This is a genomic window from Streptomyces sp. NPDC005374 (genome assembly GCF_042872225.1).
GTDB lineage: Bacteria > Actinomycetota > Actinomycetes > Streptomycetales > Streptomycetaceae > Streptomyces.
Map to the genome: position 1 here is coordinate 1 of NZ_JBIAKA010000021.1, position 57009 is coordinate 57009.

Annotated in this window: 47 protein-coding genes and 1 pseudogene (1 of these 48 only partly in view); 33 read left to right on the forward strand and 15 right to left on the reverse strand. The window is 72.2% G+C overall.

From position 1 onward, the window contains the following. The coding region (locus ACFYRX_RS39090; protein ID WP_389110862.1) for an AMP-binding protein at positions 1-1338 on the reverse strand (1338 nt) is incomplete at its 3' end. Positions 1339-1378: 40 nt separating this feature from the next. After that, positions 1379-2356, reverse strand: a complete 978-nt coding sequence (locus ACFYRX_RS39095; RefSeq protein WP_389110865.1) for a nitroreductase/quinone reductase family protein — start codon at positions 2354-2356, stop codon at positions 1379-1381. Positions 2357-2721: 365 nt separating this feature from the next. On the opposite strand from ACFYRX_RS39095, the gene ACFYRX_RS39100 reads away from it, so the two are divergent. From ACFYRX_RS39100 to ACFYRX_RS39145, 10 genes and pseudogenes are all read left to right on the forward strand, one after another. Further along, positions 2722-4407 carry an FAD-binding oxidoreductase gene (locus ACFYRX_RS39100; RefSeq protein ID WP_389110867.1) on the forward strand — a complete coding sequence of 562 codons (1686 nt, stop codon included), beginning with the start codon at positions 2722-2724 and terminating at the stop codon, positions 4405-4407. 46 nt (positions 4408-4453) lie between these two features. Continuing rightward, positions 4454-5404 carry an aldo/keto reductase gene (locus ACFYRX_RS39105; RefSeq protein ID WP_389110870.1) on the forward strand — a complete coding sequence of 317 codons (951 nt, stop codon included), beginning with the start codon at positions 4454-4456 and terminating at the stop codon, positions 5402-5404. 649 nt (positions 5405-6053) lie between these two features. Next, positions 6054-7265 carry a sedoheptulose 7-phosphate cyclase gene (locus tag ACFYRX_RS39110; protein ID WP_389110873.1) on the forward strand — a complete coding sequence of 404 codons (1212 nt, stop codon included), beginning with the start codon at positions 6054-6056 and terminating at the stop codon, positions 7263-7265. After that, on the forward strand, positions 7262-9460 hold the full coding sequence (locus ACFYRX_RS39115) for an ROK family protein (protein ID WP_389110874.1): 2199 nt from the start codon (positions 7262-7264) through the stop codon (positions 9458-9460). Before ACFYRX_RS39110 ends, ACFYRX_RS39115 begins: the two co-directional genes overlap by 4 nt. Then, positions 9457-10320 (forward strand): sugar phosphate isomerase/epimerase family protein, encoded by an 864-nt coding sequence (locus ACFYRX_RS39120; RefSeq protein WP_389110877.1) that lies wholly within the window; start codon positions 9457-9459, stop codon positions 10318-10320. Before ACFYRX_RS39115 ends, ACFYRX_RS39120 begins: the two co-directional genes overlap by 4 nt. Continuing rightward, entirely contained in the window at positions 10308-10976 is a 669-nt protein-coding gene (locus ACFYRX_RS39125) for an HAD-IA family hydrolase (RefSeq protein ID WP_389110879.1), read from the forward strand. The genes ACFYRX_RS39120 and ACFYRX_RS39125 overlap by 13 nt, the downstream gene beginning before the upstream one ends. A 49-nt stretch (positions 10977-11025) precedes the next feature. Further along, positions 11026-12114, forward strand: a pseudogene (locus tag ACFYRX_RS39130) (serine hydrolase domain-containing protein); the annotation flags it as partial. Continuing rightward, positions 12099-13301 carry a pyruvate dehydrogenase (acetyl-transferring) E1 component subunit alpha gene (pdhA, locus tag ACFYRX_RS39135; protein WP_389110882.1) on the forward strand — a complete coding sequence of 401 codons (1203 nt, stop codon included), beginning with the start codon at positions 12099-12101 and terminating at the stop codon, positions 13299-13301. The pseudogene ACFYRX_RS39130 and the gene pdhA, both read left to right, overlap by 16 nt. Positions 13302-13304: 3 nt before the next feature. Continuing rightward, complete coding sequence (locus tag ACFYRX_RS39140) at positions 13305-14288, forward strand: alpha-ketoacid dehydrogenase subunit beta (RefSeq protein WP_389110885.1); 984 nt, start codon at positions 13305-13307, stop codon at positions 14286-14288. 13 nt (positions 14289-14301) lie between these two features. Then, positions 14302-15570 (forward strand): dihydrolipoamide acetyltransferase family protein, encoded by a 1269-nt coding sequence (locus ACFYRX_RS39145; RefSeq protein ID WP_389110888.1) that lies wholly within the window; start codon positions 14302-14304, stop codon positions 15568-15570. 98 nt (positions 15571-15668) lie between these two features. Here ACFYRX_RS39145 and ACFYRX_RS39150 read toward each other — a convergent pair whose 3' ends face one another. Continuing rightward, positions 15669-16244: a TetR family transcriptional regulator gene (locus tag ACFYRX_RS39150; RefSeq protein ID WP_389110891.1), complete on the reverse strand. Its 576-nt coding sequence runs from the start codon at positions 16242-16244 to the stop codon at positions 15669-15671. A gap of 165 nt (positions 16245-16409) precedes the next feature. Here ACFYRX_RS39150 and ACFYRX_RS39155 point away from each other — a divergent pair, with 165 nt between their 5' ends. Continuing rightward, complete coding sequence (locus tag ACFYRX_RS39155) at positions 16410-17651, forward strand: IS701 family transposase (RefSeq protein ID WP_389110894.1); 1242 nt, start codon at positions 16410-16412, stop codon at positions 17649-17651. Between the two features lie 21 nt (positions 17652-17672). Here ACFYRX_RS39155 and ACFYRX_RS39160 read toward each other — a convergent pair whose 3' ends face one another. Next, positions 17673-18152, reverse strand: a complete 480-nt coding sequence (locus ACFYRX_RS39160; RefSeq protein WP_389110896.1) for a DUF1203 domain-containing protein — start codon at positions 18150-18152, stop codon at positions 17673-17675. A 164-nt stretch (positions 18153-18316) separates the two neighbouring features. Between ACFYRX_RS39160 and pepN the strand changes: the two genes are divergently transcribed. Then, complete coding sequence (pepN, locus tag ACFYRX_RS39165) at positions 18317-20902, forward strand: aminopeptidase N (protein WP_389110899.1); 2586 nt, start codon at positions 18317-18319, stop codon at positions 20900-20902. Between the two features lie 488 nt (positions 20903-21390). Here the strand turns inward: pepN and ACFYRX_RS39170 are convergent, their stop codons facing one another. The 3 genes from ACFYRX_RS39170 to ACFYRX_RS39180 form a co-directional block, all read right to left on the reverse strand. Further along, a complete protein-coding gene (locus ACFYRX_RS39170) occupies positions 21391-22149 on the reverse strand; it encodes an SDR family NAD(P)-dependent oxidoreductase (RefSeq protein ID WP_389110902.1) in 759 nt (252 codons plus the stop codon). A 99-nt stretch (positions 22150-22248) separates the two neighbouring features. Then, positions 22249-23610: a sigma-70 family RNA polymerase sigma factor gene (locus tag ACFYRX_RS39175; RefSeq protein WP_389110904.1), complete on the reverse strand. Its 1362-nt coding sequence runs from the start codon at positions 23608-23610 to the stop codon at positions 22249-22251. A gap of 107 nt (positions 23611-23717) precedes the next feature. After that, entirely contained in the window at positions 23718-24653 is a 936-nt protein-coding gene (locus tag ACFYRX_RS39180; protein WP_389110907.1) for an EamA family transporter, read from the reverse strand. 134 nt (positions 24654-24787) lie between these two features. Here ACFYRX_RS39180 and ACFYRX_RS39185 point away from each other — a divergent pair, with 134 nt between their 5' ends. Then, on the forward strand, positions 24788-25297 hold the full coding sequence (locus tag ACFYRX_RS39185; protein WP_389110910.1) for a MarR family winged helix-turn-helix transcriptional regulator: 510 nt from the start codon (positions 24788-24790) through the stop codon (positions 25295-25297). On the opposite strand, the gene ACFYRX_RS39190 is transcribed toward ACFYRX_RS39185, so the two are convergent. Beyond that, a complete protein-coding gene (locus tag ACFYRX_RS39190) occupies positions 25294-26742 on the reverse strand; it encodes an FAD-dependent monooxygenase (protein ID WP_389110912.1) in 1449 nt (482 codons plus the stop codon). The genes ACFYRX_RS39185 and ACFYRX_RS39190 overlap by 4 nt on opposite strands. Positions 26743-26869: 127 nt before the next feature. Between ACFYRX_RS39190 and ACFYRX_RS39195 the strand changes: the two genes are divergently transcribed. Then, complete coding sequence (locus ACFYRX_RS39195) at positions 26870-27523, forward strand: TetR family transcriptional regulator (RefSeq protein ID WP_389110915.1); 654 nt, start codon at positions 26870-26872, stop codon at positions 27521-27523. Positions 27524-27647: 124 nt separating this feature from the next. Here ACFYRX_RS39195 and ACFYRX_RS39200 read toward each other — a convergent pair whose 3' ends face one another. The 3 genes from ACFYRX_RS39200 to ACFYRX_RS39210 all read right to left on the reverse strand — a co-directional run bounded on the left by ACFYRX_RS39200 (position 27648) and on the right by ACFYRX_RS39210 (position 30341). Further along, positions 27648-27923, reverse strand: a complete 276-nt coding sequence (locus ACFYRX_RS39200) for a hypothetical protein (protein ID WP_389110917.1) — start codon at positions 27921-27923, stop codon at positions 27648-27650. 150 nt (positions 27924-28073) lie between these two features. After that, positions 28074-30128, reverse strand: coding sequence for a 4-alpha-glucanotransferase (gene malQ, locus ACFYRX_RS39205; protein WP_389110919.1), 2055 nt, complete (start codon positions 30126-30128; stop codon positions 28074-28076). Beyond that, on the reverse strand, positions 30129-30341 hold the full coding sequence (locus ACFYRX_RS39210) for a hypothetical protein (protein ID WP_079141323.1): 213 nt from the start codon (positions 30339-30341) through the stop codon (positions 30129-30131). Positions 30342-30550: 209 nt separating this feature from the next. Between ACFYRX_RS39210 and ACFYRX_RS39215 the strand changes: the two genes are divergently transcribed. The 3 genes from ACFYRX_RS39215 to ACFYRX_RS39225 are packed head-to-tail and all read left to right on the forward strand — an operon-like array spanning position 30551 to position 33158. Continuing rightward, a complete protein-coding gene (locus ACFYRX_RS39215) occupies positions 30551-31084 on the forward strand; it encodes a PadR family transcriptional regulator (RefSeq protein WP_389110922.1) in 534 nt (177 codons plus the stop codon). Further along, positions 31081-31779, forward strand: coding sequence for an ABC transporter ATP-binding protein (locus ACFYRX_RS39220; RefSeq protein WP_389110925.1), 699 nt, complete (start codon positions 31081-31083; stop codon positions 31777-31779). The genes ACFYRX_RS39215 and ACFYRX_RS39220 overlap by 4 nt, the downstream gene beginning before the upstream one ends. 38 nt (positions 31780-31817) lie before the next feature. After that, positions 31818-33158, forward strand: coding sequence for an FtsX-like permease family protein (locus tag ACFYRX_RS39225; RefSeq protein WP_389111328.1), 1341 nt, complete (start codon positions 31818-31820; stop codon positions 33156-33158). 96 nt (positions 33159-33254) lie between these two features. Here ACFYRX_RS39225 and ACFYRX_RS39230 read toward each other — a convergent pair whose 3' ends face one another. Continuing rightward, on the reverse strand, positions 33255-33791 hold the full coding sequence (locus ACFYRX_RS39230; RefSeq protein ID WP_389110926.1) for an HNH endonuclease: 537 nt from the start codon (positions 33789-33791) through the stop codon (positions 33255-33257). Positions 33792-34072: 281 nt separating this feature from the next. Between ACFYRX_RS39230 and ACFYRX_RS39235 the strand changes: the two genes are divergently transcribed. From ACFYRX_RS39235 to ACFYRX_RS39270, 8 genes are all read left to right on the forward strand, one after another. After that, positions 34073-35170 carry a mechanosensitive ion channel family protein gene (locus tag ACFYRX_RS39235; protein WP_389110929.1) on the forward strand — a complete coding sequence of 366 codons (1098 nt, stop codon included), beginning with the start codon at positions 34073-34075 and terminating at the stop codon, positions 35168-35170. A gap of 149 nt (positions 35171-35319) precedes the next feature. Continuing rightward, positions 35320-36153 carry a hypothetical protein gene (locus ACFYRX_RS39240; protein ID WP_389110932.1) on the forward strand — a complete coding sequence of 278 codons (834 nt, stop codon included), beginning with the start codon at positions 35320-35322 and terminating at the stop codon, positions 36151-36153. A gap of 196 nt (positions 36154-36349) precedes the next feature. Continuing rightward, positions 36350-37543 (forward strand): ROK family protein, encoded by a 1194-nt coding sequence (locus tag ACFYRX_RS39245; RefSeq protein ID WP_389110934.1) that lies wholly within the window; start codon positions 36350-36352, stop codon positions 37541-37543. A 49-nt stretch (positions 37544-37592) separates the two neighbouring features. Continuing rightward, positions 37593-38936: an ABC transporter substrate-binding protein gene (locus ACFYRX_RS39250; protein WP_389110937.1), complete on the forward strand. Its 1344-nt coding sequence runs from the start codon at positions 37593-37595 to the stop codon at positions 38934-38936. Positions 38937-38938: 2 nt separating this feature from the next. Continuing rightward, complete coding sequence (locus tag ACFYRX_RS39255; protein WP_389110940.1) at positions 38939-39880, forward strand: carbohydrate ABC transporter permease; 942 nt, start codon at positions 38939-38941, stop codon at positions 39878-39880. A gap of 2 nt (positions 39881-39882) precedes the next feature. Beyond that, on the forward strand, positions 39883-40776 hold the full coding sequence (locus tag ACFYRX_RS39260) for a carbohydrate ABC transporter permease (protein WP_389110942.1): 894 nt from the start codon (positions 39883-39885) through the stop codon (positions 40774-40776). A gap of 7 nt (positions 40777-40783) precedes the next feature. Beyond that, positions 40784-42049, forward strand: coding sequence for a 6-phospho-beta-glucosidase (locus tag ACFYRX_RS39265; RefSeq protein ID WP_389110944.1), 1266 nt, complete (start codon positions 40784-40786; stop codon positions 42047-42049). Further along, complete coding sequence (locus tag ACFYRX_RS39270) at positions 42040-43011, forward strand: N-acetylglucosamine kinase (RefSeq protein ID WP_389110947.1); 972 nt, start codon at positions 42040-42042, stop codon at positions 43009-43011. The genes ACFYRX_RS39265 and ACFYRX_RS39270 overlap by 10 nt, the downstream gene beginning before the upstream one ends. On the opposite strand, the gene ACFYRX_RS39275 is transcribed toward ACFYRX_RS39270, so the two are convergent. Further along, on the reverse strand, positions 42999-43568 hold the full coding sequence (locus tag ACFYRX_RS39275) for an AAA family ATPase (protein ID WP_389111331.1): 570 nt from the start codon (positions 43566-43568) through the stop codon (positions 42999-43001). The two genes, ACFYRX_RS39270 and ACFYRX_RS39275, sit on opposite strands and share 13 nt — an antisense overlap. Positions 43569-43838: 270 nt before the next feature. On the opposite strand from ACFYRX_RS39275, the gene ACFYRX_RS39280 reads away from it, so the two are divergent. The 7 genes from ACFYRX_RS39280 (at position 43839) to ACFYRX_RS39310 (ending at position 55047) form a co-directional block, all read left to right on the forward strand. Further along, positions 43839-45254, forward strand: a complete 1416-nt coding sequence (locus tag ACFYRX_RS39280; protein WP_389110950.1) for a hypothetical protein — start codon at positions 43839-43841, stop codon at positions 45252-45254. Between the two features lie 14 nt (positions 45255-45268). Then, on the forward strand, positions 45269-46333 hold the full coding sequence (locus tag ACFYRX_RS39285; RefSeq protein ID WP_389110952.1) for a glutamate ABC transporter substrate-binding protein: 1065 nt from the start codon (positions 45269-45271) through the stop codon (positions 46331-46333). 55 nt (positions 46334-46388) lie between these two features. Continuing rightward, complete coding sequence (locus ACFYRX_RS39290) at positions 46389-47720, forward strand: hypothetical protein (protein ID WP_389110955.1); 1332 nt, start codon at positions 46389-46391, stop codon at positions 47718-47720. Between the two features lie 25 nt (positions 47721-47745). Beyond that, entirely contained in the window at positions 47746-50259 is a 2514-nt protein-coding gene (locus ACFYRX_RS39295; RefSeq protein WP_389110958.1) for a tetratricopeptide repeat protein, read from the forward strand. A gap of 3 nt (positions 50260-50262) precedes the next feature. Beyond that, entirely contained in the window at positions 50263-51585 is a 1323-nt protein-coding gene (locus ACFYRX_RS39300) for a PP2C family serine/threonine-protein phosphatase (protein ID WP_389110960.1), read from the forward strand. Positions 51586-51684: 99 nt separating this feature from the next. After that, entirely contained in the window at positions 51685-53031 is a 1347-nt protein-coding gene (locus ACFYRX_RS39305; protein WP_389110962.1) for a VWA domain-containing protein, read from the forward strand. Between the two features lie 60 nt (positions 53032-53091). Further along, entirely contained in the window at positions 53092-55047 is a 1956-nt protein-coding gene (locus ACFYRX_RS39310; RefSeq protein ID WP_389110964.1) for an FHA domain-containing protein, read from the forward strand. 15 nt (positions 55048-55062) lie between these two features. On the opposite strand, the gene ACFYRX_RS39315 is transcribed toward ACFYRX_RS39310, so the two are convergent. Continuing rightward, positions 55063-56073, reverse strand: a complete 1011-nt coding sequence (locus ACFYRX_RS39315; RefSeq protein WP_389110967.1) for a methyltransferase domain-containing protein — start codon at positions 56071-56073, stop codon at positions 55063-55065. 67 nt (positions 56074-56140) lie between these two features. Here ACFYRX_RS39315 and ACFYRX_RS39320 point away from each other — a divergent pair, with 67 nt between their 5' ends. Further along, a complete protein-coding gene (locus ACFYRX_RS39320; protein WP_389110970.1) occupies positions 56141-56554 on the forward strand; it encodes a globin in 414 nt (137 codons plus the stop codon). Positions 56555-56719: 165 nt separating this feature from the next. On the opposite strand, the gene ACFYRX_RS39325 is transcribed toward ACFYRX_RS39320, so the two are convergent. Then, positions 56720-57009, reverse strand: the final stretch of a protein-coding gene (locus tag ACFYRX_RS39325; protein WP_389110973.1) for a hypothetical protein. The gene runs 379 nt beyond the window's last position; 290 of the gene's 669 nt are visible here — the last part of the coding sequence; its start codon lies beyond the right edge, outside the window; the stop codon is at positions 56720-56722.

Here is a 57009-nt window from a genome sequence, read left to right on the forward strand (position 1 = left end):
GACGTCGTCGGCCCGGCCGACATAGGTGATGTATCCGTCCGCGTCCCGCGAACCGATGTCGCCGGTGCGGTAGTAGCCGCCGGCCATCGCCTCCGCCGTACGGTCCGGGTCCCCGTGGTAGCCGTTCATGAGGCCGACGGGGCGGCTCGAGAGGTCAAGGGCGATCTCGCCCTCCTCCGCACCCGGCGCGCCTGTCACCGGGTCGAGGAGCTCCACCCGGTAGCCGGGGCTGGGCCGTCCCATGGAACCGGTCTTCAGCGGCTGGCCGGGGCTGTTGGAGACCTGTACCGCCGTCTCCGTCTGCCCGAAGCCGTCCCGGACGGTGACGCCCCAGGCCCCCCGGACCTGCTCGATGACCTCGGGGTTCAAGGGCTCCCCCGCCGCCACCGCCTCGCGCGGCGGCGTGCGCAGCTGCGTGAGGTCGGCCTGGATCAGCATGCGCCACACCGTCGGCGGCGCGCAGAAGGTCGTCACGCCCGCGCGGTCCATCTCCGCCATCAGGCGGGCCGCGTCGAAGCGTGTGTAGTTGTGGATGAAGACGGTGGCCTCCGCGTTCCAGGGTGCGAAGAGGTTCGACCACGCGTGCTTGGCCCACCCGGGCGAGGAGATGTTCAGATGCACGTCACCGGGCTCGAGACCGATCCAGTACATCGTCGCCAGGTGACCGATCGGATACGACACATGGCTGTGTTCCACCAGCTTCGGCAGGTCGGTCGTCCCGGAGGTGAAGTAGAGCAGCAGGGCCGTGTCCGCCGGGGTGGGCCCGTCGGGGACGAAGTCGGCGGCCGCCGTGCGGAGTTCGTCGTACGGCAGCCAGCCCGCCGCCGGCTCACCACCGACCGCGATCCGGGTGTAGCCGCCGGGCACATCGTCGAATTTCGCGGTGTCCGAGGCCCGTACGACCACGTGGCTCACCCGGCCCCGGCCGACCCGGTCGGCGAGGTCCGCGGGGCCGAGCAGCGGGGTGGCCGGGACGAGTACCGCGCGCAGCTTCATCACGGCCAGCGCGGTCTCCCAGAGCTCCGCCTGGTTGCCGAGCATCACCAGGACACGGTCACCGGCCCTGACCCCGGCCGACCGCAGTCCGACGGCGACCCGGTTCGAGCGCTCGGACAGCTCGGCGAAGGACAGCCGACTCTCGCCGCCGTCCTCCTCGACGATGTGCAGGGCGGTACGGTCGTTGCCCTCGGCGATGACGTCGAACCAGTCCAGCGCCCAGTTGAAGTGCTGGGGCCGAGGCCAGTCGAAACCCTCGCACGCCCCCGCGTAGTCCTCGCGACGGGCCAGCAGGAAGTCCCGGGCGGCCCGGAACTCCTTGGTGGCTACGGTTTCCGGCACAGTGTCTCCTCTTTCCTCCGGCTCTCCTGCGACAGCCGTCTCAGCCGACCGGGACCAGCTCGACGACCGGGATGTCACGGCCCGTACGGCCCCGGAACTGCGCGAAGTTCGGATCCTGGGCGGTCTGCAGCCGCCACAGCTCCTCGTGCTCGGCCGCGGGCACCGGCTCGGGCCGGACGAGGAAGCGACGCCCGCCGGGCAGCTCGACCGTGCCGGTGCCCGCGGCGACCAGGTTGCGATACCAGGCGGGGTGACTGTCGGCCCCGCCGTTGGCGGCGAAGACGATGTGCCGGCCGCCGTGCTCCAGATGCACCAGCGGGGTGGTGCGGAGCACACCGCTGCGCCGGCCCTTGGTGCTGAGCAGCAGCAGCAGCGGCACCTCGCCGAAGTCGGCCACCCGACCGCCGTTCGCCCGGAATTCCTTGATGACGTTCCGGTTGAACGGATTGCTGTTGACGGACTCGTCCACGCTTTCGGGCCGGTAGGCGTCCCAGTTCTCCTCGGGGAGATAGAGCCGGGTACTGGTCGTCTCCTCGAACGGCATTCCTTCGGGCATGTTGATGAGTTCCATGTGCAGACCCCAGGGCGTGACGAAGTAGACCCAGCGGTCGCCCGCGATGGGGCCGTCGGTGATCGTCTCCGGCTCGCCGAGAACGGTGACCCCGGGGACTTCCCGCAGATACGCGACGGCCTTGTCGACGTCGTCGACGTACAGGGCGAAGTGGTGGCCGCCCAGGTCGCTGTTGCGGGGCTGCCGGCGGTCCTGGTCGGGCGCGGTGTACTCGAACAGCTCCAGGTTGGTCACCGGTCCCAGGCGCAGCATCGCGATCTGCGCCGAGGCGTTCGGGTGGACGCCGAGCTTGCGGGTCATCCAGTCGCCCTCGGTGTCCTCCACCGGGCCCAGCCGGTAGGCGAGTTCGGCGCCGATGACGTCGACGAAGAAGCTCACGGCCTGGTCCAGGTCGGGCACGGTGTAGGCGATGTGGTGGACGGCCCGGGCTCCGGGAAGTGTGCTCAAGATGGGCTCCGTTCGGGCTCGGTCCGCCCCGGGGCGGACGCGTGTGTGCCGGGCTCTCGTGCCCGGGCTCGCCGGTAGCCTGCGCGTCGCGGCGAGCCCGGACAAGGGCGAGTTGCAGAAGTCGGCGGACATGCCGAAGTAGCCACGGCGGGTTGGCGTTCCGGGCGCAGGTGATGTTGGGATGGAGACCGTAGAAGCGCCGTCGGCCGCACATTCCGCCGGGCGCACCGAATATCTCTCGCACGTTTTCCGTGCATTCCTTGCGTACGCGTTCCACATTCTCCGAGTCCTCTGAGTTCTGCGTTTTCTCCGGGTTCTCCGAGTCTCTGAACAGCGTTGAACGATTGCGAAAACGGGGGTCAATGATGGGTGATTTGAAGAGACGGCGGTTCGTGGGGCTCGGCTCCGGGATCGCGTTCACGGCCGCGGCCGGCGGGGGCCTCGCGACGGCGCCTCACGCCCGCGCCGCCGGCGGTACGGCCACCACGGCCGCGACGGCCGTCACGGCGAAGAAGGCCGCCTCGGCCGTCGCGGTGACACCCTCCGACAGCCGGTACCCGGACCTGATATCCGGCAACAACCAGCGGTGGACGTCGAGTCCGGACAAGGTCGTGCTGCCCCGGACGACCGCCGAGGTGGTCACCGCGGTGCAGGAGGCGGTCACCGGGGGCAAGCGGCTGTCCGTCTGCGGCGGCGGCCACTGCTTCGAGGACTTCGTCTTCAACGCGGACGTCAAGGTCAACATCAACATGGGCCTGATGAACGCGGTCTCGTTCGACACCTCGCTGAACGCCTTCAAGGTCGGCGCCGGGGCCACCCTCCTCGACGTCTACGAGGCGCTGTGCGAGGGCTGGGGTGTGACGATCCCGGCCGGCATCTGCCACAGCGTGGGCGTCGGCGGCCATGTCACCGGCGGCGGCTACGGCAACCTGTCCCGGCAGTACGGGCTGACCGTCGACCATCTGCACGCGGTCGAGGTCGTCGTCGTGGACGCCTCCGGCACGGCACGCAGCGTGGTGGCCGCCCGTGACTCCGCCGACTCGGCGCTGCGCGACCTGTTCTGGGCGCACACCGGGGGCGGTGGCGGCAGCTTCGGTGTGGTGACCGCGTTCTGGTTCCGCACTCCGGGTACGACCGGCGCGGCCGAAGCCCTGCTGCCGAAGGCGCCCTCCAAGATCTTCCTGACGCTGGCGGGCTGGCCCTGGGAGAAGGTCACCCAGGACGGTTTCAGCCGCCTGGTCGCGTACTGGGGCACCTGGTTCGAGGAGCACAACACCCCTGGTACGACGGCCGGTTCGCTGTACTCCTGGCTGATGCTCAACCACCGCGACAGCGGCTCGATGGGCGCGGTGGTCCAGCTCGACGCCTCGCTGCCGGACGCGACGAGCGTGCTGTCGGACTTCCTGGCCGGGATGGACGCGGCCCTCGGCCTGAGCTCCGCGACCGTCCGGCACGACGGCGTCCTGGACTCGCAGTACACCAGCACCCGCCTGATGCCGTGGCTGCGCGGCACCAAGTACATCGGCGCGATCTCGCCGACCCAGCTGGACCCCACCACCCGGGGCTGCCACAAGTCGGCGCATCTGCGGCGGCGCACCCCGCAGGCGCAGATCGACGCCATGTACACCCACCTGACCAGCACGGACAAGCCGAGCACCATGACCGGCATCGTGCTGTCCGCGTCGGGCGGCAGGATCGCGAGCGTGTCGTCGACGGCCACGGCGGTCGCCCAGCGCGACGCGATCATGAAGGTGAACTTCGAGAGCCGCTGGTACGACAAGGCCGACGACGCGTTGAACGTCGGCTGGATCCGCGAGGCGTTCGGCGCCGTGTACGGCGACACGGGCGGGGTGCCCGTCCCGAACGACGTGACCGACGGCTGCTACATCAACTACCCCGACGGCGACCTGTCCGACCCGGCGTTCAACCGCTCTTCGGTGGCCTGGCACGACCTGTACTGGAAGCAGAACTACGCACGCCTCCAGCAGGTCAAGCGCGCCTGGGACCCCGGTGACGTGTTCCACCACCGCCAGTCGATCCGCCTCCCCTGACTTCCCTCCCCCTCCCCAACCCCCCTCTACAACACTGGAGTTGAAGATGCGTACCACCACCCTCGGCAAGAACGGTCCCGTCGTGGGCCGCGTGGGCCTGGGCACCATGGGCATGTCCTTCGGTTACGACCCGCACGGCTGGGACGACGACGCATCGGTCAAGGTGATCAACCGCGCCCTCGACCTCGGCGTCAACCTGATCGACACAGCGGACGTGTACGGCCCGTTCACCAACGAGGAGCTGGTCGGCCGCGCACTCAAGGGGCGCCGGGACGAGGCCGTGCTCTCCACCAAGGGGGGTCTGGTCGTCGACGAGAACGGCCTGGGCCTCAACGGGCGTCCCGAGCACCTGTCGGCCGCCGTGGACGCGAGCCTGCAGCGGCTCGGCGTCGACCACATCGACCTGTACTTCCTGCACCGCGTGGACCCGACGGTCCCGCTGGAGGAGAGCTGGGGCGCCCTGGCCGAGCAGGTCGCGGCCGGCAAGGTGCGCGCACTGGGCCTGTCCGCGGTGACGCTGGAGCAGGTCAAGGCGGCGCAGGCCGTGCACGAGGTGGCGGCCGTGGAGTCCGAGGCCTCCCTGTTCACCCGGGACGCCTTCGCGGACGTGCTGCCGTACACCGTCGAGCAGGGCATCGCCTTCCTGCCGTTCTCGCCGCTCGGCCGCGGTCTGCTCACCGGTGCCTTCACCAAGCCGGCCGACCTTCCCGAGGACGACTGGCGCAGCACCCAGCCGCGGTTCACCGGGGAGGCGTTCACGCACAACAAGGCGATCGTCGACGCGGTCGCGGCCGTGGCCGGCCGCCACGGCGCGACCACGGCCCAGGTCGCCCTGGCCTGGCTGCTGGCCAAGGGCGAGTACGTGGTTCCGATCCCCGGCACCAAGACCGAGCGCTACCTGGAGCAGAACGCCGGCGGCGCGGACGTCGCGCTCACCGCGCAGGACATCGCCGAACTGGATGCCCTGCCCGAGCCGCTGGGCGCCCCGGAGGCCTGATCCGCGCCGGCACCGACTTCGGCGGGCGACCCCCGCCGGACCACCCTGTCGACGCCGGGCCGGGCGATCCCCGGCCCGGCGTCGCGGGGGCGACCCACCGGGCGCACGACCGGCCCGGTAACGGACGCCGCAGCGGGGAGCGGGGCCATGTCCGCCACACCCGGCCGGACCCGCACTCGGACACGGGGCACAACCCGCCACGCCGGCACGCCCCCCGCGCACGCCCACCATCCCCACGACGGGCCCGACGACCGGCGGCCGCACCCGCGGCCACAACTCACCGCAGAGACGCGGCCGACCCCGACCCGGTCCGCCCACCAGGGCAAGTCCGGTACCACGACGGGGCCCGCACCACAGCGATTCCGGCACCACAGTAGATCCCGCACCCCTGCGAGTCCCGCGGCCGCATCCGCGGCCACAACTCACCGCAGACACGCGGCCGACCCCCGACCCGGTCCGCCCGCCAGGGCAAGTCCGCTTCACGGCGGGTCCCGCACCGCAGCGAACCCCGCCGGACAGCAAGCCCCACCCCACCCCCACAGCGGCCCCCGCTCCGACCCCACCCGGTCCCCGCCCGGCCCCGCGTCCGCCCATCCGGCTCCGGCGCCCCCCTCCCGATGCCCAAGCCCGCAGAGGAAGAGAACCGCACATGACCGAGATCACGACGAACCGGCCGGCGCGGCTGACGTCCGGCTTCGACATACCCCGGCCCCCGGGCCTGACCTGGTACGTCCAGGCCCAGCAGCCCGTGGGCTACGAGATTTCCCTCACCCGGGGACTGCTCAACCCCGTCAACCCGGCGCTCGCCAAGGCCGTCGGCGCCGACAACCGCGGCGGTGTCCGTGCCCTCGTCGTCGTCGACAAGGTGGTCGACGACCTGTACGGCACCGCCCTGCGGGGTTACTTCACCGCCTGGCAGGCCGACGCGACCTGGCTCGTCATGCCCGGCGACGAGGAGACCAAGGCCCTGGAGCAGGTGGTCGAGGTCACCCGGGCCATGACCGAGATGGGCATCCTGCGCCGTACCGAGCGCGTGGTCGTGGTCGGCGGCGGTGTCCTGATGGACGTCGTCGGCATGGCGGCCAGCCTCTACCGGCGCGGCGCACCCTACGTACGGGTACCCACCACCCTCGTCGGCCAGGTGGACGCGGGCGTCGGTGTGAAGACCGGCGTCAACCACGGCACCCACAAGAACCGCCTGGGCACCTACTTCGCGCCCGAAGTCACCCTGATCGACCCGGAGTTCCTGCGCACGGTGCCGCACCGGCACATCGCCAACGGTCTCGCCGAGATCATCAAGATGGCGCTCATCAAGGACGCGGATCTCTTCCACCTCCTGGAGGAGACGGTCGCGCAGATCTCCAGCGACACCCTCGCGGACTGCGGTGCGGACATGCGCGAGGTCGTCTCGCGGGCCATCGCCGGCATGCTCGACGAGCTGGAGCCCAACCTGTGGGAGAGCGTGCTGGAGCGCTCGGTCGACTACGGGCACACCTTCAGCCCGTCCCTGGAGCTGCGGGCCGACCCGCCGTTGCTGCACGGCGAGGCCGTCGCCGTCGACATGGCGGTGTGCGTGGCCCTCGCGACGGGCCGCCAGTTTCTGTCCCCGGCCGAGGCGGACCGGGCGCTCGCCCTGATCGCCGCCGCCGGACTCCCGCTCACCCACCCCGTGTTCACCGCCGAGCTGCTCCAGGTCGGCCTGGCCGACGCGGTCAAGCACCGCGACGGCCTGCAGCGCCTCCCCCTCACCGACGGCATCGGCTCCTGCGTCTTCGTCAACGACGTGACGCCGGCCGAACTCGCCCGCGCGCTGGAGTTCGTGCACGCCTACGCGGACCGGACGGACGGGTCGGCCCCGTGAGCGCCCGGGGTCCGATCACCGTCCTCGACGTGGGCGGGACCCGTGTGCGCCACGCCCGGTGGTCGCCCGAGGAGGGTCTCGGCGAGGTGACCGACATGCCCTCCCCCAGCCGGCTGCGCCACCCCGAGGCACCGTTGGAGGAGCTGCGCGGCCGGCTGCTCGCCGCGATCTGCGACGCCGTCCCGGCCGGCCCCGCCCCCGCGGTGGCCGCGATCTCCTTCGGTGCCGCACTCGACCAGCGCACCGGCACGGTCTACGGCTCGGGACCGCTGTTCGGCGACGATACGACGCCGCTGGACCTGCCGGCGGCGCTCGGTGCCCTGCGCCCGGACGTCGAGTGGCACGTCCTGAACGATGTGACGGCGGCGCTGCTCCACTACGCCTCGGGCCCCCGTCACCACGAGCACCGCAAGGTCCTGCTGCTGACGGTGAGTTCGGGTATCGCCTGCCGCACGATGGACCTGCGTACCGGAACCATCGCCACCGACCCCTGCGGTCTGCAGGGCGAGGTCGGCCATCTGCCGGCGCACACGGAACTCGCCGGTCACGAAGTCGAACTGACCTGTGACTGCGGTGGTCCGGGGCATGTGGCGGCCTACGCCTCGGGCCCCGGCCTGCGCCGCATGGCGGACGTCCTGCGGGAGAGCGCCCCGGACCGCTGGCGGGCCTCGCCCCTGGGCCGGGCCATGACCGACGGCACCTCCTTCGAGGAGGCCCTCGGCACGGCCCTCGACCGGTCCGACCCGCTGGCCGCCGAGCTCCTGGACGCCGCGACGGCCCCGGTGGCCGACGTCCTGCGCACGGCCCTGTCACTGGACCCGGAACTCGACGACCTGGCCGTCACGGGCGGTGTGGCGACGGGCCTGGGCCACCACTACAAGGCGTCCCTGGAACGCCACTTCGCACGGGAGGGCCTGTATCTGACCTCGGACCTGACCCCGGGCTGGCCGGCGAACCGCATCACCGTCTGCGCACCGGGTGAGGCCAACGGCCTGATCGGCGCCGGAATCGGGGCACTGCGGCGCCCCGCCGGGAACACCGCGCCCGACACCACGCGGCCCCGGCGACCGGTCGCGCGCCACTACGCGGTCCTCCGCGACGACGCCGGCCTGCACCTCACCCCGCGGCCCACCCCCGCCCCGGCCCCCGGCGAACTGGTCGTCGCCCCGCTGGTGGCCGGAGTCTGCGGCACCGACCTCCAGATGCTCCGGGGCATACGCGACGACGGCGCCGCGGTCATCGGCCACGAAGGCGTGGCCAGGATCGTGGCCGTGGGCGAGGACGTCCAGGACCCCGCTCTGCGCCCCGGCGTGCCCGTGGTCATCAACCCCACCCACCCCGACGACGACTCCTTCCTCCTCGGCCACAACGTCGACGGCCTCCTCCAGGAACGCGTCCTCGTCCCGGCCACCGCCGTCCGCGCCGGACTCGTACTGCCGCTCCCCGAGGTCCCGCCGGGGGTGCTCGGCGCGCTCGTCGAGCCGCTCGCGGTGGCCCGGTACGCGGCCCTCGCCGTGACCGAGCACCGCCCCCGCACCCTCCTGGTGTTCGGCGACGGCACGGTCGGCCATCTGGCCGTCCGCACGGCCAGGCGCTGGTACGGCCCCGACGTGCGCACCGTGCACGTCCACCACACCCCCGCCGGCCTGGTCTGGAGCAACCGTGCCCCGCACTCGGCGGACGTACGGCTGCTGTCCGGGGATCTGTCGGCCGAGCAGCTGGCACGCGCCCTCGGCGACGGCCCCCTCGCGGTGCTGATCGCCACCCCGGCCCCGGCCACCCTGCCCTGTCTGGAGCTCGCGCTGGAGGCGGCGGCCGGTACGGACACCGTCGTGGACCTGGTCGGCGGGCTCCCGCGGCCCGCGGCCAGCCTCCAGGTGCCCGGCGTCGACCTGGCCGAGGTGCGGGCCGCGAACCGGGCGGGCCGCCCGCAGCCGCCGTATGTCGCCCGGTTCGGTACGGCGAGCGGGCACAAGGTGCGGATCCTGGGGCACCGGGGCGTGGCCGGCGAGCATCTGCGGTACGCGGCGGCCGAGCTGTGCCGGGCGCCCGAGCGGTACCGGGACCTGGTGACGCATGTCGTCGACCTGCCCGGCGCGGTGCCGGTGCTGGCCCGGCTCGCCGCCACGACGGACCGGATCGTCTCCGGGCGACGGCTCGTCAAGCTGGCCGTACGGATGGGCGAGCCGTCGTGAGTGCCGTACCCGAGTCCCCGCGGATCGCCCTGGCCGACTGGCGGTTGCCCGTGCGCGGCGAGGCGGCCGTCGACCTGGCCTTCCGGCACCGGGTACCGGGGCTCCAGTTCGACCTCGGCGGGCCCGGGCGCGGCCCCTGGCTGGACGGGCCGGGGCAGCTGACGCGGCTGGCCCGCACCGCCCGCTGCGCCGGGGTGGCTCCGCTCGGGCTCGCCGCCAATGTGCTCAACGACATCGGGCTGACCGCCGCCGAGGGCACCCTCGACGCCGGCCGGGTCCGTGCCGTGCTGGACCGACTGCTCGACGCGGCAGGGGAGTTGGGCGCGCCACTGGTGTTCGTGCCCAGTTTCCGGCGCAGCGCGATCGACGACGACCGCGCACTGCTGCGCACCGCGGAGGTGCTGCACGCCGCCGCCCGGCGGGCACAGGCCTGTGGCCTGCTGCTGGCCAGCGAGAACACCCTCGCGCCCGGGGCGGCGCTGCGGCTCGCGGAGCAGGTCGCGTCGCCCGCCTTCCGGCTGCTCCTCGACACCTACAACCCCCGTGCCGCGGGCCTGGATCCGCGGGCGCTGGTGGCCGCGGCCGGCGCGCTGCTGGCCGACCAGGTGCATGTGAAGGACGGCCCGGACGGCGATGGCGGCACCCCGCTGCTCGGCGACGGCGACGGCGACATCGTCGACACCCTCGACGCGCTGGCCGAACACGCCGTGCCCGTACGGGCTCTGGTGCTGGAGAACGATCACCGCGGCGGCGACCCGGACCGGCTCGCCGCCGACCTGGAACGGCTGCGGGCGCTGACGGAGCGCGCGCACGGCCGTCGGACCGACTACGCAGGAACGGCAGGGACATGGCCATCGTAGTGACCGCACAGGCGCTGCTGTTCGACATGGACGGCACGCTCATCGACTCCACCGCGGCGGTGGAGCGGACCTGGCGGAGGTTCGCCGACCGCCACGGTCTCGACCCGGCCGTGATCCTGGCCGGCGCGCACGGGCAGCGCACCGCCGAGACGGTCGCCGAGCACGCCCCGCCGGGCACCGACGTGGCGGCGGAGACGGCCTGGCTGGTGGCGCAGGACATCGCCGACACCCGGGGCACGGTCGCCCTGCCGGGGGCGGCCGGACTGCTGGCCGAACTGCCCCCGAACCGCTGGGCGTTGGTCACCTCGGCGGGCCGGGAGCTGGCCCGGCGGCGGATGGCCGCGGCCGGGCTGCCGCTGCCGGAGGTGCTGGTCGGCGCCGACGACGTGGCCCGCGGCAAGCCCGACCCGGAGGGCTATCTGCTGGCCGCGGCCCGGCTCGGCGTGGACCCGAGGGCCGCGATCGTCTTCGAGGACGCGGAGCTGGGCCTGCTCGCGGGGCGCGCCGCCGGTGGTTACACCGTGGTCGTCGGCCCGCACGGGGGCGCCGCCGCGCAGGGCCGGCCGCGTATCACGGACTACGTCGGAGCGGTGTGCGGGGAGGTCGAGGAGGAGCTGCGGCTGACCCTTCCGGTGCCCGCGGCCGTCCCGGCCTGAGCTGAAGCAGCTGAAGCAACCGAAGTCATCTGTCGATCGGAGATCTCCCATGTCCGCACCTGTATCCGCATCCGCACCCGTCATCTCCGGCCATGTGGCCCCGGGGTTCGAATCCGTCCGTGAGGAGTTCGTCCGCAACTTCGCGGAGCGCGACGAACAGGGCGCCGCCCTCGCCGTCACGCTCGACGGCGAACGCGTCGTCGATCTGTGGGGCGGCCCCGCCGATCCCACCACGGGGCGGGCCTGGGACGGCGACACGGTCCAGCTCGTGTTCTCCGGCAGCAAGGGCATCCTGGCGACCGCCCTGCTGGTGCTCGTCGACCGGGGTGTGGTGGAACTGGACAAGCCGGTCGCCCACTACTGGCCGGAGTTCGCGGCCAAGGGCAAGGCCGGCATCACCGTGCGCGAGGTGGTGACCTTCACCGCGCGGATGCCCGCCGTGGCCGCCCCGCTCTCCCAGGACGACCTGAGCGACCCGGAGGCCATGGCGAAGCTGCTGGCCGACCAGGAGCCGGAGGCCGATCCGCGGGCCGAGGGGATTCTGTACGGGCCGTGGGCGACCGGGTGGATCGTCGCCGAGGTGATCCGGCGGGCCGACGGGAGGCGCCTGGACCTGTTCTTCGCCGAGGAGGTGGCCGGGCCGCTCGGTGTCGACGTCTCCTTCGGCATCACACCCGAGCAGGAGGCCCGGGTGGCCCGCACCGAGTACGGCACGGGCTTCCGTGACCAGTTCACCGGTTACTTCACCAGCGAGGACCCGCTGACCCGGCGGATCTGGCAGAACCCGGTCCCCTTCCCCGAGGACGAGGACATCTGGAACCGTCCCGCCCGCCGCTTCGCCCTGGTCCCGGCCGCCAACGCCTACGGCTCGGCCCGCGGCTTCGCCGCGCTGTACGGCGCCCTCGCCCAGGACGCGGCCCGTCCCGCCGACGAGCCGCCCCTGCTGCTGTCGCGCCGGCTGCTCGACGAGGCCCGCGCCCCCTATGTCAGCAAGGTCGACCAGCTGATCGACGTACCGATGGTGTACGGGGGCGGCGGCTACCGGCTGCGCACCAACCCGCGCCCGACCGTGGACGGCGACTCCTTCGGCCACGACGGCGCCGGCGGCTCCGCCAACCAGGCGTGGCCGCGCGCGGCGGCCGGGGTGTCGTATGTGATGAACCGGCTCATCGCGCTCGGCCCCGACGACAAGCGGGCCTCCTCGCTGGTCAAGGCCGTGGCGGCGGCGATGGACGGGCTCGGCATCGGCGGTGGGCGATGAGCGGCGACGGCATCCGGCTGCTCGGTCCGGACGGTGAGCGGGTGCCGCATCCGGAGTACGCCATTGATGCGGATGCCGGTCAACTCCGGTCCCTGTACCGGGACATGGCGCTCGCCCGCCGCTTCGACGCGGAGGGGGTCACGCTGCAGCGGCAGGGCGAACTCGGGCTGTGGCCCTCGCTGCTCGGGCAGGAGGCGGCCCAGGTCGGGTCGGTGCGGGCGCTGGCCGAGGGCGACCGGGCGTTCCCGAGCTACCGGGAACACGCCGTCGCGCTGGGGCTCGGAGTGGATCCGCTGGCGCTGCTGCGGCTGTTCCGGGGCGTGGACAACGGCGCCTGGGATCCGGACGCGCACGACTTCCACCTCTACACCCTCGTCATCGGCTCGCAGACCCTGCACGCCACCGGCTACGCGTGGGGCATGGCGAGGGACGGCTCCGAGAACGCGGTCGTCGCCTACTTCGGGGACGGGGCCGCCAGTCAGGGCGATGTCGCCGAGGCGTTCAACTTCGCCGCCGTGTACGACGCGCCGGTGGTGTTCTTCTGCCAGAACAACCAGTGGGCCATCTCCGAGCCCAACGCACGGCAGACCCGGGTACCGCTGTACCAGCGCGCCCAGGGCTTCGGCTTCCCCGGCGTGCGGGTGGACGGCAACGACGTACTGGCCGTGCTCGCCGTGACCCGGGCCGCGCTGGAGCATGTGCGCGCGGGCCGGGGGCCGTATCTGATCGAGGCGTTCACCTACCGTATGGGCGCCCACACCACCTCCGACGACCCGACCCGCTACCGGGACGCGGCCGAGGTGGAGAGCTGGCGGGCCAAGGACCCGCTGCTGCGCCTGGAACGCCTGCTGCGCCGCGAAGGTGCCGCCGACGACGCGTTCTTCGCCGAGGTCTCGGCCGAGGGGGAGGCGCTGGCCGCCCGGGTCCGGGAGGGCGTACGGACCATGCCCTCGCCCGCGCCCGGCGCGCTCTTCGACCATGTCTACGCCGGGGCGCATCCGGGTGTGGACCGGGAACGTGCCGAGTTCGCCGCCTATCAGGCGTCCTTCGCCGAGGAGGGCTGAGCCATGACAGCGACCCTTATGACGCTGGTGACCGCCCTCAACACCGCGCTGCGCGATGTGCTGGCCCAGGACCCCAAGACCCTCGTCATGGGCGAGGACGTGGGCCGGCTCGGCGGGGTCTTCCGGGTGACGGACGGCTTGCAGAAGGACTTCGGCGAGAGCCGCGTCGTCGACACCCCGCTCGCCGAGTCGGGCATCGTCGGCACCGCGATCGGCCTCGCGCTGCGCGGCTACCGTCCGGTGGTGGAGATCCAGTTCGACGGCTTCGTGTTCCCGGGCTACGACCAGATCGTCACCCAGCTCGCGAAGATGCACGCCCGCTCGCTGGGCAAGGTGAGGCTCCCGGTCGTCATCCGCATCCCGTACGGCGGCGGCATCGGCGCGGTCGAACATCACTCGGAGTCCCCGGAGGCGCTGTTCGCGCATGTGGCGGGGTTGCGGGTGATGTCACCGGCGACGCCCCGCGACGCCTACTGGATGCTGCGGGAGGCCGTCGCCTGCGACGACCCGGTGATCTTCTTCGAGCCGAAACGGCGCTACTACGAGAAGGGCGAGGTCGACACCACCACCCCTGTCGCCCCCGCCCACCGGGCGCAGGTGGTCCGCTCCGGCACCGACCTGACCCTGGCCGCCTACGGGCCGATGGTGCGCACCTGCCTGGACGCGGCAGCCGTGGCCGCCGAGGAGGAGGGCCGGCAGCTGGAGGTCGTCGACCTGCGGTCGATCTCGCCGCTCGACTTCGACACCCTCCAGGACTCGGTGCGGCGCACCGGGCGGCTGGTGGTCGCGCACGAGGCCCCGGTGTTCTTCGGCGCGGGTGCGGAGATCGCCGCGCACGTCACCGAGCACTGCTTCTACCACCTCCAGGCGCCGGTCCTCCGGGTCGGCGGCTACCACACCCCGTATCCGCCGTCCCGGCTGGAGGAGGAGTACCTCCCCGGGATCGACCGTGTGCTCGACGCCGTCGACCGCGTGCTCGCGTACTGAAGAGAGGCAGACGATGACGGACAACGCCCTGCGGGAGTTCCGGATGCCCGATGTGGGCGAGGGTCTCCAGGACGCCGAGATCATCCGCTGGCTGGTCGCGCCCGGCGACAGTGTCACGGACGGGCAGGTGGTGTGCGAGGTCGAGACCGCCAAGGCCGCGGTCGAACTGCCCATCCCCTACGACGGGGTGGTCCACGCGCTGTGCTTCCCCGAGGGCGCCACGGTGGACGTGGGCGCGCCCATCATCACGGTGACGGCGGCGGCCGTCACCGTCCCCGAGCCGGAGGCCCGCACCCCGGTCCTGGTCGGCTACGGCGCCGCTCCCGCGTCCGCCGTCCGTCGCCACCGGCGCCGTGACGGGAGCGGCCCGGCGGCGCCCGTGGCGGCCGCCCTTCCGCTCGCGAAGCCCCCGGTGCGCAAGCTCGCCAAGGAACTGGGCGTCGACCTGGCCGCGGTCGTGCCCACCGGGCCGCGCGGGGACGTGACGCGGGCGGATGTGCGTTCGGTGGCGGAGGCCGACCGGCCCACCACGCCGACGCCCCCCGCCGAGACCGCCCCCGCCGCCCCCGCCGCCCCTGCCGCCCAGGAGACCCGCGTCCCCGTCACCGGCGTACGGCGGGCCACCGCGCGGGCCATGGTGGCCAGCGCCTTCACCGCGCCGCATGTCACCGAGTTCGTGACGGTCGACGTCACCCGGACCATGAAGCTGGTCCGGCGGCTCAAGCGGCACCCGGACATGGCGGGGCTGCGGGTCGGCCCGCTGCTGCTGGCGGCCAGGGCGTTCCTGGTCGCCGTACGGCGCAACCCGGAGGTCAACGCGTCCTGGGACGAGGAGCGCCAGGAGATCGTGCTCAAGCACCGGATCAACCTGGGCGTCGCGGCCGCCACCCCGCGCGGTCTGCTGGTCCCCACGGTCGCCGACGCCGACCGCCGGACCCTGCCCGAACTCGCGGTCGCGCTGGAGGAGTTGACGACCACGGCGCGCGAGGGCCGGACCCCGCCCGCGGCGCTGCGCGGCGGCACGGTGACCCTCACCAACATCGGCGTGTTCGGCATCGACACGGGCACCCCGATCCTCAACCCCGGGGAGTCGGCGATCCTCGCCCTCGGCGCCATCGGCGAACGCCCCTGGGTGCACCGCGGCAAGGTGGTCCCGCGCCAGGTCACCACTCTGGCCCTGTCCTTCGACCACCGGCTCGTCGACGGCGAGCTCGGCTCCCGGGTCCTCGCGGACACCGCGGCCCTGCTGAACGACCCCGGGCTGCTGCTCACCCGTGCCTGACGGGCCGCCGAACCATCCACCGGAGACCGGAAGCCGTAAGGGACACGGAGAAGGGGCTCCCGGGACATACCGATCCCGGGAGCCCCTTCTCCGTGTCCTCATCGCGGCGGCGGGTCCGCGCCGACCCCGTGCAGCACCAGTTCCCACACCTGGTCGACGTGGTGGCCGGCGCCCGCCCGGGGTTCCACCCGGCTGCCCTCGACCAGCCAGGTCAGCAGCAGCGCGGCGGTGTCCGGCGGCACGCCGGGCCGCAGATCGCCGGAGGCGGCCGCGCGCTCCAGCAGGAGCCGCACGCCGTCGGCCCACCCCGGGACCGGCCGCGCGCCCTGTCCCCCGGGCAGGCCGTCCCGCTCCAGCCGAGCCGCGGCGCGGGTGGCCACGTCGTGCTCCAGCAGCCGTACCACGGCGACGGTCAGGCCCGCCAGGGCCTCCAGCGGGGTCCCGGAGGCGCTGACCGCGCCGTGCACCACGGGGGCGACGGCGTCCCGGCCGGCCGCCCGTACCGCTTCGGCGAGTTCGCGTTTGGTGGCGAAATGGAAGGTCAACGCCCCCATGGAGGTGTCTGCCCGCTTGCTGATCCGGGAGAGCGAGGCGCCCTCGTATCCCCGGGTGTCGAACTCCACCGCCGCTGCGTGAATCAGGGCGTCGTGCGTTCGTGCGGCTCTCTCCTGCATCGATCGGCTCTCTCTCCTCCTCAGGTCATGCTCTGACGTTGCCCCTGGTGAGGGGGGTACGGAGCCATGGACTCGCCAAAGTAGTGCAGACTTGGCCCGAAACAAAGCAAACGTTCTTTATGCTTTTGATGTTCGAGTGGATCGCACCGCGCCGAGGGGGATGGAGTGTCAGCGATTCGAGAGGTACCGGACGTACGAGATGCGCGAGACATACGGGAGGCACGGCAGGCACAGGATCTCCGGAACAGGCGGGGCGGACGTCCCGCCGGGTTCGCCGAGTTCACCGGACGGCTGTTCGAGCATCTGCCCCGCGCGGACCAGCAGCGCTGGGGACAGGTCTATCTGCACGGCCTGCTCGCCACCCCGGGCAAGAAGTCCGTACGGCGGATGGCCGAGACAGTGACGTCCTCGCTCACCGCGTCCCAGTCGCTCCAGCAGTTCGTGAACGCGAGCCCCTGGGAGTGGGAGGCCACCCGGCGCGAGCTGATGGGCTGGACCGGCGAGCGGCTGGACACCCGCGCCTGGACCCTCGCGCCCGCGGTGCTGCCCAAGCGCGGCGCCCACTCGGCGGGGGTGCACCGCCGGTTCGTCCGGGAGCAGGGCCGGACCGTCAACTGCCAGCTGGGCCTTGCCCTCTTCCTGGCCGGCGACCAGGGGCAGGTGCCGGTCGACTGGCGGCTGCATCTGCCGGAGCGCTGGACGGCCGACGAGGAGATGCGACGCCGGGCGCGCATTCCGGCTCAGGCCTCCTCGCAGGCCCTGTGGGCACAGGCCCTGGACCTCGTCGAGAGTCTGGCCGCACAGCCCGGCGTGGTGCGGGCACCGGTCGTCGCCGATCTGACCACCGTGGCCGATGTACGCCCGCTGGTCGAGCGGCTGCACGGGCGGGGCCACGCCTTCGTGCTCGCGGTGAGCGGCCAGCTGCCGCTCACCCCGGAGCCGGTCGCGGACCGTGCCCTGCGGGAGCCCGCGCCCCCGGTCTCCGCCCGCCAGCTGCTGCTCCAGGGCGGCACCCGGCACCCGGACGCGGCGGTGACGACGGGATCCGACGGCCGTCTGCGCCGGATCCAGGTCATCTCCAGCCCGACGGAGATAGCGGGGCTGCGCCCCGGCGGCGGCCGGCTCTCCTCGGCCGGCCGGGTCTTCGCCGAGTGGAACGCCGGCCCACAGCGCCTGGGCCGCGTATGGCTGACCAACCTGCCCGGGCGCCGGATGGCCGAGCTGCTCGCGCTGGCCGAGCTGCACACCGGCACCCTGGCGACGGTCGCCTCCCTGGGCGAGCACTACGGCCTGCTCGACTTCGAGGGCCGCTCGTACCCGGGCTGGCACCGGCACACGACCTTGGTGTCGGCGGCCCACGCCTACCAGCTGCTGGCCCGGCCGACCGCGCACCGAGAGGCCGCCTGACGGGAGAGGGACCGCGGGGTGTCAACCCCGGGGCCTGCGCACCTCGTAGAGGAAACAGCCGTACTCGACGGCCCGGACGTGGACCAGTGCCACGGACGGGTCGTCGAACGCGTTCCGGAAGGCGTCGTCGTCGAGGACGGCCACCAGCTCACCACCCAGGATGTGGCCGTCGGCGGAGTACCGGCGGACCGTGCGGTGGTCGTTGTCGAAGGGGTGTCCGCCCCCGGTGGCCGGCCCCGCGCACTCCTCGGCGTGGACGAAGACGGGGCCCTGTTCGTCGTACGCCCCCGGGTTCGCGCCGGTCTCGGCCGCCCAGCGGCGCAGGGGGGCGTACGACACGAGCGCGATCCGCTCCCCCGGCTCGCTCCGGCGCAGACAGCACCGCAGCGGCGCCCCGCCCTCGTCGTCGGTGAACGGGGCCGGGGGCTGGCCGGCGTCGTCGGCGGTGCGCAGTTCCTTCAGGGCCAGGGGCCCGACGGGGCGTGCGGTGTAGGTCGTCATGGGACCAGGCTGGCGCGGCCGAGCGCGGATGACCGGCGGAAATCGGACGTGACGTTCCCGATAACGCTCCCAGGAATCCGCAGGGTATTCCCTCGAACCGTCGGAGACAGTTCGTGGAAGGATGACCGAACCGCCGAACCTACCCATAACGAGGAGATGACCGCGTGCCTGGCACAAACCTGACTCGCGAAGAGGCACAGCAGCGGGCTGCTCTGCTCAGCGTCGAGTCCTACGAGATCGATCTCGACCTCTCCGGCGCGCAGGAGGGCGGTACCTACCGGTCCGTGACCACGGTGCGTTTCGACGTCACGGAGAACGGAGCCGAGTCCTTCATCGACCTGGTGGCCCCCACGGTCCACGAGGTGACGCTGAACGGGGACGCCCTCGACCCGGCGGAGGTCTTCGCGGACTCCCGTATCGCCCTGCCGGGCCTGCTGGAGGGCCGCAACATCCTGCGGGTCGTCGCCGACGCCGCGTACACCAACACCGGTGAGGGCCTGCACCGCTTCGTCGACCCGGTCGACCAGCAGGCCTACCTGTACACCCAGTTCGAGGTGCCGGACGCCCGCCGCGTCTTCGCCTCGTTCGAGCAGCCCGACCTGAAGGCCACCTTCCAGTTCACCGTGAAGGCGCCGACCGGCTGGACCGTCATCTCCAACTCCCCGACGCCGGAGCCCAAGGACGACGTCTGGACCTTCGAGCCGACCCCGCGGATCTCTTCGTACATCACGGCCCTGATCGTCGGCCCGTACCACTCCGTGCACAGCGTGTACGAGAAGGACGGCCAGTCCGTCCCGCTCGGCATCTACTGCCGTCCCTCGCTCGCCGAACACCTCGACTCGGACGCCATCTTCGAGGTCACCCGGCAGGGCTTCGCGTGGTTCCAGGAGAAGTTCGACTACGCGTACCCGTTCAAGAAGTACGACCAGCTGTTCGTCCCGGAGTTCAACGCGGGCGCGATGGAGAACGCCGGCGCGGTGACCATCCGCGACCAGTACGTCTTCCGGTCCAAGGTGACCGACGCCGCGTACGAGACGCGCGCCGAGACCATCCTGCACGAGCTGGCCCACATGTGGTTCGGCGACCTCGTGACCATGGAGTGGTGGAACGACCTGTGGCTGAACGAGTCGTTCGCCACCTACACCTCCATCGCCTGCCAGGCGTACGCCCCGGACAGCCGGTGGCCGCACTCCTGGACCACCTTCGCCAACTCCATGAAGACATGGGCGTACCGCCAGGACCAACTGCCGTCCACGCACCCGATCATGGCCGAGATCGGCGACCTGGACGACGTGCTCGTCAACTTCGACGGCATCACGTACGCCAAGGGCGCCAGCGTGCTGAAGCAGCTCGTCGCCTACGTCGGCATGGACGAGTTCTTCGGCGGTGTGCAGGCGTACTTCAAGCGCCACGCGTTCGGCAACACCCGCCTGTCCGACCTGCTGGGCGCGCTGGAGGAGACCTCCGGACGCGACCTGGGCAACTGGTCGCAGAAGTGGCTGCAGACGGCCGGCATCAACATCCTGCGCCCGGAGATCGAGACGGACGCGAACGGTGTCATCACCGCCTTCGCCATCCGCCAGGAGGCCCCGGCGCTCCCGGCGGGCGCGAAGGGTGAACCGACCCTTCGCCCCCACCGCATCGCGGTCGGCCTGTACGAACTGGACAGTTCAGAAGGCGCCAGCGGCAAGCTGGTCCGTGACGAGCGGATCGAGCTGGACGTCGACGGCGAGCTGACGGCCGTACCGCAGCTGGTCGGCAAGCGCCGTCCCGCGGTGGTGCTGCTGAACGACGACGACCTGTCGTACGCCAAGGTCCGCCTCGACGAGCAGTCGCTGGCCTTCGTGACCGAGCACCTCGGCGACTTCGAGTCGTCGCTGCCGCGCGCGCTGTGCTGGGCGTCGGCGTGGGACATGACGAGGGACGCCGAACTGGCCACCCGCGACTACCTGTCCCTCGTCCTGTCCGGTATCGGCAAGGAGTCCGACATCGGTGTCGTGCAGTCGCTGCAGCGGCAGGTGAAGCTGGCGATCGAGCTGTACGCCGCCCCCACCGCCCGCGAGGCCCTGCTGACCCGCTGGACCGACGCCACGCTGGCCCACCTGCGGTCCTCGGCGGCCGGCAGCGACCAGCAGCTGGCGTGGGCGCGCGCGTTCGCGGCGACGGCCCGTACGCCGGAGCAGCTGGACCTCCTGGAGGGGCTGCTCGACGGGTCCCAGGTCATCGAGGGCCTGGCCGTCGACACGGAGCTGCGCTGGGCGTTCGTGCAGCGACTGGCCGCCGTGGGCCGCTTCGACGAGTCGGAGATCGCCGCCGAGTACGAGCGGGACCGGACGGCGGCCGGTGAGCGTCACGCGGCGACCGCCCGTGCGTCCCGGCCGACGGAGGAGGCGAAGGCGGAGGCCTGGGCGCAGGTCGTCGAGTCCGACAAGCTGCCCAACGCCGTCCAGGAGGCCGTCATCGGCGGTTTCGTCCAGACCGACCAGCGGGAGCTGCTCGCGCCGTACACGGCACGGTACTTCGAGGTGGTCAAGGGCATCTGGGAGTCCCGCTCGCACGAGATCGCCCAGCAGATCGCGGTCGGTCTCTATCCGACGGTCCAGGTGTCCCAGGAGACCCTGGACGCGACGGACGCCTGGCTGACGGCCGCCGAGCCCAACGCGGCCCTGCGCCGCCTCGTCTCCGAGTCCCGCGCGGGCGTGGAGCGGGCGCTGAAGGCGCAGGCGGCGGACGCGGAGGCCGGGCAGTAGTCGGTCGGTGACCGGGCAGCGGGAGTAGCGGCGGTGAGTGCGGTGGTCTGGTGGCTCAGCCACTGGGCCACCGGGCCGCCGAGCCGCCGGGCCGCCGGGCCACTGGCTGAGCCACCAGGCGGCTGAGTGGTCAGGTGGCTGAGAGGTCTGCTGGCCGGGTGGCTGAGCCAGTCAGCCACTCATCCCCTTCACCTGCTCCCCCACTCACCCCACCCGCCGCTCCACTCACGTACGGGCCAGGGCTCGGGCCGCGAAGTCCCCCTGGAACCGGAACCGGAACCGGATCCCGAACCGGCCCGGTTGCTCCGCCGCCCAGCGGCACCTCGCCCAGGCGGGAGCCTCGATCAGGGTGGTCGGCGTGCGTGCCGACGCGGGTGGAGCCAGGTGCTCTCGGCAACGTACCCGCTGGAGTCGCGTTCGCCCGCGCGGCGGCCTGCGCGCCCTGTGGCCGCGCATGTGGTGGCGGGGCCACAGGACCGGGCGCGGCCTCAGCGGACGACCATCCCGCCCGTCGCGTTGACGAAGGTGCCGGTGATGCCGCCCGCGTGGTCGGAGGCGAGGAACACGGCGGTGGCGGCGACCTCCGCGAGAGTGGGGTTGCGCCGGGTCATGCGCATCCCGGCGAGGTTGGCGACGATGCCCTGGACGGCGGCCTCGTCGATGGCCGGGTTGACCGCGGCGAGCTTCTCGACGGTGAACGTCTCGGGCACGCCGGCCGCCCAGATCCCCACCGCCCGCACCCCCCGCGGCCCCAGTTCGATCGCCAGGTTGCGCACGAGCGTGTCGAGCGCCCCGTCCGCCGATCCGGTGCCGCCCATCATCGGACTGCCGTGCGCGGAACCGCTGTTGAGGGTGATGATCACACCCGAACCGCGTGCGGCCATACGGCGTCCTGCCGCGCGGGCGGTGAGGAAGTTGGCGCGGGTGCCGGTGACGACGGGCCGCATGAAGTCCTCGACGGACATGTCGGTCAGCGGCATGCCCTGCACGTCACCGCGCGTGACCAGGTTGACGGAGATGTCGATGTCCCCGACCGCGTCGGCGTGCGCTTCCACGGCCGCCTCGTCGAGGGCGTCCACGACGGCGACCTCGGCGTCCTTGAGGTCGGCGGCCACCGCCTCCAGGGTCTGCCGGGTCCGGCCGACGAGGTGCACCCGCGCCCCCTGCTCGGCGAAGGCCCGGGCGACGGCCCCGCCGATGGACCCGCCGGCGCCGTACACGATCGCGGTCTTGTCGGTGAGCAGCATGGTGAACTCCTTGGAAGTGGTTCGCGGATGACATCCATGCAGACGCACGACGCCCCGGATGCTCATCGGTCCCGCCCGGTCCCGGCCCCGGTCCCGGCGTCACAGGCGCAGCGGCAGCCCGAACGCGGGGAAGAGATGCGGCTCGAAGGAGGTGATCTCCACGATCCGCTCACCCTCGCCGTCGCCGCTGCGGCCGCCGTGGCCTTCACGGTCGTCGAAGCGGAGGACGTCCAGGACCTGGGCGCGGTAGATGCCGGTCCCGGGCCGACGGACGTAGTTCGCCGCCGCCAGCTGCCCGTTGGCGCGGGTGGGCAGGCTGCGCCAGTGGCCGAGGAACATCGGGGAGTTGGGATCGAGGCTGACCCGCACGAAGTCGATGATCGCGTCCCGGCCGACGAACCAGAACGGGTTCGGCGGCATGGTGAGCGTGACGTCCTCGGTGAGCAGCGCGGCCATCGCGTCGAAGTCGAGGCGCCCGACGGCGGCCATGTACCGGTCGAGCACGGCTCGTTGGCCGTCGGTGGGCACGGTGGTACGCCAGTCGGCGCGCTGTCTGGGCAGGTGCTCGCGCAGAGTGGGCCGGGCCCGTTGCAGCGCGCTGTTGACCGAGGCCACGCTGGTGTCCAGCGCCTCGGCGGTCTCGGCGGCGGTCAGTCCGAGCGCGTCCCGCAGCACCAGCGCGGCCCGCTGGCGGGGCGGCAGATGCTGGATCGCGGCGAGCAGGACCAGTTCCAGGGTCTCGCGGGACACGGCGGCGGACTCCGGCGACTCGTCGTCGACGGGCATCCGGTCGTCGGGCATCTCGTCGTCGGGATAGGGCTGCAACCAGGTGATACGGGCGGGCGGTTCCCCGTCGCCGTGGTTCATCCCCGGTACCGGCTCGTAGCGTTGCGGGCGGCGCGCGGTCCGCCGCAGAAGGTCCAGGCAGGCGTTGGTGGCGATCCGGTACAGCCAGGTCCGCGCGCTCGCCCGCCCCTGGAACCCGTCCCGCGCCCGCCAGGCCCGCAGGAACGTCTCCTGCACCAGGTCCTCGGCCTCGTCGTAGGACCCGGTCATGCGGTAGCAGTGAACGTGGATCTCACGGCGGTACCGCTCGGTGAGGGCGCCGAAGTCGGTTTCGGTGAGTTGCGTAACGGGGGTGGGAGTTACGGAATCCGTCGAGGGCCGGGTGTCCAGGGCCGTGTCCCTTGCCGTACGGGCCACGCGCCTCAACCGCGCGACGGCGACGGAGAGTTGGCTGACGTGCGCGTACAGGGCCTGAGGCGGCTGCGGGACCAGCCGACCGGCCTGCCGACCGATGTCGTCGATCAACTCCTGCACGCCGAAACCCTCGGCCCCGCCGTGCCGTTCCCGGTAGGCCTTCTGCCGGCAGGCGGCGGAGCAGTAGACGGAGCCACGGCCCGTGCGTCCGGTCCGGTCGGCCAGCGGTTTCCCGCACACCGGACAGGGGTCTGCGGCCACGGGCGCCTCCGGGAGTTGCGTAACGCGGGGTCGGAGTGACGTTACAACGGCCCCGGCGCGGCCCGCAGCGCCTCCGGCACCCGGCCGGGGTGCGCCGGTGTGCACCCCTACCGTCGCAGCGCCGGTCCGGTGAGACCCGGGGAATCCTGTCGACGATTCCCTCCAACAGCGGCGGTCGGCCCCTGGGCTGGTGGCCGTACCCCCAGCTGCCCCGCCACCGTGGCCCCGAACGCGACCGCCATGCCCACCAGTTGTACGGGAGTCAGCGACTGTCCGAGTGCCGCCCAGCCGACGACCGCGGCGGTGAGCGGGGACAGCGGGCCGAGGAAGGTGACCTGGGTGGCGGTGAGGCGGCCGATGCCGCGGAACCAGAGCCAGTACGCGACCGCGGTGTTCGCCAGCGCGAGGTAGAGGTAGCCGCCGACCGCACGGCCGTCGAGTGCGGGCGGGGCGCCCTCGACGAGGAGGGCGAGGGGCGCGATGAGCAGGCCGCCGGCGGTGAGCTGCCACGCGGTGAGGGCGAGCGGGCCCACACCCTCGGGGCGGCCCCAGCGTTTGGTCAGCACGGTGCCGGTGGACATCGAGGCGGCGGAGGCGAACGCCGCCAGCACGCCGACGACGTCGAGGGCGCCGGCGGCCTGCAGTACGACCAGGCTGACGCCGAACGCGGCCACGAGACCGGTGAGCACGCTCCGGGCCGTGGGCCGCTGTCCCAGCAGTACCGCCGACAGCCCCACGACGATCAGCGGCCCGACCGATCCGACGACCGCGGCCATTCCGCCCGGCAGCCGGTACGCCGACAGGAACAGCAGCGGGAAGAAGGCCCCGATGTTCAGCGCCCCGAGTACGGCCGCCTTCACCCACCACACCCCTCGCGGCAGCACCCGGGCGAGCGCGAGCAGCACCAGCCCGGCGGGCAGGGCACGCATCATCCCGGTGAACAGGGGCCGGTCGGCGGGGAGGAACTCGGTGGTGACGGCATAGGTGGTGCCCCAGGAGACGGGGGCGAGGGCGGTCAGGAGGACGGTCATGGAACGGTTCATGATCGAGGCCCTTCGTACGGCTGTCCCATGACTCCCTCTCATCGTTAGCTTGGCAGAAAGTAGCTTACACCTAAGCTACTTTTCCGCAAGCTACTTTCTTGCGGGCGACCGGTTCACCACGGATACTGCGGCATATGAGTGCACAGCGTGAGGATGCCGTCGACGCGATCATCGACCAGTGGGCGGCCGCGCGGCCCGACCTCGACACGAAGGCCATGGAGGTCTTCGGCCGGATCTACCGTCTCGCCCGCGCGATGGGCGACCGTACGGAGAAGGTGTACGCCCCCTACGGCATCTCACACGGCGAGTTCGACGTCCTCGCCACCCTCCGCCGGTCCGGCGCCCCGTACACCCTGTCCCCCCGCCAGCTCTCGTCGACCCTGATGCTCACCACCGGCGGCATGACGGGCCGCCTCGACAAACTGGAACGCGCCGCCCTCCTGCGCCGCTCCCCCGACCCCCACGACCGCCGCGGTCTCCAAGTGACCCTGACGGAAAAGGGGTTGGGCGTCATCGACGAGGCCGTCGGCGCGGGTCTGGTCGCCCAGACCCAGGCCCTGTCCTCCCTCGACGACCAACAGGCCGACCAACTGGCCGACCTGTTGCGGGTGTTGCTCGCGGGAACCCAGGAACCAGGGCGCTAGCGGCCCACGTGGGCGGTCAGCGCCGCCTCCACGGCCGCCGCGTCCGCGCTGTCCGCCGCCCACGCCACATACCCGTCGGGCCGCACCAGGACGGTCGTACGGCGGGCGCTCGCCCAGTTCTCCACCGTGAGGCGGTCCTTGCGGCCGCTCTGGTCGTCGTGGACGTCATGGCCCGCGGGGGTGATCAGGACGAACCGCCCGCCGCGCAGGGCCTCGTAGAGGCGGGTGCCGTCGGCCAGGGCCAGGTCCGGGGTGCGGGTGCCGGTCAGGGGGTGGGAGCCGCGGGGTGCCGCGTACTTGTAGCCGATGCCGGTGAGCCGGCCGAGCATCCTGCGGCGGGCCGGAGCCACATGGTCCAGGACGGCGGTCAGGGCTGCGCGCAGGGCCAGTTCCCACGGGCGCTTGGCCATCGCCAGCCGGACGATGCCACCGCTGCTGCGCAGGACCGACCTGCCCACGGGGTGGCGTTCCGACTGATAGGTGTCGAGGAGCGCCGGAGCGGCGTGTCCGTTGACCACCTGGGCCAGCTTCCAGCCGAGGTTCGCCGCGTCCTGGAGACCGGTGTTCATGCCCTGGCCGCCCGCCGGGGTGTGGACGTGGGCGGCGTCACCGGCGAGGAAGACGCGGCCCACCCGGTAGGCGGGGGCCTGGCGTTCGTCGCTGTGGAAGCGGGACATCCAGCGGGCGTCGTGCATGCCGAAGTCGCGGCCCAGCGCGAGCCGGGTGACCTCCTTGATCTCGTCGAGCTCCAGGGGCTCGCTGTCGGAGACGTCGTGGGCGCGGTTCCAGGCGATCACCCGGTGGTAGCCGTCACCGAAGGGCGCGATGAAGGCGAAGGCGTCGCCCACCGTGTCGACGGTGAGCAGGGTCCCGGGCTGCTCGGCGAGGCGGACGTCCGCGAGGACGACGGAGCGGATGACCGAGCGGCCGGGGAAGGGCAGGCCGATCGCGTCGCGCACGGCGCTGCGCATGCCGTCGGCGCCCACGACGTACGCGGCGCGGAGTGCGTCCGCGGTCCCGCCGGGGCCCCTGACCTCCAGCGTCACGCCGTCCTCCTCCTGGGACAGTCCCGTCACCTCGGTCTCGTACCGGAAGTCGACGCCCGCTTCCACCGCCCGTCGCTCCAGGGCCTGCTCGACCTCGTACTGCGGGAGGACCAGGAGGTGGGCGAAGCGGGAGGGGAGGCCGGTGAGGTCGACGGTGAGGCGGCCGAACAGGCGCAGTTTGTCCAGGCGTTGACCGGCCGCCTCCAGGTCGTCGGCGAGAGCTCGGGCGTCGAGCTGCTCAAGGGTGCGGGCGTGCAGGACGAAGGCCCGGGAAAGGTTGCTGATCTTGTGCGGGCGCCTCTCGACGAGGGTGACGGGGACGCCGGCGGTCGCCAGGTCACCGGCCAGGAGAAGGCCGGTGGGGCCGGAGCCGACCACGATCACGGGTGTGGCGTTCATGGTGACCTCCTGCTGTCAACGCTTGTTGGCCAACGACTGTTTGCCAACGCTTGTTGACGAAGGTACGGCGACTCCGACAAGGCGTCAACACTTGTTGGCCTACAGTTGTTGGCCTACGCTTGTTGGCATGAACGGCAGCAACGGCAGCAACGGCAGTCACAGTGGGAGCAAGAGCAGCGGCACGGAACCCCGGGCCGACGACCGGACCGACGACCGGGCCGACACCCCGCGGCGCCGCTCCGACATCACCCGCGACGCGATCCTCACCGCGGCCCGCGAGCGCTTCGCCGCCGACGGCTACGAGCGGGCCACCATCCGTGCCATCGCCAAGGACGCGAGCATCGATCCGTCGATGGTGATGCGCTACTACGGCAACAAGGAGGGTCTGTTCGCGGCGGCCGTCTCCGTCGACCTGAGGCTGCCGGAGCCCGGCTCACTGCCGCGGGACGAGGTCGGCCGGGCGCTCGTGTCGCACTTCCTCGACATGTGGGAGGAGAACGAGGTGCTCACCGCGCTCCTGCGGGTCGGCGCGACCAATCAGGCGGGGGCCGAGCGCATGCAGGGCATCTTCCGGGAGCAAGTGATGCCGGTCACCCTGCGGGTGTGTCCGGATCCGGAACAGGCGCCGGCGCGGGCCGCGCTGGCCGCCACCCAGTTGCTGGGGCTGGCGCTGACCCGGTACGTACTGCGGTTTCCGCCGACCGTGGCGCTGGCCCGTGAGGAGATCGTGGCGTGGCTGGCCCCGACGCTCCAGCGGTATCTCACGGCGCCGAGCCCCTGACCGGGCGGACCGCCGAGCCCCGGGCCCGGCCGCGGGAGCCGGGACATGCCGAGGGCGCCGGCCCCGCCCGCGTACGGCTGGTGCGCGTACGTGTGGCGGGGGCGGCGCCCCGGCGGAAGTGAGATCAGGCCTTCGAGGCGGCCTTGGCCTTGCTCTTGGGGGCGAGCACGCGGTGCTCCGCCTTGGACTTGTCCAGGACCATCACCAGGCCGGCGATGACCCCGAACAGCACGAGCGGGGCCACGACGAAGAGACCGAGCGTGTCGATGACGCTCAGACCCGTGCCGGGGTCGTCGCCGTCGTCGCGGGTCAGCGCCGAGGCGGGGACCGACATGAGCAGCATCATCAGCGTCGTACCGGCAGCCAGGGCGCCGGCGCGCAGGGCGTTCTTCTTGTCCACGGGGCCAAAGTATCCAACGTCGGTTCGGGGCGCGCGGCCGGGGTGCCGTATGAGGTGCGGGTGGGTTGTGTGGCCCACAGGCGCGGGGCCGTATCGATACACGCCCGTCCACGGCTCCGGCCGTCCGCCGGCATACCGACCACTCCGCCCCTACGGCGCCCGCAGCACCTCCACCAACGCATGCAACCGAGCCGAAGCCGCCAGGTCCTCCAACGTCATCACCCGCCCCTCCCCGTCCGCGATCGGCAGCCGCCAGTTCGGGTACTGGTCCCACGTCCCCGGCAGGTTCTGCGGCCGCCGGTCCCCCACCGTGTCCGGGAGCCAGATGCCCACCATCCGGGACGGGGTGCGCAGCAGGAACCGGTGGACGGCCTGGATCTGGGCCTCCTCCGAGGACGGGTCGGCGCCGCCGCCGGTGCCGTGCAGGAGGCCGAGGCGGGCCAGCAGCTCCAGCCACTCCCCCGCGTCCGCCGCCGCCTCCGCGCGTTCCTCGTCCAGCGGGCGGGTCAACAGGCCGAGGCTGTCCCGGAGTTCGACGTGCTCCCCGGTGAGGCGGGAGGCCGTGGACGGCAGGTCGTGCGTGGTCGCGGTCGCCAGGCAGTCCGCGCGCCAGCGTTCGGGGGGCAGGGGGCGGCCGTCGCCCTCCCAGTCCCGCTCGAACCACAGCACGGACGTCCCGAGCACCCCGCGCTCGCGCAGCACCTCACGCACGCCGGGTTCGACCGTCCCCAGGTCCTCGCCGATCACCACCGCCCCGGCCCGCGAGGCCTCCAGGACGAGAACGGCGAGCATGGCCTCGGCGTCGTAGCGGACGTAGGTGCCCTCCGTGGGAGGGTGCCCCTGCGGGACCCACCAGAGCCGGAACAGGCCCATGACGTGGTCGATGCGCAGCGCGCCGGCATAGCGGAAGAGGGCCCTCAGCAGCTGCCGGTACGGCTCGTACCCCGACTCGGCCAGCCGGTCGGGGCGCCAGGGGGGCAGCCCCCAGTCCTGGCCGCGCGCGTTGAAGGCGTCCGGCGGTGCGCCCACGGACATGCCCGGCGCGAAGTACGCCTGCTGCGCCCACGCGTCCGCGCCCCCGGGGTGCACACCGACCGCGAGGTCGTGGACGACGCCGACGGCCATCCCGGCCTCCCGGGCCGCGCGCTGGGCGGCGGTGAGCTGGCTCTCGGTGAGCCAGGCGAGACGGCAGTGGAAGTCGACGCGGTCCAGCGACTCGGCGCGGGCGCGGGCCGTTTCGGCGGAGCGGGGGTCGCGGAGGCCGGCCGGCCAGCGGCTCGGGTCCGGGCCGTGCAGCTCCGCCAGCGCGCACCAGGTCGCGTGGTCCTCGAGCGCTTCGCCGCCCTCGGCGAGATAGTCGGCGTAGGCGGCGCGGCGGCCGGGTCCGAGCGGGACCTCGCGGACGAGTTCCAGCGCCTCCCGCTTCAGCTCCCACACCGCGTCCCGGTCGATCAACGCGCCTTTGTGCAGCACCGATTCCCGCAGCCGCTCGGCGCGCTCACGCAGGGCCTCGAGCCGGTCGGTGTCCGTGACCTGGGTGTACTCGGGGATGTCCTCGATCCGCAGGTGCACCGGGTCGGGGAAGCGGCGTGAGGAGGGCCGGTAGGGGGAGGGGTCGGTGGGGGCGCCTGGCACGGCCGCGTGCAGCGGGTTGACCTGGACGAAGCCGGCGCCGAGGGCACGGCCTGCCCAGGAGGTCAGTTCGGCGAGGTCGCCGAGGTCGCCCATGCCCCAGGAGCGGTGCGAGAGCAGGGAGTAGAGCTGGACGAGGAGTCCGTACGACCGCCCCGGCGGCGCGGGCAGCCGGGGCGGGGCCACGATCAGGTGGGCGTCGTCGATGCGGCCGTCGGGGGCGGTGACGGTCAACCGGTGGACACCGTGCGGGAGTTGGTCGACCGTGGCGCGGGTCTCGCCCTGTTCCGTCTCGATGCGCAGTCGGGTGCCCTCCGGCAGGGCGGCGGCGAACTCGGGCGGGCTGCCACTCCAGCACACCACCGTGGGCGGCAGCAGGCGTTCGCCCAGCTCACGTTCGCGGGCCGCGAGCGCGGCGGCCGGGTCGGCCGCGTCGACGCCCAGTGCGGCAAGCGCCAGCGTGACGGCGGTGGCCGAGGCGGCGACCGTACGGTCCGGGGCGGGCTGGTAAGAGGTGGCGACGCCGTACGACTCGGCGAGCCGGGACAGCTCCGGTCCGGGGGGCACCGCCATCTAGGGCTCCAGGTAGGCGTCGGACTCACTGGTCAGGGGGGCGGCATCGGCGAGCGGCGGTTCACTGGTGAGGGGTTCGGCGTCGGGCAGAGGTGGTTCGCTGGTGAGCGGGGTCTCGGTGCAGGCGCCCTCGGCGCTGAAGACACAGAAGTGCTCAGCGGGCGCCTCGGGTTTGGACAGGGCCGGGAGCAGAAGGGGTGCCGATGCGGCCACGGGGGCCTCCTTGTCGAGTACGACGACGGGGGTTACCGCAGCCCTACCCAGCGGACGCGGCGGCAGACGTACCGGAGAGGAGAACGTGCTCTTCGTCATGTTCCGCGTCTCCGCCGTTCCCGTCCACCGATCGGCCGCCGCTCACCCCTCCTGGGTCGTCCACAGCTCACTATTCACTCAGTACATATACATGGTGCATACTGATCGGCATGAGCACCCGCCACATTCTGCTGGGGCTGCTCGCCGGGGGGCCCAGCCATGGCTACGACCTCAAGCGACGCCACGACGACCGTTTCCCGCAGGCCCGTCCGCTGGCCTACGGGCAGGTCTACACGACCCTGCAACGCCTGGTGCGGGACGGTCTCGCGGAGATCGACGGCACCGACTCCGACGGCGGCCCGGAGCGCACCAAGTACCGCTCGACCGACGAGGGGGCGCGTGAACTGGCCGAGTGGGCCGGGCAGATCGCGCCGCCCGCGCCCTTCGTGACGAACGAGATCTTCGCCAAGGTCGTCGTCTCGATCCTGGCCGGCGGCGACCCGGACGCCTACCTGCTGGCCCAGCGCGCCGCCCACATGGCCCGGATGCGGGAACTCACGGCGGTCAAGACCGCCGCGACGTCCGACCTGGCGACCGTGCTCTCGGCGGACTACGCCCTCAACCACCTCGACGCCGACCTCCGCTGGATGACGACCACCGCGGCCCGGCTCACGACTCTGACCGCGGAGGTCGACCCGGCATGACCGACAACGGGGACAGCACGACGCACCTCCTGCAGGGGCGCGGTCTCGTCAAGGCGTACGGCAGGACGGAGGCCCTGCGCGGTGCCTCCGCCTGGCTGGACGCCGGCGAGATCCTCGCCGTCACCGGTACCAGCGGCAGCGGGAAGTCGACACTGCTGCACTGCCTGGCCGGGATCGTCCGTCCGGACACCGGCTCGGTGTCCTACGGCGGTGAGCGCCTCGACCAGTTGTCCGAGAAGCGGCTGAGCGAGCTGCGCCGGACGGAGTTCGGCGTGGTCTTCCAGTTCGGGCAGCTGATCCCCGAGCTGACCGCGCTGGACAACGTGGCGCTGCCGCTGCTGCTGGCGGGAGCCTCCCGGACGGAGTCCCACGCGCGGGCCGGTGAGTGGCTGGAGCGGTTCGGGGTGCGGGGCCAGGCCGGTCTCCGGCCCGGCGAGATGAGCGGCGGCCAGGCCCAGCGGATCGCGCTGGCCCGGGCCCTGATCACCGGTCCGAAGGTCGTCTTCGCGGACGAGCCGACGGGCGCGCTGGACTCCCTGGCGAGCGAGCAGGTCATGACGGTCCTGGTCCACACGGCCCGCGAGTCGGGCACGGCGGTCCTGCTGATCACCCACGACGCCCAGGTGGCGGCGTACGCGGACCGTGAGGTGCGGATGGACGACGGGGCCGTGCTCCCGGCGGAGGTGGCGGCGTGACGGGCGACCTGAGAGTGCGTCCCGGGGCCGACCTCCGGATGGCGTGGCTGCTCACCCGTGGTTCCGACCGGCGGGAGTGGTGGCGGATCGGGCTCACGGCGTTCGGGGCGGCGCTCGCGACCGGCCTCGGGCTGGCGGCCGTCGCGCTGAACTCGCTGGACGGGTACTACTCCGTGCCCTTCGGGTCCGGGCTGCTCAACTCCTCGAGCGACCGCCGCAACGTCGGCCTCGTGCTGGTGATGCTGCTCGTCCCGGTGCTCGGGTTCCTCGGGCAGTGCGCGCGTGTCGGCGCGGTGCACCGGGACCGGCGGCTGGCCGCGCTGCGGCTCGCGGGGGCCGGTCCGTGGCAGGTGCGGCGGATCGCGGCACTGGAGTCGGGGCCGGCCTGTCTGGCGGGTTCGGTGGCGGCCACGGCGGTCCTGGTGCCGGTGATGCTGCACGTGTGGGAGCGGCCCGGCGCGGTCGCCTGGGCCGGCATCGGCCTGGTCACCGCGGCCGTCCCGCTGCTGGGCGCGGCCGTGAGCACGCTGTCGCTGCGGCGGGTGGTGGCCTCGCCGCTGGGCTGGGTACGGCGGGTGCGGCCCGTGTGGGGGCCGGGCCGTGTCCTGCGCGTGGTGGTCTGCCTGCTCGGGGCCACGGCGCTGTTCGTCGGCCTGTCGTCGCTCTTCGGCGGGCCCGTCGAGGTCGCCCTCGGCCCGCCGACGGTGTTCGCCGTCGTCCTGGTCGTCGGCGCCGCGACGGTGTCGCTTGCCGGTACGGCGGCCCGGCGGCTGGGCGGGACCCTGGCCGCCCGCGCCCAGAGCCCGGCGCTGCTGATCGCGGCGGAACGGCTGCGGGACGATCCCTGGGCGGCGGCCCGTACGCATGCCTCGGTGCTGCTGGTGACGGTCGTGGGCGCCGGTTTCGTGGGGGTGCGGGAGGCGCTGCTCGACACCCTGCACACCATGCGCCGCGAGGGAACGCTGGGCACGCGCATGAGTTACTACACGACCGGCATCGACCTGACGGCAGCCGCGATCCTCGTCGCCCTCGCGCTGGTCCTGACGGGACTGGCCGTCGGCACCGTGGAGTCCCTGGCGACCCGGCGCCGGGGCCTGGCCGCGCAGGTGGCCGCCGGGGTGCCGTACGGGGTGCTGGCGAGGGCGCTGCTCCTGGAGACCGCGCTGCCGCTGGCGCCGGCGGTTCTGCTGGCGGGGGTCGGTGGCACGGGGATCGGCGTCTGGTACGCCGCCCTGGCCTCCCGGGGCACGGCGACGGGGTTCCCGTACGCGACCCTCCTGGTCCCCCTCGCGGTGTACGCCGCCTGCCTCCTGGCCGCCGCGACCTCGCTGCCCCTGCTGCGCCGCTCGGTCCGTCCGGCGGAGCTGCGGTACGCGTGAGCATGCCCGCATGACTGTCCGGTCCCGGAGGAACGGGGGTCCTCCGGGACCGGACCCACGCCGCTGTGTGCGGCAACACGAAGGCCCGGATCGTCGTCAGGCTGAGATGCCGTCGATCCGGGCCATGGCGTCCTCCGCGCCGTAGGGCTGCAGGTACGGCAGCCAGCGCGGGTCCCTGTGCCCGGTGCCGATGATGCGCCAGGCCAGACCGGTGGGTGGAGCGGGTTTGTGGCGCAGACGCCAGCCGATCTCGAACAGGTGCCGGTCGGCCTTGACGTGGTTGCAGCGACGGCAGGACGCCACCACGTTGTCCCAGACGTGCTTGCCCCCGCGGCTGCGCGGAATGACATGGTCGACGCTGGTTGCGACGCCACCGCAGTACATGCACCGGCCCCCGTCGCGCGCGAAGAGCGCCCTGCGGGTGAGCGGTACGGGCCCTCGATAGGGAACCCGGACGAATCGCTTGAGCCGGACCACGCTGGGTGCGGGGAGTGTGACGGTCGCGCTGTGCATGAAGGCGCCGGATTCCTCCAGGGAGACCGCTTTGTTCTCCAGGACGAGGATGAGAGCGCGGCGGAGCGGTACGACGCCGAGGGGCTCGTACGACGCGTTGAGTACCAGGACATGCGGCACGGATGCCTCCTTGGGCGTCGGCGGCGCGTGGCTCGCGCCGGGACGATCTGAGGTCAGTGTCCCCTCTCGGCCGGGAGAAACGCCACCATCTCCCGGTAACGGGCTGAGAGTGTTTTCGACCACACGTACCTGCATTCCCAGGTGAGGAGCGTCTCTCCCCTGAACATTGCAACGATCCCCACACGATGCACCGTTAGTGTGGTGTGCCTGTCCTACCGGTGACCTTTTCGTGACCTTGACCGCCCGGCCGGAGGGCAGAGCAGCACCTGGAGGTACCTGCCGTGTCCTTGTCCGCCGTCCTACTGGCCGCGAGTCCGTCGCCGTCGCCGTCCCCCTCGGACACCTCGACGCCGGTCGTGCCGAGTCTCCAGGACGCCCAGGAGAGCGCGACGAACGCCGCCGGCTGGGTCGAGCAGAACTGGTCGACCTGGCTGGCGATCGGTCTCAGGGTCCTGTTGATCCTGGTGATCGCCGGGGTGCTCAGAATGTTCGTGCGGCGGGCCATCACCAAGCTGATAGACCGGATGAACCGGACCGCCCAGGCGGTCGACGGCACCGCGATCGGCGGTCTGCTCGTCAACAACGAGCGGCGCCGTCAGCGCTCGCAGGCCATCGGCTCGGTGCTGCGCTCGGTGGCGAGCTTCATCATCATGGGCACGGCCGCCCTGATGGTCCTCGGCGCCTTCGAGATCAACCTGGCCCCGCTGCTGGCGTCGGCCGGTGTCGCGGGTGTGGCGATCGGTTTCGGCGCCCGCAACCTCGTCACGGACTTCCTCTCCGGCGTCTTCATGATCCTCGAGGACCAGTACGGCGTCGGCGACACCATCGACGCGGGCGTGGCCTCAGGCGAGGTCATCGAGGTGGGCCTCAGGGTGACCAAGCTGCGCGGCGCCCAGGGCGAGATCTGGTACGTCCGCAACGGCGAGGTCAAGCGCATCGGCAACCTCTCCCAGGGCTGGGCGACGGCCGGCGTGGACGTGACCGTGCCGGCCTCCGAGAGCCTCGACAAGGTGAAGCGGGTGCTGGGCGAGGTCGCCGAGAAGATGAGCAAGGAGGAGCCCTGGAACGAGCTCCTGTGGGGTCCCATCGAGGTCCTCGGCCTGGACAGTGTCCTGCTGGACTCCATGGTCGTGCGCGTGTCCGCGAAGACGATGCCCGGCAAGGCCCTCACGGTCGAGCGCGAGCTGCGCTGGCGCATCAAGCACGCCTTCGACGTGGCCGACATCCGGATCGTCGGCGGGGCGACCGTCCCGGCGGGCGAGGAGGGCACCGACCCGACCGAGGCGGTCGCGGCCCCCTCGGTCTTCTCCAACTCCGAGTCCACGCAGTCCGCGGCGGCCACCCCGATCGCGTCGACACCGCGGTCTCCGGCGCGGTAGGCGCCCGCGAGGGCCCCGGACGCATTCTCACCACCTTCACACGAACCGCGCATACCGTCCACAGGCGTGATCATCTAGCCTCACCCTCACGACGGGCCCTTGTTCTGGAGCTCAATGCCCAGGGGCCCGTTTCGAATGTGGGGAAACACATGAGGAAGCTCGCCATAGGCGCCGCCGTGTCCGGCGCCCTGGCCCTGACCGGACTGATCGCGCCCGCCGCCTCGGCGGCCGACACGCCGGACCTGGTCTTCTCCGGCGTCACCGTGAACAACGGCAAGGCGATCGTCGCCGGCACCACCGCCACCGTGAAGGTGCCGGTGACCTACACCATGGTCCACCCGGCCGACCTGACGATCGACTACGAGAACGACCTCGCGGGCGTCATGCTCTACAGGGGCACGCTCAAGTCGATGCAGAACGAGATCGAGCCCGACCTCATGCCCTCCTGCACCTCGACCACGACGGACAACACCGTCACCGAGTCGTGCAAGGAGACGCTGACGATCGACCCCGAGGACTACCTCTACTCGGCCTCGGACGCCACCACCTGGAAGGCGGGCGGCTTCTACAGCACGAGCGAGCGGGACGACGACGGCTCCGACGGCCACATCGGCTTCGGCTTCCACTTCGACGCCTGGGGTCCGCTCGGCAGCGTCCAGGTCAAGCGCGCCGCCAAGGTCACCGCCGACGCCTCGCCCGAACCGGTGAAGAAGGGCAGGACCATCACGGTCACCGGCAAGCTGAGCCGGGCCGACTGGGCGAAGTCCACGTACACCGGGTACGTCTCCCAGAAGGCCACCCTCCAGTTCCGCGCCAAGGGCTCCAGCACCTACAGCGCGGTCAAGACGGTGACCTCCGGCACCGGTGGCGCGCTCAGGGCGACGACCACGGCGTCCAAGGACGGGTACTACCGCTACATCTTCGCGGGCACGTCCACGACCGGCGCCGCCACGGCCGCCGGCGACTACATCGACGTTCGCTAGGTCCACCGAAGCCCCACCCGCACCACCCCGACCGCCCCCGCAGGTAACGACTCCGTTTCCTGCGGGGGCGGTTTGTTCTTCCCCTCTTGACTCCCTGGTGGTCCAGACCTATGTTCCGTGCATCTGGTAGGAAACCTTCCTAACAGTTCTGTTTCTCTAGAGTCGTCTTTTCCCTGTAGTCACGGAGAGGGGCACCATGGCAGGCACACCACGCACGCTCCGCGCCATGAACGACCGTGCCGCGCTCGACCTCCTGCTGGAGCACGGCCCCCTCTCCCGTACCCGGATCGGCAAGCTCACCGGCCTCTCCAAGCCGACCGCCTCCCAGCTCCTGGCCCGCCTGGAGGCGTCGGGACTCGTCCTCGCCACCGGTACCACCGAGGGCAGGCCGGGCCCCAACGCCCAGCTGTACGAGGTCGACCCGGCCGCCGCGTACGCCGCCGGGCTCGACGTCACTCCCGAGCGGATCCTCGCCGCGGTCGCCGACATCACCGGCCGCACGGTGGGCTCCTACGAACTCCCGACCCCGGGACGGCGGCCCACCCAGCCCGTCGTCCGGCAGGTCACCGACGCCCTGGACGGCGCGGTGAAGGCGGCAGGCCTGGCCCGCGGCGACGTCCACCGGCTCGTCATCGGCACCCCCGGCGCCTTCGACCCCAACACCGGCCGACTGCGCTACGCCTCCCACCTCCCCGGCTGGCACACCCCGGCCCTCCTCGACGAACTCGCCGCCGCGCTGCCGATGCCGGTGGAGTACGAGAACGACGTCAACCTCGTCGCCGTGGCCGAACAGCGGCTGGGCGCGGCCCGCGGCCACGAGGACTTCGTGCTGCTGTGGAACGAGGGCGGCCTCGGTGCCGCCCTCGTCCTCGGCGGCAGACTGCACCGCGGCTGGACCGGAGGTGCGGGAGAGGTGGGTTTCCTTCCGGTTCCCGGAGCGCCTCTGGTGCGCCAGGTGACGAAAGCCAACAGTGGTGGCTACCAGGAGCTGGCCGGTTCCCAGGCCATCCCCCATCTCGCCCGCGAGCTCGGCATGACGGACATCCCCTCGGGGCCGTACGCCGAGTCCGCCGCCGCCCTTGTCGAGCGTGCCGCCACCGAGGACACCGTCCTGGGCCGGCTGCTCCTGGAGACCTACGCCACCCGGCTGGCCACCGGTCTCGCCTCCCTCGTCTCGGTCCTCGACCCCGAACTCGTCGTCCTCAGCGGTGCCTCACTGACCGCCGGCGGCGACACCCTGCGCACCCTCGTCCAGGACGAGCTGGAGGAACTCGCACCCTCCCGGCCCCGGCTGGTCGTCGGCGACGTCCGTGAACACCCCGTGCTGCAAGGCGCGCTGGAGAGCGCGCTGGCGGCCACCCGCGACGAGGTCTTCGACACCTCGCGCTGAGCCACCCCCCGACCTCACCGTCCCTTCCCGTCCCCTGGGAGACCCCGTCATGCGCACAGCCATACCCTCATCCGCCCGAAAAGCGGCCTTTGCCCTGACCGTGTCCGCCGTTCTCGTCACCACCGCCTGTACCGGCCAGTCCTCCTCCGGCGCCGACGACGACGCGTCGAAGGACACGACCATCAACTTCTGGCACGCCTGGAGCGCGGACTCCGAGGTGGCCGGAGTGAAGGCGCTGGTCGCCGGTTTCGAGAAGGCGCACCCCAACATCCACGTCAACGTCGTGGGCAACATGACCGACGACAAGATCAACCAGGCGCTGCGCACCGGCGGCGACAAGGCCCCGGACGTCATCTCGTCGTTCACCACGAACAACGTGGGCAAGTTCTGCTCCTCGGGCGCGCTGGTCGACCTGAACCCGTTCTTCAAGAAGTCGGGGATCGACCCGGACAAGACGTTCCCGGCCGCGATGAACCAGTACACGCAGTTCGACGGCGACCGCTGTGCCGCGCCGCTCCTTGGCGACGCCTACGGGCTCTACTACAACAAGACGGCGTTCGAGAAGGCCGGCATCACCGCACCGCCCAAGACGTGGTCGCAGTTCGAGGCCGATGCCAAGAAGCTGACGATCCCCCAGGGAGACTCGTACAAGCAGCTCGGGTTCATGCCGGACTACCACGGCTGGGAGACCACGACTGAGCACTACATGGGCCAGTTCTCGCCCACCTACTTCGACAAGTCGGGCAAGTCCACGGTCGCCACCGACCCGGCCGTCTCCGCCGCCTTCACCCTCCAGAAGAAGCTCGTCGACGAACTCGGCGGCTTCAAGAAGCTGGAGAAGTACCGTGCGGGGCTCGGCGACGAGTGGGGCCCCAAGCACCCCTTCCAGACCGGTCAGGTCGCCATGCAGCTGGACGGTGAGTGGCGCCTGGGCATGGCCGTGGACGCCAAGCCCGGCTTCGACATCGGCGTCGCCCCGCTGCCCGTCCCCGACGACCAGGCGGACCAGTACGGCAAGGGCTACATCACCGGCACCATCGCCGGCATCGCCGCCAACAGCACCAAGCAGAACGCGGCCTGGGAGTTCCTGAAGTACATCACCACGGACACGGACGCGGTGGTCGGCTTCTCCAACGCCATCCACAACGTGCCCTCGACGCTCGCGGCCCTGAAGTCCCCGAAGCTGAAGTACGACCCGCGTTTCAAGACCTTCCTCGACATCGCCGCGAACCCGGACTCGACGACCGCCCCGTCCTCGATCAACGGCGGCGTCTACCTCGTCACCGTCCAGGACCTCGGCTACGCCTACGAGAGCGGCAAGGTCACCGACCTCAAGAAGGGCCTCGCCGACGCGGCCAAGCAGATCGACACGGACATCGCGCAGGCGAAGTAGCGATGAGCACCGTCACCCTGGCATCCAAGCGCCGCCGGTCGGCGCTGCGGAACCTCGCCTTCATGTCGCCCTGGTTGATCGGCTTCGCGGTGTTCTTCGCGTACCCGCTGATCTCGACGGTCTACTTCTCGTTCATGCACTACGACGGCTTCAAGCCGCCGACCTGGAGCGGGACGAAGAACTGGACCTACGTCTTCGAGCACTACCCCTTCTTCTGGCCCGCCCTGCGCAACACCCTGTGGCTCGTCGTGATCATGGTCAGCCTCCGGGTCGTCTTCGGCCTCGGCATCGGCATGCTCATCACGAAGATCAAGACCGGCACGGGGGTCTTCCGGACCCTCTTCTACCTGCCCTACCTGGCCCCGCCCGTGGCCGCCACCATGGCCTTCGCGTTTCTGCTGAACCCCGGTACGGGACCGGTCAACTCGATCCTGGAGAAGGTCGGCATCCCGGCGCCGGGCTGGTTCAACGACCCCACCTGGTCCAAGCCCGCCCTCACCCTGCTCGCCCTGTGGGGCATCGGCGACCTGATGGTCATCTTCATGGCCGCGCTGCTCGACGTGCCGCAGGAGCAGTACGAGGCGGCGGAGCTGGACGGGGCGTCGGCGTGGCAGCGGTTCCGGTATGTAACCCTTCCCAACATCTCGCCGATCGTGATGTTCGCCGTCGTCACGGGCGTGATCCAGACGATGCAGTACTACACACAGCCGTTGATCGCCGGGAAGGTCGCCTCCGGGGTGATCCAGGGCGCGGGTACGCAGTTCGAGCCCGGCTACCCGGACAAGTCCACGCTGACCCTCCCCCAGCTCGTCTACAACCTCGGCTTCCAGCGCTTCGACTACGGCTCCGCGTGTGTCGTCGCCCTCGTCCTCTTCGCCCTGTCGATGGTGTTCACCGCGTTCCTGATGCGGCGCCGGGGCGGTCTCATCCAGGCAGGTGACTGACCATGACCCAAGTACTGGAACGACCGGTGGAGTTGAAGACGCCGGCCTCGCCCGCCGAGCGCACCGCCCGGCGCAAGGCGCTGCTGGAGTGGGTCGCTATCCACTCCCTCGGCCTCGCCGCCGCCCTCTTCTTCACGCTGCCCTTCGTGTTCGTGTTCCTGACCTCGCTGATGAGCGACTCCCAGGCCCTCAGCCGCGATCTGATCCCGCACACCTGGGAGTGGGGCAACTACCGGCGGGTCTTCGACACCCCGGGCTTTCTGACCTGGTGGCGCAACACGCTCATCTACGCGGGACTGGGAACAGTCCTTACGGTCGTGTCGTCGGTCCCGGTCGCCTACGCGCTCGCCAAGTTCCGCTTCCGGGGCCGCAATCTGTCCCTGATGCTGGTGATCTCGATGATGATGCTGCCGCCGCAGGTCGTCATCATCCCGATGTACCTGTTCTGGTCCAAGCAGCTCGACCTGTCGGGCACGCTGTGGCCGCTGATCATCCCGATGGCGTTCGGGGACGCGTTCTCGATCTTCCTGCTCAGGCAGTTCCTGATGACGATCCCGAACGAGTACGTGGACGCGGCGAAGGTCGACGGCTGCGGCGATCTGCGCACCCTGCTGAAGGTGGTCGTCCCCATGGCCAAGCCGGGCATCGCGGCTGTGGGTCTCTTCCAGTTCTTCTACGCCTGGAACGACTACTTCGGTCCGCAGATCTACGCCTCGGAGAACCAGAACGCCTGGACGCTCAGTTACGGCCTGGAGTCCTTCAAGGGCATGCACCACACCGACTGGAACCTCACCATGGCCGCGACCGTGCTGGTCATGGCCCCCGTGATCCTCGTGTTCTTCTTCGCCCAGAAGGCGTTCGTCGAGGGCGTCACGCTGACCGGAGTGAAGGGTTAGACACCGTATGAAACTCACCGTGGTCGGCGGAGGCTCGACCTACACCCCCGAACTCATCGACGGCTTCGCCCGTCTGCGGGACACCCTGCCCGTCGAGGAACTCGTCCTCGTCGATCCGGCCGCCGAACGCCTGGAACTGGTCGGCGGCCTCGCCCGGCGGATCTTCGCCAAGCAGGGCCACCCCGGCCGGATCACGACGACGGACGACCTGGACGCCGGCGTGGACGGCGCCGACGCGGTGCTCCTTCAGCTCCGCGTCGGCGGCCAGGCCGCCCGCGAGCAGGACGAGACCTGGCCGCTGGAGTGCGGCTGCGTCGGCCAGGAGACGACCGGCGCGGGCGGCCTCGCCAAGGCGCTGCGCACGGTCCCGGTCGTCCTCGACATCGCCGAACGGGTCCGCCGGACCAACCCGGACGCGTGGATCATCGACTTCACCAACCCGGTCGGGATCGTCACCCGTGCCCTGCTGCAGGCGGGCCACAAGGCGGTCGGGCTGTGCAACGTGGCGATCGGCTTCCAGCGGAAGTTCGCCGGACTGCTCGGCGTCACCCCCTCCGACGTCCATCTCGACCACGTGGGCCTCAACCACCTCACCTGGGAGACCGGCGTACGACTCGGCGGCCCCGAGGGCGAGGACGTGCTGCCCAGGCTGCTCACCGAGCACGGCGGGACGATCGCCGGAGACCTGCACCTGCCACGCCCGCTCCTCGACCTGCTCGGCGTGGTCCCGTCGTACTACCTGCGCTACTTCTACGCGCACGACGAGGTCGTACGGGAACTGCGCACCAAGCCGTCCCGGGCCGCCGAAGTGGCGGAGATGGAACGGCAGTTGCTGCGGATGTACGGCGATCCGGCCCTGGACGAGAAGCCGGAGCTGCTCGTCAAGCGGGGCGGCGCCTACTACTCGGAGGCGGCGGTCGACCTGGCCGCCGGGCTGCTCGGCGGCGGCGGAAACCCCTACCAGGTCGTCAACACCCTGAACCGGGGCACGCTGCCCTTCCTGCCCGACGACGCGGTGATCGAGGTGCAGGCGGCGGTGGGTCCCAAGGGGCCGACCCCGCTGGCGGTACCGGCCGTCGACCCGCTGTTCGCGGGCCTGATGGCGCAGGTCACGGCGTACGAGGACCTGGCGCTGACGGCCGCCCTGCGCGGGGGCCGCGACAGGGTCTCCAAGGCGCTCCTCGCCCATCCCCTGATCGGCCAGTACGAGTACGCCGAGGACCTCACCGACCGACTGATCGCACACAACCGGGAGCATCTCGCGTGGGCCTGACCGCATGCGTCCTCGCCGTCGACGCGGGCAACAGCAAGACCGACGTCGCGGTCGTGGCGGCCGACGGAAGCGTCCTCGCCACGGCCCGCGGCGACGGGTTCCGGCCGCCCGTGGTGGGCGTCGAGACAGCGGTGGACACCGTCGCCGACGCGGTGGAGCGGGCCTTCACCGCGGCCGGGGTGAGCTCGGTCGAGCACGTGTCGGCCTGTCTGGCCAACGCCGACTTCCCCGTCGAGGAGGAGCAGTTGGCGGCCGCACTGGACACGCGCGCGTGGGGCTCCGACGTCGAGGTCCGCAACGACACCTTCGCCATCCTGCGGGCGGGCGTCACCGAACCGCGCGGGGTCGCCGTGGTGTGCGGCGCGGGCATCAACTGCGTCGGCATGCGCCCCGACGGCCGTACCGCCCGCTTCCCCGCGCTCGGCCGGATCTCCGGCGACTGGGGCGGTGGCTGGGGGCTGGCCGAGGAGGCCCTGTGGCACGCGGCCCGTGCGGAGGACGGGCGGGGTGTCGGCACCGACCTCGCGCGCGTGCTGCCGCGGCACTTCGGCCTGCCGTCCATGTACGCCCTGATCGAGGCCCTGCACCTGGAGGACATCGCCCCCGCCCGCCGCCATGAACTGACGCCGGTCCTCTTCGCCACGGCCGCCGCCGGCGACCCGGTGGCCCGCTCCCTCGTCGACCGCCTCGCCGACGAGGTGGTGTCCATGGCGACGGTCGCACTGACCCGCCTCGACCTCCTCGACGAGGAGACCCCGGTACTGCTCGGCGGCAGCGTCCTGGCCGCCCGGCACCCCCAACTGGACGACGGCGTACGGGAACTCCTGGCCGACCGCGCTCCCAAGGCCGTACCCCGGGTGGTGACCGCCCGCCCGGTGCTGGGTGCCGCTCTGCTCGGCCTGGACCGGGCGGGGGCATCCCCGCGGGCGCAGGCGCGGGTGCGGGCGTACTACGAGACCTGAGCGAGCACCGCGTCGGCCAGCTCGGAGACGGACGTGTCCGTCCCGACGTCGACGCGGGCCAGGTCCAGCCGGTCGACGGCCGCCACCATGAGTGCCTGGTAACGCAGGCTCCGGGCCAGGAACTTGTCCATCAGCAGCCGCTCCTCCCGGGTCGCCTCGTCGTAGCGCCCGCCCGCACGGATCCGGGCGCGCAGGACCGTCTCGTCGGCGGTCAGCCACACCGCGGCGGCGTGCGGGGCGGCCAGGGTCGCGACCCGCTCCGGCCACAGCGCGGACCCTTCGAGAACCAGGCCCGGTCCGGTGGCGTCCGCGCCGACCAGCTCCTCGATGCGGGGCCACAGCCGCTCGTAGTGGGCGAGGACCGAATCGATCAACTCGTCGACGCCGAGCGTCGCGTAGTGCTCGGCCACATGCGGCGGCACCTCCCGCTCCGGCGTACGCCAGGGACGCCCCGGGTGTCTCGCCAGCAGATCCGTCGACCGGTACTCGAAGCCGAGCCGGCCGGCGAGGGCCTCGGCGAGCGTGGACTTACCGGTGTTCGACGTTCCGCCGATCATCACCACACGTACCTCGCGCACGGGGGCGACCCTACGCGCCCCCGAGGGAACCGAACCGATTCCCACGGCGTATTCATGGGCAAGGGGTGGTGCAGAACAGGCCGAACCGCCGCGGGTGTCCGCTGCGATCCGATCAAGATCCAGCCAAGGCCGGTGCGGATGTCAGTCCCGGCAGCGATACTTGCGGCGACGGATGACCATGGGGGAGGTCAAACAGTGACACACCCGCCGAAGAGCAGTGCGGCGCCACCGGGTTCCGGGGTGCCCACGATGCCGTCCGTACCGCCGCAGCCGGGGCCCCCGGACCCGGCCCCGCAGGCACCCCCGCCCGCCCAGGTGCCGGACCCGGTGCCCGCCCGTCGTACGGCCTTCGCCGAGGGCCTCGACCAGGTGCGCGCGGCCGCCACCACCGAGCCGGGCCGGCTGCGCATCATCGGCGCGGCGCTCGCCCTGCTCGTCGTCCTGTTCGGCGCGGTGACCGCCCTGCAGACCAACGACCGTGCCACCGCCGCGGACGACGTGCTCCACAAGAGCCAGCCGCTCAGCAGTGCCGCCGCCGACATATACCTGTACCTGGCCGACGCCAACACCACGGCCTCCAGCGGCTTCCTGGCAGGCGGCCAGGAGACGACCGGCTCCCGCGACCGGTACGAGAAGGACATCGACCGGGCCGCGGCCGGTCTGGTCAAGGCTGCCTCGAACTCCGACCCGGACTCCCCCGCGGCGAAGACCGTGGCCGAGCTCAACACCCTGCTGCCGGAGTACAAGGGCCTGGTGGAGCAGGCCCGTACGTACAACCGTCAGGGCTTCCCGGTCGGCGGCGCCTATCTGCGGTACGCCAACGAGAAGATGCAGGAGGAGATGCTCCCGAAGGCGCAGAACCTCTACACCAGCGAGAACCAGCGGCTGCGCGCCGACTACGCCGACGCCACGCCCTACCCGTGGGCCTCGATCGGCCTCGGCGTCCTCGCGCTCGCCGGTCTCGCCTGGGCGCAGCACCGCAACTACCGGCGCACCAACCGGATCCTCAACCACGGTCTGGTCGCGGCCACCGCGACGGCCACGGTGGTGCTGCTGTGGCTGGTCGTCGGCCACACCGTCGCCCGCGCGGGCCTCAACGACTCCTACGACCACGGGGTGCGCTCGCTCAACGTGCTGCACGACGCCCGGATCGCCTCCCTGAAGGCGCGGGGCAACGAGAACCTCACGCTGGTGGCCCGCGGCGCCGAGACGATCACGGTCAAGGACAAGCAGGGCAACGACGTCACCCACGACGCCTACGACTACGACTTCGACAAGGACATGGCCGCCCTCGGCAAGGGCCTGGCCCAGGCGTCGAAGCTCGCCGACGACAGCAGCGGCGAGAAGCCGGTGACCGCGGCCCAGGGCAACATGAAGGTGTGGAAGGAGCGCCACGGCCTGGCGCGCCAGCAGGACGACTTCGGCAACTACGAAGCGGCGTTGGACCGGATCATCGGCGACAAGGACGCGACGGGTGAGTGCTTCGACAGCGTCGACACCAACCTCTCCACGGCCCTGACCCACGAGGAGGCCGAGTTCCGGCGGTCGGCCGACGACGGCCTGGGCGCGATGACCGGACTGTCGGCGGGCGCCGCCGTCCTGGCCGTCCTGGGCGCGGCGGGCGCGGTGCTGGGCATCGGGCGCAGGCTGTCGGAGTACCGGTGAGAGGGGGAGTGACGATGACGACGCGAGCACGGGTACGGGCCGGTCTGAGGGGCTGGGGCGGCGTGGGGGCGATGACGGCCGTCTGCGCCCTGGTGCTCGCCTTCGCACTGCTGCTGCCGCTGAGCCGGTCGCAGGGCGACGGCAGTACGGGCACCGGCGGCCCGGGGCTGGCCCACGCCGAGCAGGCGGCGGGCGACAAGCCGTGCGACGATCCGGCGATCAAGGCGAATCCGGAGAGGCAGACGCTGTCCCCGTCGAGCGCGGACGGCCCGACCATCGACAAGATCAAGGCCCGCACCGGCGACAAGCGCAAGCTGATCGTCGGCGTCGACCAGAACAGCTACCGCTGGGGCTACCGCAACCCCAACGGCGGCCCCGGCGCCGACCTGGAGGGCTTCGACATCGACCTGGTGCACCGGATCGCCGAGGACATCCTCGGCGACCGGAACGCCGTCCAGTTCAAGGCGATCCCCACCAGCCAGCGCATCCCGGCCATACAGAAGGGCTGGGTCGACATGGTCGTCCGCACCATGACGATCAACTGCTCCCGGCTGGCCGACGTGGCGTTCTCCGCGCCGTACTTCAAGACCGGCCAGCAGGTCCTCGCCCCCAAGTCCTCCGGCATCACGGGCTACAACGCGACACTGGCGAAGAAGCGGGTCTGCACGGCGGAGGGCTCCACCGCGAACACCAAGCTGGTGGACGACAAGAGGGCGAAGACGCCGGCGGTCTCCTCCGCCGTCATCTACCCTCCCGTCCCCAACCAGCTCGACTGCCTGGTCAGGCTGCAGCTCGGCGAGGTCGACGCCGTGATCACCGACGGCGCGCTCGCCGCCAGCCAGGCCGCCCAGGACCCCACGGTCAAGCTCGAGGGCGCGCCCTTCACCACCGAGTACTACGGCGTGGCGATGAAGAGCGACGCCGACGACCTGGTCCGCCGGGTCAACCAGATCCTGGTGGACTACCGCAAGGACACCGACGGCTGGCAGGCCTCGTACGACAGGTGGCTGTCCGCCACACTGAACGAGGACCCGGCGAAGTCGGAGCCGCCGCCACCGCAGTACCTGCGCAAGAGCTGACGGACCGGCAAGGACAGCAACCACCCAGCAACCCTTCAGCAGCGAGAGGTGATCGATGGGCGTCACGGGACCCCCCGGGCCGGTGATGGACCGGGACGAGGTGGACCGTGCGCTGGCGCGGCTCGGCGCGGAGCACGAGGCGATCGAGACCTCGCTCCTCGCCCTCCAGGACCATGCGGGCCGCAGACTCCTCGAAGGCGCCGCCCTCACCGGCGTCACCAAGGAGCGCTGGAGCTCCGCCGACGCCTCGATCACCTTGCTGTGGGCCTACTTCGACGCATACGCGGACGCTCTGCGCTCCGCCCGCGAGATCCGCTCGCGCCGGCGCTGGTCCAGCCGCGAGGACCTGGTGGAGCTGACGGAGCTGCTGCGAGGCGAGGGGATCACCGTCGCGGGCTCGGCGACCGCCACGGCCAACGCGCCGACACTGCACGGCAGTTCGGGCAAGCTCAGCGAGCGGTTCTCGCTCGTGACGCTCGTCGAGCGGATGAACGAGCTGTACGCGACGAGCCTGGACATGGTCGTCGCCGCCGACGCGGTGTGGTCGGCGCTGCCCGCCCGGATAGACCTGCTGGCCGCCGAACTCCAGCGCACCCGCAGGCTCGCGCACTCGGTCGGCGTCCGCCCGGGAGAGCACCCGGCCGGCGACGACCTGGAGCGCATCACCCGCACGCTCACCTCGCTGCGCGAGCAGGTGATCTCCGACCCGCTCGCCTTCTGGCAGCGCGCGCAGGGCAGTTCGGCACCCGGCGGCGGCAGGCCCGACACCACGGCCTACGACCGTGAGGCACGCGCCCTGGACGACGTACGCCGGGAGATCGACGCGGTGCTCACCGTCCGCCAGGACGCGGAGGCCCGGCTGGTCAGGCTGCGGGACGTGCTCTCGCGCGCCGACCGCACCCTCGCCGAGGCGCGCACCGCGCGCGGCGAGGTCCTCGCGAAGATCGCCGCCACGGAGGTGCCGGTCGTCGGCGGGCCGCCGACCGTGCTGCAGGAGCAGCTGGCGACGGCCGCCGAGTACCGCAGACACGCCCAGTGGCACCGCCTGTCCCCGCTCCTGGAGTCCCTGGAGCAGAAGGCGGACGACGAACTGCTGCGCGCCCGCGAGTCGTTGACCGCGGTCACCCAGCCGCTCGCGGTCCGCGCGGAGCTGCGCGGCCGGCTCGACGCGTACAAGGCGAAGGTCGCCCGGCACGGCCTCGCCGAGGACCCGTTCCTGATCGAGCGGTACGACGCGGCCCGGCGGATGCTGTGGAGCGCGCCCTGCGACCTGCGGGTCGCCGAACAGACCGTGCTGCGCTACCAGCACGCGGTCGCCGAGCTGCTGGCCGCCCCTCGGGTGCCGCAGCAGAGCGGGCCCGAGGACCGTGGAGGGCCCGGAGCGTGAGTGACCAAGGGGGTGCAGTGACGTCATGAGTCAGGCGGAGCAGTCCTGTCAGCGGCCCGGCTGCGAGGGCTCGTACGAGGACATGGGCGGTGGGGAGCTGTACTGCGACACCTGCGGACTCGCGCCGGTCGTCTCGGGCGGGGGTTCCGGGGGAGGCCGGTCCGGCTCGGTGCCCAGCGGCAAGGGCTCGCAGGGCAGCGGCAGTTCACGTGCCACCGGCCGCGGTTCCACGCGTACGACCTCGCACTCGTCGAAGTCACGGCGCTCGGTGTCGGGGCGGCTGTCGCGCGCGGTCTCCGGCAAGTCGACGGGCCGTTCGGTGTCGGTGCGCAGCTCCGGCTCGTCCGCCGGTTCGACCGGCCGCGGCAGGCTCGGCGCCGGGCTCGTCGAGGTGCCCGGGGTGCCGCGGCCCGACCCGCGCGGAATGGTCCTGGAGAACCCGGAGGTGCCCGAGCGCAAGCGGTTCTGCTCGCGCTCCGACTGCGGGGCGCCGGTCGGGCGCTCGCGCGGGGACCACAAGGGGCGCACGGAGGGCTTCTGCACGAAGTGCGGCCACCCGTACTCCTTCGTGCCGAAGCTGAAGTCCGGCGACATCGTGCACGGCCAGTACGAGGTCGCGGGCTGTCTGGCGCACGGCGGTCTGGGCTGGGTCTACCTCGCCGTGGACCGCGCGGTGTCCGACCGCTGGGTGGTCCTCAAGGGCCTGCTGGACACCGGCGACCAGGACGCGATGGCCGCGGCGATCTCCGAGCGGCGCTTCCTCGCGGAGATCGAGCACTCCAACATCGTGCGGATCTACAACTTCGTGGAACACCTCGACCAGCGCACCGGCTCGCTCGACGGCTACATCGTCATGGAGTACGTCGGCGGCAAGTCGCTGAAGGAGATCGCCAACGACCGCCGCACGACCGGCGGCAAGCGGGACCCGCTACCGGTGGAGCAGGCCTGCGCCTACGGCATCGAGGCCCTGGAGGCGCTCGGCCACCTGCACAGCCGCAACCTCCTGTACTGCGACTTCAAGGTCGACAACGCCATCCAGACCGAGGACCAGCTCAAGCTCATCGACATGGGCGCGGTGCGCAGGATGGACGACGAGGAGTCGGCCATCTACGGCACGGTGGGCTACCAGTCCCCCGAGGTCGCCGAGGTGGGCCCCTCGGTCGCCTCCGACCTCTACACGGTCGCCCGCACCCTGGCCGTGCTGACCTTCGACTTCCAGGGCTACACCAACGTCTTCGCCGACTCGCTCCCCGACCCCGACAACATCGAGGTCTTCCGCCGGTACGAGTCGTTCTACCGCCTGCTGGTGCGGGCGACGGACCCGGACCCGGCCCGCCGCTTCGCGTCCGCCCAGGAGATGGCGGAACAGCTGACGGGCGTCCTGCGCGAGGTCGTCTCCCTGCAGACAGGACGGGCCAGGCCGTCCCTGTCGACCCTCTTCGGCCCCGAAGTCCGGGTCACCGACACGGAGTTGTTCCCGAAGCTGGACGGGGAGGTCTCGCGGCTGGGGGGCCGGGTGACTCCGGCGCGCGGCAAGGCCACCACCGGCCCCGAGATCGTCACCGGCATCAAGGCCCTCACCGCCGCCGGGAGCCTCGTCAAGCAGGCCGACGCGCCGCTCGCCGCGCTGGCGCTGCCCGTCCCGCACGTCGACCCCGCCGACCCCAACGCCGGTTTCCTCGCCGGGCTCATGACCACCGCGCCCGCCGAGCTGCTCGGCGCCCTCGCGGCCGCGCCGGCGGCGTCCGCGGAGACCCGGCTGCGGCAGGTGCGGGCCTGGCTGGAGAACGGCGACACGCACACCGCGGACGAGGCGCTGCGGCACCTGGAGGACGAACGGCCCGACGACTGGCGGGTGGTCTGGTACCGGGGCGTCGCGGCCCTGGTCACCGGCGACCACGAGGCCGCCGCGCTCGCCTTCGACGCGATCTACGACGCCTTCCCCGGCGAACCCGCCCCCAAGCTCGCTCTCGGCCTGTGCGCGGAGGTGCTCGGCCAGCTCGACAACGCCGCCGAGTACTACGGCCTGGTCTGGTCGACCGACCCCAGCTATGTGAGCGCCGCGTTCGGCCTCGCGCGCGTGCAACTCGCGACCGGGGACCGCCGTAGCGCGGTGAACACGCTGGAGTCTGTGCCGGAGTCCTCCATCCACTACACCGCCGCCCGCGTGGCGGCCGTCCGCGCACGGCTGCGTGGGCGCACCACCACCGCGGGGGACGTACCCTTCCTGGACGACCTGACCGCTGCCGCCGGGCAGGTCGAGGCGCTGGACGCGTACGGCCTTGATCCGGCGCGTCGCGAGCAGTTGTCCGCGGAGGTGCTGGGCGCGGCCCTGGACTGGATACTCTCCGGTGGCCAGGATGCCGTCGCCCCCGCCGCCGGGGAACGGGCGTTGCTCGGCAGCGGACTGGACGAGCGAGGACTGCGCTTCGGCCTGGAGCGTTCGTACCGGACGCTGGCCCGGCTCGCGCAGGGCGGCGAGGAGAGGATCGACCTGGTGGAACGAGCCAACCGTTACCGCCCCCGGACGTGGGTGTAGTTGATGTCGCAGATGCCCCAGCAGACCGCCCTGTCCCGGTGCCCGAGCTGCGAGGAACCCGTCGAGTCGGGCGACCGTTTCTGCGGTGCGTGCGGATACGACCTGTCCGCCGTACCGGCGCGGCCCGCGGACAGTCCGACCATCGCCATGAACGGCGCGCCGCCGGGCGGTCCCTGGCCGGGGGTCCCGCACCCGCCGGCGGAGTTCCACCTGCCCGCCGACCTGCGGAGCACCGAGTCCGGCGGGCACGAACCGCCCCCGCCCCGGTCGGGTCCGGTCGTCGGATCGCCGGTCTCCCCCGTCTCCGGTGTGCGCTTCGACCGGCAGCCGGAGCCCGACGAGTACCTCCTGCAGGCACCCGATCCGCGGATGGCCTCCGAAGCGGCCGCCCCGGCCGAGGGCGCCGCGTCGCCGACGAGCTGTGTGGCCTGCCGGGCGGGCCGGGTCGACGACGACGGTTACTGCGAGAACTGCGGGCACGCCCAGCCGCGCGAGCGCGACCACATGGAGCAGGAGGCCGGCCCGATCGCCGCCGTCAGCGACCGCGGTCTGCGCCACCACCGCAACGAGGACGCCTTCGCCCTCGGCACCAGCGTGCTGCCCGACGGCTCGCCGGCCACCTTCGCGGTCGTCTGCGACGGCGTGTCCTCCGCGACCCGCCCCGACGACGCCTCCCTGGCCGCGTCCCGGGCCGCGTCCGAGACGCTGGTGGCCGCCCTGCCGCAGGGCACGCACCCCCAGCAAGCCATGCACGAGGCGATCGTCGCCGCCTCCCGCGCGGTCAACTCCCTGGCGAACGAGCCCGCCACGGCCCGCGAGCACCAGCCGCACCAGAACGCGCCCGCGTGCACGATCGTCGGTTCCGTCGTCACCCCGAGTCTGCTGGTCGTGGGCTGGGTCGGCGACAGCCGGGTCTACTGGGTGCCCACGGACCGCAGTTCACCCCCGGCCCGGCTCACCGAGGACGACTCGTGGGCCGCGCAGATGGTCGCCGCGGGCCTGATGAACGAGGCGGAGGCGTACGCCGACGAGCGCGCCCACGCGATCACCGGCTGGCTCGGTGCGGACGCCTACGAACTCGACCCGCACACCGCTTCCTTCAAGCCGGACCGGCCCGGTGTGGTGGTGGTGTGCAGCGACGGCCTGTGGAACTACGCGGAGGCGGCCGAGGAGATGGCGCAGGCCGTGCCGCCCGACGCCGCCACGCGTCCCCTGCACAGCGCCCGGGTCCTGGTCGGTCACGCCCTGGACCGCGGGGGCCACGACAACGTAACAGTGGCGGTCGCTCCGTTCCCGACCCCTCCGCAGGGGGCAGGATCGGCCTGAGGCCGTAAACACGGGGGGCCTCGGCGGACCGGAGGGGACCGGTCCGCGATCAGTCATCGCCTCACTGCGGTGGGGTTCTCGAGGGGGATTTGAGCACGCATGGCCAATTTCTCGAAGTCGAACGTGCCGCAGTTCTCGATGGACGTCTACCAGAACGAGTACCTGCCGGAGGGCGGCCGCGAGGTCAACGCGATCGTCACGGTGACCGCGACCGGCGGCGGCACCATCGGGGCCGCGGTAGGCGCACCCCACCTCTGGTCGGCGGGACAGGCCCCGTCCGCGGCGGTGGCGCTGATGGTCGACTGCTCGGGCTCCATGGACTACCCGTCGACCAAGATGCGCAACGCCCGCGACGCCACGGCCGCCGCGATCGACACCCTGCGCGACGGCGTGCACTTCGCGGTGATCGGGGGCACGCACGTGGCCAAGGAGGTGTATCCGGGCGGCGGTCGGCTGGCGGTCGCCGACGCCACCACGCGCGACCAGGCCAAACAGGCCCTGCGCAAGCTCAGCGCGGGCGGCGGTACGGCCATCGGTACCTGGCTGCGCCTCGCGGACCGCCTGCTGTCCTCGGCGGACGTCGCGATACGCCACGGCATCCTGCTCACCGACGGCCGCAACGAACACGAGTCGCCCGAGGACCTCAAGGCCTCCCTCGACACCTGCGCCGGACGCTTCACCTGCGACGCACGCGGCGTGGGCACCGACTGGGAAGTGAAAGAAGTCACAGGGATCGCCTCCGCCCTGCTCGGCACCGCCGACATCGTCGCCGACCCCGCCGGTCTCGCCGCCGACTTCACGCAGATGATGGAGACGGCCATGGGCAAGGAGGTCGCCGACGTCGCCCTGCGCGTGTGGACCCCGGTCGGCACCGTCATCAAGTTCGTCAAGCAGGTCGCGCCCACCGTCGAGGAACTCACCGACCGCCGCACCGAGGCCGGTCCGCGCGCCGGGGACTACCCCACCGGCTCCTGGGGAGACGAGTCCCGTGACTACCACGTCTGCGTCGAGGTCCCGGCCGCCCACCTGGGCCAGGAGATGCTCGCGGCCCGGGTCTCCCTGATCGTCCCGCAGCCCGACGGCACCGCCCAGAACCTGGGCGCGCAGGGTCTCGTACGGGCCGTCTGGACCGACGACATGGTCGCCTCGACGTCGATCAACCCCCAGGTCGCCCACTACACGGGCCAGGCCGAACTGGCACAAGCCATCCAACAGGGCCTGGATCTCCGCAAAGCGGGCGATATGGATGGAGCGACGGCCAAACTGGGCCGGGCCGTCCAGCTCGCGAACGACTCGGGGAACGCCGATACTGCGAAACTGCTTTCGAAGGTGGTCGACGTGGTCGACGCCACGACAGGTACTGTGCGACTGAAGGCGAAGGTCGAGGAGGCCGACGAGATGACTCTCGAGACACGGTCGACAAAGACAGTTCGTGTAAAGAAGTAGACGGTTTTCCCACAGTTACCGACGTAGAAGTTCCCTGATCCGAGAGGGGGAAGCGCCGACATGCCGACCTGCCCGAACGGACACCAGTCGGGTTCCGACGACTGGTGCGAGGTCTGCGGTCACCGCATGGCCGGTGCCGTGCCTCCGCCCCCTCCGCCGCCGCCCGGTCAGGGTGGGGGCGGCTACGGCTTCCCGCCGCCCGGCGGTCCCGGTGGCCCCGGCGGCCAGCCCGGTGGACGTCCGCATCTGTCCGCCGTGCCCGACGCCGAGCCGGAGCTCTGCCCGCAGTGCCGCACGCCCCGCGAGGGCGGCGCGCCCTTCTGCGAGGAGTGCCGGTGGAACTTCCTGACGAACACGGCGACCTCGTACACCCCGGCCGCCCCGCGCCCGCCGGCCGGCTCCGGGGGCCCGCCCTCGCACTTCCAGCAGCAGCCGCCCGGGCCCGGTCCGTCCTTCGGCGGCGGCGGTGACTCGTACGAGTACCAGGGCTCACGCCCGTCCCAGGTGAACCGGCCCGCAGAACCGATCCCCTTCGGCTCGGAGCCCTCGGGCCGCCCGGGCCCGGGGGGCCCTGGCGGCGGCCCCGGTTCCGGTTTCGGCGGTCCTGGCGGTCCTGGGGGCGGCCCCGGCGGTCCTGGGGGTCCGCAGGGCTTCCCCGGTGACCCGTCGCGGCCGGGTGGCCCTGGTGCCCCCGACGCTTCCCGTCCTTCCGGTTACCCCGGCGGCCCCGGTGCGCCCGGCGGCCCCGGACCTTCCGGTTATCCCGGCGACCCGTCACGGCCCGGCGGCCCCGGCCCCTCCGGTCCTGGTGGTCCTGGCGGCCCGCAAGGCTTCCCGGGAGACCCCGGGCGTCCCGGTGCACCCGGCGCCTCCGGTTACCCCGGCGGCCCTGGTGCTCCCGGCGGCCCCGGACCTTCCGGTTATCCCGGGGACCCGTCACGGCCGGGTGGCCCCGGCGGCCCCGGTCCTGGTGGCCCCGGCGGCTACGGGTACCCGCAGCCCGGTCCCGGTGGTCCTGGTGGCCCCGGTGGTCCTGGTGGCGGCCCCGGCGGTTACGGCTACCCCCAGCCCGGCACCACGCAGGCTCCGCCCGGACCCGCCGGCCCAGGTGGCCCCGGCGGTCCGCAGGGCTTCGGTGGCCCTCCGACACAGCCCGGCCCCGGTGGGCCCGGTGGCCCACAGGGCTTCCCCGGCAACCCCACGCAGCCCGGCCCTGGTGGGCAGGGCGGTCCCGGCGGTCCTCAGGGCTTCCCCGGCGACCCGTCCCGCCCCGGACCCGGTGGTCCCTCCGGGCCCGGCGGTCCGCCGAACTTCGGCGCCGACCCCTCCCGTCCGGTCCCGCCGCCCCCCGGCGGCCCCGGTGCCACGAGCGGCGCCCCACAGGGCTTCCAGGCCCAGGGCACGTCCGCCCCGCCGGCCTTCCCGCAGGAGACCGGCCGGCCACAGCAGGGCGGCTCGCCCTTCGGCGGCGGCGCCGACGACTGGGTCATCTCCCCGCCGTCCTCCACCGCCCCCGGTGGACCTGGTGGGCCCGGTGGTTACGGTTACCCCCAGCCCGGGGCCACCCAGGCCCCGCCCGCGCCCCCCGGCCCGTCCTTCCCCCAGCAGTCGACGACCTGGACGGCGACGATCGGCCCGGACCGCGAGTACTTCATGGCGATGATGCAGCGCTCCGGCCCCGAGGCCGCGGGCCTGAACCTGCCCGCGTACTCCCCGGAGCAGCAGCGCACGCTCACCGGCAACCAGGTCACCATCGGCCGCCGTCGGCACTCCACCGGTGACACCCCCGACGTCGACCTGTCGGTGCCGCCGGAGGACCCGGGCGTCTCGCACCAGCACGCGGTGCTGGTGCAGCAGCCGGACGGTTCCTGGGCGGTCGTCGACCAGAACTCGACGAACGGCACGACGGTGAACGGCGGCGAGGAGCCGATCACCCCCTTCGTGCCGGTGCCGCTCCAGGACGGCGACCGGGTGCACGTGGGTGCCTGGACGACGATCACGATCCGCCGGGGCTAGCAGAGGACGGTGACGTCACCGGAGGGGCCACGCATACGGCCCCTCTGGTTCGTCCAGCCACGCCCACTCGCGTTCTCCGGCGACCGTGATGCCGTACCGCTCCCGAGGCGGCTGCCCCTCCCGCTCCCACAGCGCGTACGCCTCCCGTGGTGCGAGGCTGCCGTGGCTGAGGGCCAGCAGGAAGCGGAACAGTTCGCTCTCCCGGGCCCTGCGTGGCACCCCGTCCAGCTCTACGGCGCCCCCTGCGTAGCGGCCTGCGCCGCGCAACGGCACGAAGTAGGCGGGCGTGTGCAGAAAGCGCCCCTCGGCGTACGCGCTGGCCCCGGTCGCCCCCGCCGCCCCGGATTTCTCCACCGTCAGGGTGATCAGGCCGGTGGCCAGCGGGGTCAGGATCCGCGCGCCGGGTCGGCACTGCGCGAGCCAGGCGGTCGGGACGGACGGCAGGGCGCAGGTGACGATGATCCGGTCGAAGGGGGCGCGTTCGGGCACCCCGCGTGCGCCGTCGCCGGTGACGACCACGGGGTGGTACCCGGCGGCGGCCAGGTGCCCGCGTGCCGCCTCGGTGATCTCCGGCTCCAGGTCGACGGTGGTGACGAGCGCGTCGTCACCGAGCCGGTGCGCGAGCAGCGCCGCGTTGTAGCCGGTGCCGGCGCCGATCTCCAGGACCCGGTCACCGTCCCGCACCCGGAGTTCGGCCAGCATCATCGCCATCAGTGAGGGCTGGCTGCTGGAGGAGACGAGTTCGCCGTCGCGCAGCCGGGTGGCCAGCGGGGCGTCGGCGTACGCCCCGCGCAGCCAGCGCTCCCGCGCACGCGGGTCGGGGCTCTCGCCCCACCGCCGCTCGTGGCCCCCTGGGACTCCGACGTAGTAGTACGGCACGAACAGGTGCCGCGGAACCGCCTCGAAGGCCTCCCGCCACGCCGGGTCGGCCGCCCAGGCCCCGCTCGCGTCGATCTCCCGCACGAGCGCGGCCCGCGCCGAGGCGGCGAGTCCGGCGAGGTCTCCGTCGAGAGCGTGCGTGCCCATGTGTCCACTGTGCACCCTGGCGGGAGAGGTCCTAAGCCTTGAGTCCTCGTCCACCCCGTCTGAGACCATGGGTGATGTGAAAGAGATCCGGCGCGGCACGCTGCAGACGCAGACCTTCTACGAGCAGGTCGGCGGGGAGGAGACCTTCCGCCGCCTCGTCCACCGTTTCTACGAGGGAGTCGCGGAGGACCCCATACTCCGGCCCATGTACCCGGAGGAGGATCTCGGCCCGGCCGAGGAGCGGCTCGTGCTGTTCCTGATCCAGTACTGGGGCGGTCCGACGACGTACAGCGACAACCGCGGCCACCCCCGGCTCCGGATGCGTCACGCCCCCTTCGCCGTGGACCGCGCGGCGCACGACGCCTGGCTGAAGCACATGCGGGACGCCGTCGACGGACTCGGTCTGTCCGAGGAGCACGAGACGCAGCTGTGGAACTACCTGACGTACGCGGCCGCTTCGATGGTGAACACCGCCGACTGAACCCGCGCGAGCGGACCTGCGGGGTCCCGTGCCGAGTACGACGGCGCAGCTCTCCGTCACCCCGCAGGACCGCCGGACATGCGCGGACAGCACCTGAGAACCGGAGCCGGACCGCTGAGGCGTACGGCCCGACGACCACACCGGCCGGTACCCGGGACCGGCCGATCAGCGCACGCTGACGCCGAGAGCCCCAAGTCCCCCTTGCCGTACGGCGATCGAGCCATACGGCGTACGCAGCCGCAGCCACGCCCCGGACGCGAACAGCGCCCACTCCCCGCCGGGCCGCAGAAACCCCAGCGACTGGGCCGCGTGCACGGCCCGCACCGGAAGCCGGGTGTCCCCCACGGTCCGGGACCAGATCTCCCGCCCGATCCGGTCGAGTTCGGCCCGCGTACGCTCCTCGGGCCCCAACTCCTCGGTACGGGACCGGAATTCGGCGACCCCGGCCCGGACGA

What these genes read in the sequence shown, in the direction of transcription:
- ACFYRX_RS39215 (WP_389110922.1), top strand. Translation starts at nt 30,551, where the DNA reads ATGAGCACCCGCCACATTCTGCTGGGGCTGCTCGCCGGGGGGCCCAGC.
- ACFYRX_RS39220 (WP_389110925.1), top strand. Translation starts at nt 31,081, where the DNA reads ATGACCGACAACGGGGACAGCACGACGCACCTCCTGCAGGGGCGCGGT.
- ACFYRX_RS39300 (WP_389110960.1), top strand. Translation starts at nt 50,263, where the DNA reads ATGTCGCAGATGCCCCAGCAGACCGCCCTGTCCCGGTGCCCGAGCTGC.
- ACFYRX_RS39310 (WP_389110964.1), top strand. Translation starts at nt 53,092, where the DNA reads ATGCCGACCTGCCCGAACGGACACCAGTCGGGTTCCGACGACTGGTGC.
- ACFYRX_RS39265 (WP_389110944.1), top strand. Translation starts at nt 40,784, where the DNA reads ATGAAACTCACCGTGGTCGGCGGAGGCTCGACCTACACCCCCGAACTC.
- ACFYRX_RS39290 (WP_389110955.1), top strand. Translation starts at nt 46,389, where the DNA reads ATGGGCGTCACGGGACCCCCCGGGCCGGTGATGGACCGGGACGAGGTG.
- malQ (WP_389110919.1), bottom strand. Translation starts at nt 30,128, where the DNA reads ATGGCGGTGCCCCCCGGACCGGAGCTGTCCCGGCTCGCCGAGTCGTAC.
- ACFYRX_RS39170 (WP_389110902.1), bottom strand. Translation starts at nt 22,149, where the DNA reads ATGCTGCTCACCGACAAGACCGCGATCGTGTACGGCGCCGGCGGGTCC.
- ACFYRX_RS39295 (WP_389110958.1), top strand. Translation starts at nt 47,746, where the DNA reads ATGAGTCAGGCGGAGCAGTCCTGTCAGCGGCCCGGCTGCGAGGGCTCG.
- ACFYRX_RS39125 (WP_389110879.1), top strand. Translation starts at nt 10,308, where the DNA reads ATGGCCATCGTAGTGACCGCACAGGCGCTGCTGTTCGACATGGACGGC.
- ACFYRX_RS39195 (WP_389110915.1), top strand. Translation starts at nt 26,870, where the DNA reads ATGAACGGCAGCAACGGCAGCAACGGCAGTCACAGTGGGAGCAAGAGC.
- ACFYRX_RS39275 (WP_389111331.1), bottom strand. Translation starts at nt 43,568, where the DNA reads ATGATCGGCGGAACGTCGAACACCGGTAAGTCCACGCTCGCCGAGGCC.
- ACFYRX_RS39100 (WP_389110867.1), top strand. Translation starts at nt 2,722, where the DNA reads ATGGGTGATTTGAAGAGACGGCGGTTCGTGGGGCTCGGCTCCGGGATC.
- ACFYRX_RS39280 (WP_389110950.1), top strand. Translation starts at nt 43,839, where the DNA reads ATGCCGTCCGTACCGCCGCAGCCGGGGCCCCCGGACCCGGCCCCGCAG.
- ACFYRX_RS39225 (WP_389111328.1), top strand. Translation starts at nt 31,818, where the DNA reads ATGGCGTGGCTGCTCACCCGTGGTTCCGACCGGCGGGAGTGGTGGCGG.
- ACFYRX_RS39160 (WP_389110896.1), bottom strand. Translation starts at nt 18,152, where the DNA reads ATGACGACCTACACCGCACGCCCCGTCGGGCCCCTGGCCCTGAAGGAA.
- ACFYRX_RS39140 (WP_389110885.1), top strand. Translation starts at nt 13,305, where the DNA reads ATGACAGCGACCCTTATGACGCTGGTGACCGCCCTCAACACCGCGCTG.
- ACFYRX_RS39190 (WP_389110912.1), bottom strand. Translation starts at nt 26,742, where the DNA reads ATGAACGCCACACCCGTGATCGTGGTCGGCTCCGGCCCCACCGGCCTT.
- ACFYRX_RS39180 (WP_389110907.1), bottom strand. Translation starts at nt 24,653, where the DNA reads ATGAACCGTTCCATGACCGTCCTCCTGACCGCCCTCGCCCCCGTCTCC.
- ACFYRX_RS39245 (WP_389110934.1), top strand. Translation starts at nt 36,350, where the DNA reads ATGGCAGGCACACCACGCACGCTCCGCGCCATGAACGACCGTGCCGCG.
- ACFYRX_RS39255 (WP_389110940.1), top strand. Translation starts at nt 38,939, where the DNA reads ATGAGCACCGTCACCCTGGCATCCAAGCGCCGCCGGTCGGCGCTGCGG.
- ACFYRX_RS39260 (WP_389110942.1), top strand. Translation starts at nt 39,883, where the DNA reads ATGACCCAAGTACTGGAACGACCGGTGGAGTTGAAGACGCCGGCCTCG.
- ACFYRX_RS39150 (WP_389110891.1), bottom strand. Translation starts at nt 16,244, where the DNA reads ATGCAGGAGAGAGCCGCACGAACGCACGACGCCCTGATTCACGCAGCG.
- ACFYRX_RS39315 (WP_389110967.1), bottom strand. Translation starts at nt 56,073, where the DNA reads ATGGGCACGCACGCTCTCGACGGAGACCTCGCCGGACTCGCCGCCTCG.
- ACFYRX_RS39305 (WP_389110962.1), top strand. Translation starts at nt 51,685, where the DNA reads ATGGCCAATTTCTCGAAGTCGAACGTGCCGCAGTTCTCGATGGACGTC.
- ACFYRX_RS39320 (WP_389110970.1), top strand. Translation starts at nt 56,141, where the DNA reads ATGGGTGATGTGAAAGAGATCCGGCGCGGCACGCTGCAGACGCAGACC.
- ACFYRX_RS39250 (WP_389110937.1), top strand. Translation starts at nt 37,593, where the DNA reads ATGCGCACAGCCATACCCTCATCCGCCCGAAAAGCGGCCTTTGCCCTG.
- ACFYRX_RS39240 (WP_389110932.1), top strand. Translation starts at nt 35,320, where the DNA reads ATGAGGAAGCTCGCCATAGGCGCCGCCGTGTCCGGCGCCCTGGCCCTG.
- ACFYRX_RS39285 (WP_389110952.1), top strand. Translation starts at nt 45,269, where the DNA reads ATGACGACGCGAGCACGGGTACGGGCCGGTCTGAGGGGCTGGGGCGGC.
- ACFYRX_RS39145 (WP_389110888.1), top strand. Translation starts at nt 14,302, where the DNA reads ATGACGGACAACGCCCTGCGGGAGTTCCGGATGCCCGATGTGGGCGAG.
- ACFYRX_RS39105 (WP_389110870.1), top strand. Translation starts at nt 4,454, where the DNA reads ATGCGTACCACCACCCTCGGCAAGAACGGTCCCGTCGTGGGCCGCGTG.
- ACFYRX_RS39185 (WP_389110910.1), top strand. Translation starts at nt 24,788, where the DNA reads ATGAGTGCACAGCGTGAGGATGCCGTCGACGCGATCATCGACCAGTGG.
- ACFYRX_RS39110 (WP_389110873.1), top strand. Translation starts at nt 6,054, where the DNA reads ATGACCGAGATCACGACGAACCGGCCGGCGCGGCTGACGTCCGGCTTC.